This is a genomic window from Pseudomonas sp. CNPSo 3701 (assembly GCF_028674975.1).
Classification (GTDB): Bacteria; Pseudomonadota; Gammaproteobacteria; order Pseudomonadales; family Pseudomonadaceae; genus Aquipseudomonas; species Aquipseudomonas straminea.
Genome location: NZ_JAQZSI010000003.1, coordinates 507,247 through 562,743, shown reverse-complemented (window position 1 = coordinate 562,743; position 55,497 = coordinate 507,247). Strand labels below are relative to the sequence as shown.

Here is a 55,497-nt window from a genome sequence, read left to right as displayed (position 1 = left end):
ACACCTGCGCCAGTGACGCCTGCATGGCGGCGTCGCAGCGGGTCGCGCAAATACCGTAATACTGGCTGGCAGCGAAGCTCAGCCCGCGCTGCCGGGCGATGGCTTCGCCCTCGCCGAGCAGGTCGTCGAGCAGCTCGGCCAGGGCGTGATCCTCGGGGCCACGGACATCCAGGGTCAATTCGACCTCCCCCGGAATGACGTTCACCGCCCCTGGATGGCATTGCAGGCGGCCCACGGTGGCCACCAGTTGCGGGCCATGCTGCCGGGTCCGCGCCTCGATCGCCACCATCCACTGCGCGGCGGCGGCCAGGGCGTCCTGGCGATGACTCATCGGCACCGTACCGGCATGCCCGGCCTGGCCGATGAAACGGCAGTTGAGCCGGCGCGCGCCATTGATGGCCGTGACCGCGCCCAGCGCCAGCGCTTCACGCTCCAGGCACGGGCCCTGCTCGATATGCAGTTCCAGATAGGCCGCAAAGTCCCTGGCCGGACGAGCGGCGCTGGCGATAGCTGCCGGATCGAGCCCCCAGGCTGCCATCGCCTGGGCGACGCTGACGCCATCCGCATCGGCCTGGGTGAGCCACTGCTGCGGCCAGCTGCCAGTCAGCCCACGGCTGCCCAGCAGGGTGATGCCGAAGCGCGTGCCCTCCTCGTCGCCGAAGCCGACGATCTCGATGGCCAGCGGCAGGCGGATACCGAGGTCGTGAAAGCGCTGCACCACCTCGATGGCGGCGATCACCCCGAGCATGCCGTCGTAGCGCCCGGCATTGCGCACGGTGTCCAGGTGCGAGCCGAGCAGCAGCGCCTGGGCGCCGGCACTCTGGCCTTCATAGCGGCCGCAGATGTTGCCGACGGCGTCTTGCCAGGTGCGCATTCCGGCCGCTTGCATCCACTCGCCTACCAGGGCATTGGCGCGCTGGTGCTCGGGCGACAGGTACACCCGGGTCAGCCCGTCGGCGGACTCGCTGATCGCCGCCAGTTCGTCGCAGCGCGCCATGACCCGCGCCGCGGCCTGTCGATCGTCCAGAGCACCCATCAGCGGCGCTCGCCGTAGTGATCCCAGGCCGCCTGCATGGCCGCGCCCTGGGTGGTGCGCAGGCCGAGGCGGTTGAGCACCGCCTCCAGGGCGCTGAGGGTCTGCATCACGCAATCCTTGCGGGCGTTGTAGCCCATGGTGCCGATGCGCCAGATCTTGCCGGCCAACGGCCCGAACGAGGTGCCGATCTCGATGCCGAAGTCCTCGAGCAGCAGCTTGCGCACCTCATCGCCGTTGACCGTCTGGGGAATCACCACGCCCAGCACGTTGTTCATCTTGTGTTCGAGATTGCCGAAAGTCTCCAGGCCCATGCCCTGAATGCCCTTGAGCAGCGCATCGCCGTGCAGCTTGTGGCGCGCGATGGCAGCGTCCAGGCCTTCTTCGAGCAGCACACGGGCGCACTCGCGGGCACCGAACAGCGCCGAGGTGGCTTCGGTGTGGTGGTTGAGGCGCTCGGGGCCCCAGTAGTCGAGGATCATGCCGAGGTCGAAATAGTTGGAGTAAATCATCTCGTCCTCGCCGTCGCGATGGGCGTCGGTGCGGATGCCGGCCTCGACATGAGCGCGGCGGCGGATCACCTCCACCATCGCCGCACCCAGGGTGATCGGCGCGGTGCCGGATGGCCCGCCGAGGCACTTCTGCAAGCCGGCGGAGACCGCATCCAGCCCCCAGGCATCGGCTTCCAGGGCATTACCGCCCAGGGAGGCGGTAGCGTCGGTGTAGAACAGCACGCCGTGGCGGCGGCAGATCTCGCCCAGCTCGGCCAGCGGCTGCAGCATGGTGGTCGAGGTGTCGCCCTGCACGGTCAGCAGCAGGCGCGGCTTGACCTGCTTGATCGCATCCTCGATCTGCTGCGCGCTGAACACTTCGCCCCACGGCACTTCGATGCTGTGCACCTCGGCGCGGCAGCGTCGGGCGATTTCACAGAGCAGGTGGCCGAAACGGCCGAATACCGGCACCAGCACCTTGTCACCCGGGCGAATCGCCGACACCAGGATGGCCTCGATGCCGGCGCGCGAGGTGCCGTCGACCAGCAAGGTGGCGGCATTGGTGCTGCGGAACACGCCTCGATACAGGGCCATCACTTCGTTCATGTAGCCGGTCATGGCCGGGTCGTACTGGCCGATCAACTGGCTGGACATGGCGCGCAGCACGCGCGGGTCGGCATTGATCGGGCCGGGGCCCATGAGCACGCGTTGGGGCGGATTGACGGGCAGGAAAGTCGTGTTCATCTGGTTCTCTCGTTCTTGAGACGCTCAGTTCAGTCCGCGTACGGACGAGATGAATTGCTTGAGTTCGGCGCTCTGCGGGTTGGCGAACAGCTCGCGGCTGGGGCCTTGTTCCCATACGCGGCCCTGGTGCATGAACACCACGCGGTCACCCACCTCCTGGGCAAAATTCATTTCGTGGGTGACCAGGATCAGCGTCATGCCCTCCTTGGCCAGTTGCTCGAGCACCTTGAGCACCTCGCCGACCAGCTCCGGGTCCAGCGCCGAGGTGATTTCGTCGCACAGCAGCACCTTGGGCGACATAGCCAGCGCACGGGCGATGGCGACGCGCTGCTGCTGGCCACCGGAAAGGCTCGCGGGGTAATAGTCCAGGCGATCACCAAGGCCCACCTTCTCGAGCATGCGTGCCGCCAGCTCACGGCACTCGGCATCGCTCTTCTTCAGCACGCGACGCGGCGCCAGCATGACGTTCTCACGGGCGGTCATGTGCGGGAACAGGTTGAAGCTCTGGAACACCATGCCCACCGAGCGGCTGATTTCCCGCGCCTGGGAATCGCGGTCGGTGATGGTCATGCCGCCGAGCTTGATGCTGCCGTCCTGATAGCCCTCCAGGCCATTGATGCAGCGCAGCAAGGTGCTCTTGCCCGAGCCGCTGCGGCCGATGATCGACACCACCTCGCCCACCTCGATATCGAGATCGACACCCTTGAGCACGTGGTTGTCGCCGTAGTACTTCTGTACCTGATCAATGGTGATGAGCGGCATTGAATTTCTTCTCCAGATACTGGCTGTAACGCGACAGCGGATAACACATCAGGAAGTAGCCCAGCGCCACCAGGCCGAACACCTTGAACGGCTCGTAGGTGACGTTGTTGAGGATGGTGCCGGCCTTGGTCAGCTCGACGAAACCGATGATCGACGCCAGCGCGGTGCCCTTGATCACCTGGACGGCGAAGCCCACGGTGGGCGCGATGCCGATGCGCAGCGCCTGGGGCAGGATGACGCGAAACAGCATCTGCCCGACGTCCAACCCCAGGCAGCGACAGGCTTCCCACTGGCCCTTGGGCAGCGCGCGGATACTGCCGTGCCAGATGTCCACCAGAAACGCACTGGTGTAGAAGGTCAGCGCCAGCGAGGCAGCCGTCCAGGGCGACACGTCGATGCCCAGCAGGGCCACGCCGAAGAACGCCAGGAACAGCTGCATGAGCAGCGGCGTGCCTTGGAACATCTCGGTATAGCCGCGAATCAGCCAGTGCGGCCAGGCCCGCTTGGAAAGTCGCGCCATCACCAGCGGAATGGCCACCAAGGTGCCGCCGATGAATGCGGTAAGCGACAGCAGCACGGTCCAGCGCGCAGCCAGAAGCAGATTGCGCAGGATGTCCCAGTCGGTGAAGGTGGTCATCATGGCTGCTCTCCAAACCACTTGCGGCCGGCCGCCAACAGCAGCTGGCGCATGGCGATGGACAGCGCCAGGTACAGCAGCGTGGTCACCAGGTAAACCTCGAAGCTCAGGAAGGTACGCGACTGGATCAGGTTGGCCGCGAAGGTCAGCTCCTCATGGGAAACCTGGGAAACCACCGAGGAACCGAGCATGACGATGATGCACTGACTGACCAGCGCCGGATAAATGCGCTTGAGCGATGGTGGCAGCACCACACGCACGAATGTTTGCGTGCGGCTCAGACCCAGCACGCGACCGGCCTCCCACTGGCCGCGAGGCGTGACCTGGATGCCGGCACGGATGATCTCGGTGCTGTAGGCGCCCAGGTTAATCAGCATCGCCAGCAGCGCAGCCTCGCCTGCGGTCAGCTTCAGGCCCAGATTGGGCAGGCCGAAGACGATGAAGAACAGCTGCACCACGAATGGCGTGTTGCGAATCAGCTCGACGTAGACGCCCCACAGGCGGCTCAGCACGCTCGGCCGGCCGCTGCGCAGGGCTGCACCGAGAATGCCCAGGCCCACGCCGCCCATGGTCGCCATCACCGTGAGCTGAATGGTCACCCAGAGGCCGGACAACAGCTCCGGCCAGTACGGCCACAGAGCGGAGAAATTCAGCTGCGCCATCATCGGTCAGCCCTTAAGCGCCCAGGTTCGCGGGCAGCGGCGCCTTCAGCCACTCTTCGGACAGACCGTTGAGCGTACCGTCAGCCTTGGCCTGCTCGATCAGCGCGTCGACCTTGGCTTTCAGCGCCGCCTCACCCTTGCGCAGGCCGATGTAGCACGGCGAATCCTTGAGCATGAACTTGGCCACCGGAGCACGGGCCGCGTTTTGACGCTCGATGGCCGCGACCACCAGGTTGCCGGTGGCGACGAACTCCACCTGCCCGGACAGATAGGCAGACAGCGTGGTGTTGTTGTCCTCGTAGCGTTTGACCTCGGCCCCCTCTGGCGCCACCTCGGTGAGCACCATGTCTTCCACGGCGCCGCGGGTCACGCCAATCGACTTGCCGACCAGCTCGTCAGCCTTCGCCAGGGCGTTGTCCTTGGCACCGAACACGCCAAGGAAGAACGGTGCGTAGGCGGCGCTGAAATCGATCACCTGCTCACGCTCGGCGTTCTTGCCCAAGCTGGAGATCACCAGGTCGACCTTGTCGGTCTGCAGGTACGGCACTCGGTTGGCGCTGGTGACCGGTACCAGCTGCAATTTAAGTTTCATCTCCTTGGCCAGGTATTTGGCCATGTCGATGTCATACCCCTGAGGCTGCAGGTCGGTGCCCACGGAGCCAAATGGCGGGAAATCCTGCGGCACGGCAATGCGGATCACCCCGCGTTTTTCGATCTCTTGCAACTGGTCGGCCAGCGCGCTGGTTACTTGGGTCAGCAGCAGGCCAGCGGTCAGCAGTGCGATCAATCCCTTCTTCATCGTCTTCACCCCATCATCGTCAGTCATGAAACGAAAGATTCGTTATTTTCAAATTTGCAACCAACGTGCCAGCGTATTTTCTGGCCATGCTTTTTCAGGGCAACGCTTGTCATACCGGCCCTACAAGCCAACCACCACGTACTTTGCGAGGGAGTGCTACTGCTCACGAGCACGATAAAGAGGCGAAACACACGCATGGCACGCCACAAAAAAGGGCGCCATCTGGCGCCCTCATACTGCTTCGCACCACAAAGGCGCACTAACGCTGTTCCAATTCGTCCAGTTGGCCGTAGAGCCCGGCGATCTGGTGAATGCGTTGACGCCCCTCGGTCAATTGCTCGTGCAGCAGTGCGTTGACCAGCAGGTTGATCAGGCTGTTGGCGCTGGAATAACTGTCGAATGCCGACACGCTGTCCAGTGGCGCGCACAGGTGCCAGCTGGCGAGCGCGATGACGCCCTGGGCCTGCGGCTCGCAGATCACCAGGGTCGGTACCTGCTGGGCCTGCAGGGCTTGCAGGAGCGGGCGAATGATCCGCGGGCGGCGCCTGAACCCGAACACCACCACCAGATCTTCGGCCGTCAGGTCGACCAGCTCCTCGGCCAGCGTCTGCCCTGGCTGGGGCAGCACCTGCACCGCACTGCGCACCTGCAGCAGTTGCTGGCGCATGTGCAGCGCCACGGGAAAGGCGTTGCGCAGGCCCACCACGAAGACGCGCCTGCTGCTGCCCAGCGCGCGAACCACCTCGCCGAACGACTCGGCCTCGATGGCATTGACCCACTGGGTGAGGTTGGCCATTTCCTGTTTGTAATGGCGGGCCAGCAAGGTGTTGCCCTGCACCACGTCACGGTTGTCGGCCACCGGCATGCCGCTCTGGCGCAGGCTGCGCTGCTCATCGCGCATGTCCTTGTATTTCTCGTACCCCAGGCGCTTGAACAGCCGGCTCACGGTGGCCTTGGAGACCCCGGCGAGCCGCGCTAGCTCGGCGCTGTTGTAGCTGACCAGATCATCGTAATGATCGAGCACGAAGTCAGCGATGCGCTGCTCCTGTGGCGCGAGCTGTGCATAGTGGCTGCGCAGACGTTCATCGAGTTGAGTCATGGAAGGCGCCTTGTAACTTTCGTTTCATTCGACCGATGATATAGAAACTGCCCACCTGCTGAAATCGCCCGCGGCAATTCATTCCACCGCACCCGTGGCCTAGAACCCCCACTTCGCAAGGAGATCACCATGCCACCGATCACGCCCGACTGGGCCGCCTATGTCGCCCAGATGGAACAGGTTCTGGCCCTGGAGCTGGACGACGCGCGGCGCCAGGAGCTGCTCACCCAGTTCAGCCGCATCGCCGCCATGGCCGAACCGCTGATGGCCTTTGCGCTTGATGATCGACTGGAAGTTGCGGGGGTGTACCAGGCATGAATCCCGCCCTGCTCTCCATCGACGAAATCCGAACGGCCCTGGCAGCGGGCGAGCTCAGCGCCCAGGAAATCACCGAGCACAGCCTGGCGGCCATCGAACGTCATAACCCGGCAATCAATGCCTGGACGCAGATCACCCACCAGCGCATGCGCGAGGAAGCCGAGCGGCTAGACCGCTTGCGCCGCGAAGGCTCGCCCCTGCCCGCCCTGGCGGCGGTGCCCTATGGGGCGAAGAACCTGTTCGATGTCGCTGGCTTTCCGACCCTGGCCGGCGCCCGGCTGTTCCAGAACCGACCAGCCGCACAGGCCGACGCCTGGGCCGTGCGCCAGCTGTCCGCCAGCGGCGCCCTGCTCACGGGGATGCTGAACATGGATGCCTACGCCTACGGGTTCACCACGGAAAACACCCACTTCGGCGCGACCCGCAACCCCCACGACCTGTCACGCATCGCCGGTGGATCCTCCGGAGGCTCGGCAGCGGCGGTTGCAGCCGGCCTGGTGAACTTCTCCCTGGGCAGCGACACCAACGGCTCCATTCGCGTGCCCGCCTCGCTCTGCGGAATCTTCGGCCTCAAGCCCACCTTTGGCAGACTGTCGCGCAGCGGCTCGCACCCGTTCGTGGGCAGCCTAGACCATATCGGGCCGCTGGCGCGCAGCACCGCCGACCTCGCCGCCGTCTACGACGCACTGCAGGGCCATGATCCGGCGGACGGTTTCCAGGCCAGCCAGCCGCCGCAAGCCGTATCGGAGCTTCTCGAGCAGGATCTGGGCGGCCTGCGCGTCGGCGTGCTGGGTGGCTACTTCCAGCAGTGGTGCGATGACAGCGCCCGCGACGCCGTAGCCCGGGCCGCCAAGGCCCTGAACGCCAGCGAGGAGGTCACCCTGGCCGACGCCGAGCTGGCCCGCACTTCGGCGTTCATCATCAGCGCCAGCGAAGGCGGCAACGCCTACCTGCCGGCACTGCGCAACTCACCGGAGGCTTTCGAGCCGCTGTCGCGCGAACGCCTGCTGGCCGGCGCGATGATTCCCGCCGCCTGGTACGTCCAGGCGCAGCGCTTCCGGCGGCATTTCCAGAACCAGGTACTACCGCTGTTCAACGATATCGATGTGCTGATCGCCCCAGCGACACCCACCAGTGCGACGCCGATCGGCCAGGCGACCCTGCGCATCAACGGCGTCGATTTGCCGACCCGCGCCAGCATGGGCATGTTGGCCCAGCCGATTTCCTTTCTCGGCCTGCCCGTAGTCAGCGCACCACTGTGCACTGCCGCCGGCCTGTCGATCGGCGTGCAGCTGATCGCCGCGCCATTTCGTGAAGATGCCTGCCTGCGGGCTGCTGCAGCGCTGGAGCGCCTGGGCATCGCGCAAGCCCAAGCCGTGAACCTGGAGTGAATGCATGAGCCCTGAACAGATAGACCTGCCAGTCGTGCGCGCCGAAGTCATCGCTGCCTTTCAGCGCTATGAGCAGGCGTTGATCAGCAACGATATCGCCGTACTCGACGAGCTGTTCTGGCACGACCCGCGCACCGTGCGCCTCGGCGCCTCCGAAAACCTCTATGGCATCGACGAGATCCGTGCCTTTCGCGCTGCGCGACCAACCGCCGGCCTGCACCGCGAATTGCACAACACGGTCATCACCACCTATGGCGAGAACTTCGCCGTATGCAGCACCGAGTTCACCCGCGCGGGCAGCGAGCGTATCGGCCGCCAGCAGCAGAGCTGGGTGAAACTGGACGGCAGGTGGCGCATCGTCGCCGCCCAGGTAAGTCTGATGAGCTAACCGGCTGCACGCTGCGACAAAGTGACATACAGTGAGTCAATCTGTGTGCCCCCATCCGGCAACGGAAACTGGCAACATGCGTCTCACGCCCGTTGCCCACGCCAGGGGCACACGCCAACGCTATGACTCGAATCCCCAAGGAGGCCTGATGCGCTTGCGCGCGGTTCTTTTCGACATGGATGGCACGCTGCTCGACAGCGCGCCGGACTTCATCGCCATCTGCCAGGCCATGCGCGCCGAGCGCGGCCTGCCGCCGGTAGCGGAAAAGCTGATTCGCGACCACGTCTCCGGCGGCGCCCGGGCGATGATCCTCAACGCGTTCGATATCGACCCGATGAGCCCGGAGTTCGAAGCCTTGCGCCTGGAATTCCTGGAACGCTACCAGGATCACTGCGCGGTGCTGACCCGTCCCTACGAAGGCATCGAGCCGCTGCTCGAGGATATCGAACGGGCCAAGCTGATCTGGGGTGTGGTGACCAACAAGCCGCTGCGTTTCGCCGAGCCGATCATGCAGCGCCTGGGCCTGGCCGAGCGCTCCTCGATCCTGATCTGCCCGGACCACGTGACCCGCAGCAAGCCCGACCCGGAGCCGATGATCCTCGCGTGCTCGACCCTCAAGCTCGACCCGGCCAGCGTGCTGTTCGTCGGCGACGACCTGCGCGACATCGAATCCGGCCGCGACGCCGGCACCAAGACTGCGGCGGTCACCTACGGCTACATCCACCCCGACGACAACCCCCGTCACTGGGGCGCCGACGTGGTCATTGACCACCCGCTGGAGCTGCGCAAGGTGCTCGATCAGGCGCTGTGCAGCTGCTGAGGACGCCTGATGTTCAGCTACCTCAGCCTTGGCTGCAGCGATCTGCAACGCGCCGCGCGATTCTACGATGCAGCCCTGGCGCCGCTCGGGCTAGAGCGCTGCACGCCAGGCGGCAAAGGTTGGGACGACTGGATCGGCTGGGGCACCTACCTGGACGATGGTCGCGAGAAACTGGCCCTGTGGCTCTGCAAGCCGTTCAACGATGAGCCGCCGAGCGTCGGCAATGGCAGCATGATCGCTTTGCGCGCCCACAGCTGGCAGGCGGTACGCGACTTCCACCATGCCGCATTGACCCACGGCGGCCGCTGTGAAGGCCCGCCCGGCCTGCGCCTGCATTATGGCGCCGACTTCTTCAGTGCTTATGTCCGCGACCCGGATGGGCACAAGCTGGCGGCAGTCTGCCGAGGCTTCAAGACCGACCCCGCCCTTCACCCTACTCACGATTAAAGAGAAATTCCCATGTTCGATTACAGCGCCCGCCCCGACCTGCTCAAGGATCGCGTGATCCTGGTGACCGGCGCCGGCCGCGGGATTGGCGCCGCCGCAGCGCGCACCTATGCTGCCCATGGCGCTACCGTGCTGCTATTGGGCAAGAGCGAGGAGAACCTGGCGCGTACCTACGACGCCATCGAGCAGGCGGGCCACCCACAGCCGGTGGTGATTCCATTCGACCTGGAAACGGCGCTGCCGCACCAGTACGATGAGCTGGCGGCGATGGTCGAAAAAGAATTCGGCAAGCTCGACGGCCTGCTGCACAACGCCTCGATCATCGGCCCACGTACGCCGCTGGAGCAGCTGTCCGGCGATAATTTCATGCGTGTCATGCAGGTCAACGTCAACGCGATGTTCATGCTGACCAGCACACTGTTGCCGCTGCTCAAGGTGTCCGCCGATGCTTCGGTGGTATTCACCTCCAGCAGCGTGGGCCGCAAGGGCCGCGCTTACTGGGGCGCTTATGCGGTGTCCAAGTTCGCCACCGAAGGGCTGATGCAGGTGATGGCCGACGAGATCGAAGGCATAACTGCGATCCGCGCCAACAGCGTCAATCCGGGCGGCACCCGCACCGAAATGCGCGCCCAGGCTTATCCTGGCGAGGATCCGCAGACCCGACCGACGCCGGAGGCCATCATGCCGGTCTACCTGTACCTGATGGGGCCGGATAGCCAGGGCATCAATGGCCAGGCATTCGACGCCCAATAATCGCCGCCTTATCGCCCTCGCCCACCACGATCGGCGCCGCGACATTAAATTGTCGCGGCGTCTTTCCAGAGCGGCAAATTCTTGCCGTCATTCTGACGGCGCATTGCCATCAATGGCCCTCTGCCGCTATCGATCAGCTGCAACCTGTTGAACCTCAAGGCTTTTAATCGGCCCTAAAAGACTGGCATGAAATTAGCTCTGTAGCCTGCAGCTGCAATGAAGCGCCAGAGGTTCACAAAAATGGTCCCACCCAGCCAGAAAAACACCATCGATTTCGATGCCGCCAAAGTGCAGCGTCTCGGCGCTTCAGCGCGCAAGGAGCAGACCCGCCCGGTCAGCCTGGCGCAGTTGCGCCAGCGCCTCGGTCTGCAGCTGCAGACCAGCCTGGACGCCGAGCGTATCCTCGCCACCTTCTTCCGTGAGCTGCAGCACTTGGTGCCGGTGGATTCGCTGGGTTACCAACATTCGAGTAGTGACCTGCGCCTGGACTTCGGCCAACCGGCCAATCACTCGGCCACCTACCGCCTCAGTCACGAGAGCGAATATCTGGGCGAGCTGACCTTCCGGCGGCGCCAGCGCTTTTCCGATCACGAACTGGCGCAGCTCGAATCCCTGCTGGCCAGCCTCATGTACCCGCTGCGCAATGCCCTGCTCTACCGCGTGGCGATCCAGAGCGCGCTGCGCGATCCACTGACCAACACCGGCAACCGCATCGCCATGGATCAGGTGCTGGGCCGCGAAATCGAGCTGGCACGCCGCAATGGCCAGCCGATGTCGCTGCTGATGCTGGACATCGACCACTTCAAGAGCATCAACGATGAGCACGGCCACAGCGCCGGCGACGAAGTGCTCAAGGCGGTGGCTACCACCATCAAGGATCAGCTGCGCAACATCGACATGGTGTTCCGCTATGGTGGCGAGGAGTTTCTGGTGTTGCTTTCCGCCACATCGCGTGAGGGTGCGCAGCTGGTTGGCGAGCGCCTGCGCGAGGCGGTACTGGGTCTACAGTGCGTGGCGCAGGGCCGTCCGGTGCAGATTTCCATCAGCCTGGGTTGCGCCAGCCTGGAACTCGGCGAGTCGGTGGACGGACTGCTCAACCGCGCTGACAAGGCGCTGTACAGCGCCAAGCGCAGCGGCCGCAACTGTCTGGCCATGGCTGTCTGAATCGCCTGATCAACGCCCATGAAAAAGGGCCCCGTCCGTAAGGATCGGGGCCCTTTTCATCTGTAAGCTGCTCGCATCGATGCGTAGGAGCGGCTTCAGCCGCGGGCCCTTCGCAGGGAATCGCGGCTAAAGCCGCTCGTACAGGTTAGCCTGTGTGCTCTCCTGCCGAGGGCGTTGCCGCCCCTGCGCTACACCAAGCTTTCAGCCTTTACTGCGGCTTGCGGCTGCCGCGACCGAAGCCCGGCCGCTGGCCATCACCCGCCGGACGGCTGCGACGGTTATCGCTATCCGCCGGCTTGCGTGGCGCCCGCTCGCTCGACTCGGCGCGCTCGCCACGCGACTTGCCCGGCTTCTTGCCGACATCACGCGGGCGCTCGGCAACTGGCGTACCGCGAGAGGAGTCAGCCCGCGGCGTACGGGGGGGGCGGCTTGGGCGCTCCCCTTGCTCTTCACGAGTACCGCGAGCTGAACCCTGGGCAGGACCACCGTTGGCAGGACGCAGGGTGCGTCCCGGGCGCTCACCACGACCAACCGGCTTGGCGGCCTTGCGCTGCATGCGGTCGAGCTTCTCGCGGGTCTTTTCCTTCATCTCCGGCAAAGCAACCGGCTTAAGGCCAACTTCTTCGCTGAGGATGTCAACTTCGCGCTGGCCCATTTCCCGCCAGCGGCCCATGGGCAGGTCCGAGGTCATGAACACCGGGCCGAAGCGCACGCGCTTCAGGCGGCTGACCACCAGGCCCTGGGATTCCCACAGGCGACGTACTTCGCGGTTACGACCTTCCATGACCACGCAGTGGTACCAGTGGTTGAAACCCTCACCACCTGGCGCTTCCTGGATATCGGTGAACTTGGCCGGGCCGTCCTCGAGCATCACGCCCGCCTTGAGGCGCTCGATCATCTCCTCGTCCACCTCGCCACGTACGCGCACGGCGTACTCACGGTCCATCTGATAGGAGGGGTGCATCAAACGGTTGGCCAACTCGCCGTCGGTGGTGAACATCAGCAGACCGGTAGTGTTGATGTCCAGACGGCCGATGTTGATCCAGCGGCCGTCTTTCGGGCGCGGCAGGCGGTCGAATACCGTCGGGCGGCCTTCCGGGTCGTCGCGGGTGCAGATCTCGCCGTCGGGCTTGTTGTAGATCAGCACGCGGCGCACGGTTTCCGTCGCCTCTTCGCGGCGTAGCAGACGACCGTCGACAGAGATGGCGTCATGCAGGTCGACACGCTGGCCAAGGCTGGCGTCGCTGCCGTTGACCTTTACGCGGCCGGCAGTGATCCAGGATTCGATTTCGCGGCGCGAGGCCAGGCCCATGCGAGCCAGGACCTTCTGCAGTTTTTCGCCAGCGGGGCTGTATTCTTCGGTTTCACTCATCTGGGCACCTCCCGGTGTTTTCTGGTGATGGGACGATCAAGTCGTCGAAGGGGCGCGCATCATACGCGGATCGGACGCGGCACGCACCTGGCAGCAGAGCATAGCCGGCGAGCGGTCTAGCGCCTGACCGCTGGTCGGCGCCTAGCGTTTGCGACGTGCCTTGCTGCCCATGGCCAGCAGGCGCATGTCGGCCTCGGCGACGACCAAGCGCCGTTCGGCCTTGTCGAGCTTCTTCCAGGCCTTGATTTCCGCCTTGCTGCGCCCGCAGCCCAGGCAGATGCCGTCATCGAATTTGCAGACGCTGATACAGGGATCTTTCATGAAGTCTCTTCGCGCTCGCTGGTGGACGGATCGCCCGCAGCGTTAGAGACCGTTTCCGGCGCGTCGGGGTTCGACTCATCGTCCTGACGCGTCAGATCATCAAAGTCGGTTTTCAGGCCCTGCTCCATGGCGTCCAGCTCAGCCAGCAGCGAGCCGAAGCTGGTCTCGGCCTTGCCTTGGGCGTCGGGCTCGACGTCATCATCCGCCAGGGCCAGATCGGCGCGCGCCTGCAGGCTTTGTGGCACCGCCGGGTCATCGTCATCCTGAGCCAGCACCGGCTCGGGCTCCAGCTCGCGCAGCGCAGCCAGCGGCGGCAGCTCGTCGAGGTTCTTCAGGTTGAAGTGATCAAGAAAACCCTTGGTGGTGGCGAACATGGCCGGCCGACCAGGCACGTCGCGGTAGCCGACCACGCGAATCCACTCGCGCTCCTGCAACGTCTTGACGATCTGGCTGTTCACCGCCACGCCGCGGATCTCCTCGATCTCGCCGCGGGTGATGGGCTGGCGGTAGGCAATCAGCGCCAGGGTCTCGAGCATGGCTCGCGAATAGCGCTGCGGGCGCTCCTCCCAGAGGCGGCCGACCCAGGGTGAAAAGGTGTCGCGAATCTGCAGACGGTAACCGGAAGCCACTTCCTTGAGTTCGAACGCCCGCCCCTTGCAACTGCCGCCGAGAATCGCCAACGCCTTGCGAAACACATCGGCCTCGGGGCGCTCGGCTTCCTCGAACAATTCCATGATCCGCTCGAGCGACAGCGGCTTGCCAGAGGCCAGCAGCAGGCCCTCGAGCAAGGTGGAGAGTTGCTTGGGATCGGACAGGTTCATGGTCGGGATATACCGCGCGCAGCCGCAAAAGCGGCGAGTCTAGCAGTTCATTCGAACGCGCTCTCGCCCTCTTCCTCCACACCCGCCACGCGCAGACGCACGTGCACGGCGGCGAACGCCTCGTTCTGCACCAGCTCGACCAGCGACTCCTTGACCAGCTCGAGAATCGCCATGAAGGTCACCACTACGCCGAGGCGACCTTCCTCCGCGGTGAACAGCTCGACGAACGGCACGAACACGCCGCCATTGAGCCTTTCGAGCACCTCGCTCATGCGCTCGCGGGTGGACAGCGCCTCGCGGCTGACCTGATGGCTCTCGAACATGTCGGCGCGGCGCAGCACCTCGGCCATCGACACCAGCAGTTCCTGTAGTTCCACCGTGGGCAGCAGCTTGCGCGCCCTCGCCTCCGGCGCCTCGACGCGCGGCACGATGAGGTCGCGGCCCACCCGCGGTAGGGCATCGATGCCCTCGGCGGCGGCTTTGAAGCGCTCGTATTCGAGCAGGCGGCGAATCAGCTCGGCACGCGGGTCGTCTTCCTCTTCTTCAGCCTCGGCCGAACGCGGCAGCAGCATGCGCGACTTGATCTCGGCGAGCATGGCCGCCATCACCAGGTACTCGGCAGCCAGCTCCAGGCGCACGGTGTGCATCAGCTCGACGTAGCCCATGTACTGGCGGGTGATCTCCGCCACCGGGATGTCCAATACGTCGATGTTCTGCTTGCGGATCAGGTAGAGCAGCAGATCCAGCGGGCCTTCGAAGGCTTCGAGAAACACTTCAAGGGCGTCCGGCGGGATGTACAGGTCGACGGGCAGCTCGGTGAGCGCCTCGCCATAGACCATGGCGAACGGCAGCTCCTGCTGGGCACCGGCCTGGCTGTCTACGGTCTCGGTCGACATCTAATCAGCGCGACTCGAAAGGCGATGGATCGCCGCAACCGACGCGGATCACCTCGGGCTCGTCGTCCACCAGGCTGATCACGGTCGAGGCTTCCAGGCCGCCGAAGCCGCCATCGATGATCAGATCCACCTGATGTTCGAGCATCTGGCGCATCTCGTAGGGATCGCTCATCGGCAGGTCTTCGCCAGGCAGGATCAGGCTGACGCTCATCATCGTCTCGCCCAGTTCCTCCAGTAGCGCCGAGGCGATCGGGTGATTGGGCACGCGCAAACCGATGGTACGGCGCTTGGGGTGTAGCAACATGCGCGGCACTTCGCGGGTGGCGTTGAGAATGAATGTGTAGGGCCCCGGCGTGTGGTTCTTCAGCAGCCGAAAGGCGGCGGTGTCGACCTTGGCGAAGGTGCTGAGCTGCGACAGGTCGCGGCACACCAGAGTGAAGTTGTGCTTGTCATCGAGCTGACGCAGGCGCCGAATCCGCTCCATAGCGCTCTTGGCGCCCATCTGGCAGCCCACCGCGTAGGACGAATCGGTCGGGTAGACCACCACGCCACCGTTGCGGATGATATCGACCGCCTGCTTGATCAGACGGGCCTGGGGACTCTCCGGGTGTATCTGAAAAAACTGGCTCATGACTAGCAACTCTCAAACGGCGTGGTACGAGGGCGCGCAGCCGAAACGCGTCCATAACGGGGAAAGATCATCGGGCAGCGGCCGGTACAAGCCCAGCTCCGACCAGTCGCCCGGGGCATGGAAGTCGCTGCCGACACTGGCCAGCAGGCCGAACTCACGCGCCAGGATCGCCAGGCCACCGACCTGCTCGGCCGGCTGCATGCCGTTGACGACTTCCAGCGCATGGCCGCCTGCTGCAGCGAAGGCTGCCACCAGTTTGCGACGCTTGCTACGCGTGAAATCGTACTGCCAGGGGTGCGCGAGGCTGATCCATGCGTTGGACTGGCGCAGCGTCTCGAGCGTTTCATCTAACGTCGGCCAGTGCTGCTTGACGTCGCCGAGCTTGCCGGAGCCCAGCCATTTGCGAAAGGCGTCGGCGCGATCCTTGACGAAACCTGCGCGCACCATGAATTCCGCAAAATGCGGGCGCGCCGGCGCATTGTCACTTTCGCCCTGGGCCTGCTGAATAGCCCGCGCGCCGTCCAGCGCGCCCTCCATGCCCTTGAGCGCCAGGCGCCGGGAAATCTCCTCGGCGCGCAGCCAGCGCCCCTGATGCAGGTCGGCGATAGCCTGGCGCAAGGCAGGCGCGTCGCGGTCGAAGGCATAGCCCAGCACATGGATGGTTGCGCCGCCCCAGGTACAGGACAGCTCGATACCATTGACCAGTTGCACGCCCAGCTCGCCTGCCGTGGCGCACGCCTCATCGAGCCCTTCGAGGGTGTCGTGGTCGGTCAGCGCCAACAGGGTGACGCCGCGCCCGTGCGCCCGTGCGACCACCTCGGCAGGCGGCAGGGCGCCGTCCGAGGCGGTGCTGTGGCAATGAAGATCAACCTGCATAAGGGGCGCTTTCCCGAAGAATCATGTTTGTTATTATGCCGCGGTTGGCAGATTCCTGCCCCGCTATCGCGCTGTTCTCTTAGCTCTTTTCTCGCAGCTCACCCACAAGGATCGACATGCTCTACGCCATCATCGCCACCGACGTGGAAAATTCCCTCGAGCTTCGCCTCTCCGTTCGTCCCGCTCACCTGGCTCGCCTGGAACAGCTGAAAAGCGAAGGCCGCCTGGTATTGGCCGGCCCCAACCCGGCCATCGACAGCAACGACCCAGGCCCGGCAGGTTTCACCGGCAGCCTGATCGTCGCCGAGTTCGAGTCGCTGGAAGCTGCCAAGACCTGGGCCAACGCCGACCCGTTCCGCACCGCCGGCGTCTACGCCAGCGTCGTGGTCAAACCCTTCAAACACGTACTGCCGTAACCGGGAATCGTCACCGCTGCCATGAGCGACCTGCTGCTGATCGACGACGACGTCGAACTCTGTGACCTACTGGCCAGTTGGCTGACCCAGGAGGGTTTCCAGGTCACCGCCTGTCACGACGGCCAGGCTGCGCGCCAAGCGCTAGCGCAGCAAGCGCCTGACGCCGTGGTGCTGGACGTGATGCTGCCAGACGGCAGCGGTCTGGAGCTGCTCAAGCAGCTGCGCAGCGAGCACCCCGACTTGCCGGTGCTGATGCTTTCGGCACGCGGCGAACCCCTGGACCGCATCCTCGGCCTGGAACTGGGCGCCGACGACTACCTGGCCAAACCCTGCGACCCCCGCGAGCTGACCGCCCGCCTGCGTGCCGTGCTCCGACGCAGCCTGCCACCGGCCGCGTCCAGCCAGATCGAGCTGGGCGACCTGCGTTTCAGCCCGGCCCGTGGCGTGGCCGCGCTGGGTGCCGAAGGCCAGGAAATAGTCTTGACCCTGTCCGAAAGCCGGGTGCTCGAAGCGCTGCTCAAGCAGCCGGGCGAGCCGGTCGACAAGCAGGCGCTCGCCCAACTGGCTCTGGGCCGCAAGCTGACCCTGTACGACCGTAGCCTGGACATGCACGTAAGCAACCTGCGCAAGAAGATAGGCCCGCACCCCGATGGTCGACCGCGCGTGGTCGCGCTGCGTGGGCGCGGCTATTACTACGCGCCCTGATCCACCTTACATAGCGACAGCGCTCTTTACCCTGCCTTTACCTTGGCTGACTGCGCCTTACCTTGAAAGCCCTAATCTGGGCACATCCGGCAACTGGCCGGTTTCGAGACAAGGAGATACACCATGCGCAAGACCATGACCGCCCTGCTCCTCGCCATGACCCTGCCAACCCTGGCCATGGCTGCTCCCGGTGACGACCACCGCCCAGGCGGCCCGGGCCCAGGCCCACGTATGTTCCATGAGCTGGACCTGAACAAGGATCAACAACGCCAGGTCCACAAACTGATGATGGATCAGCGCAAGAACGACCGCGAGATGATCCAGCGTTATCTGGACAAGCTGCCCGAGGCCAACAAGCAGGCCTTGAAAAACGAACGCGAGACTTCCCATGACAAGCAGCAAAAAGCCATTCGCGCCCTGCTGACCCCCGAACAGCAGAAGACCTTCGACGAACATGCGGCCAAGATGAAAGAACGCAAGGCCGACCGCGAAGAATTCGAAGCCTGGAAAGCTGAGCACAAGAAAGCTGGCTGACCTCTACCGCTGGCCGTGATCACGACCAGCCCACTATCCGCCTGCACCACTTATGTGGTGCAGGCGTTTGCTGTTTGAAGGAGCCTCTGTGCGTTCATTGTTCTGGCGGATTTTTGGCAGTTTTTGGCTGGCGATTGCCTTGGTCGCTGGCCTGTCCATGCTGCTCGGCCGCGCCCTGAATCAGGACGCCTGGATTCTCAACCAGCATCCAGGCCTGGAAAATCTGCCGGCCGAATGGGTACAGGCCTTCGAGCACGACGGTCCCAAGGCGGCGCAGGATCTGCTCGAGCAGCGCAAAAGGCGCTTTCGTATCGACACCCAGGTACTGGCGGACACCGGCCAGCCAGCTATTCGCGGCACCTTCCCGCCTCGCGCGGCGGCCATGGAAGAGCGCAACAAAGGCGACAAGCGGCTGCCGTGGCGGCGCCTGACCACCGAGTACACAAGCCCGGTGAGCGGCGAAACCTACCTGTTCATCTACCGGATTCCCCACCCGGAGCTGGATGCCTGGCACCGGGGTAGCCTGCTGTGGCCACTCAGCGCACTGGCTATCGCCCTGGTGGTATTGACCGGGCTCAGCCTGTTACTGACCCTGTCCATCACTCGGCCGCTGAATCGCCTGCGTGGCGCGGTGCACGACCTGGGACAGACGGCCTACCAGCAGAACAGCCTGGCGCGGTTGTCCAGCCGGCGTGACGAGCTGGGCGTGCTGGCCAACGATTTCAATCGCATGGGCGCGCGCCTGCAGGATCTGATCGGCAGCCAGCGCCAGCTGTTGCGTGACGTCTCTCACGAGCTGCGCTCGCCGCTGGCCCGCCTGCGCATCGCCCTGGCGCTGGCCGAGCGCGCCGAACCGGCCGAGCGGGAAAAACTCTGGCCACGCCTGACCCGCGAATGTGATCGCCTGGAAGACCTGATCAGCGAGATCCTCACCCTCGCCCGCCTGGACGCAGAGCCTAGTGCTGCCCAGCCCATCGACCTGACACAACTGGCCGCCAAGCTACGCGAGGACATAAACCTCAGCCACCCGCACCAGCAGCTCGAAATCTACCTGCAGCCTGGGCTGGAACTGCACGGCTGGCCAGCGATGCTGGAGCGCGCACTGGATAACCTGTTGCGTAACGCCCTGCGTTTCAATCCCGATGGCCAGCCGATCGAAATGAACTTCACTCGCCAAGGCAGCGAAGCGCATTTGGAGGTTCGAGATCATGGCCACGGCGTGGCCGCCGAGCATCTCAGCCAACTGGGCGAGCCGTTCTTTCGCGCCCCGGGGCAATCGGCAGCCGGCCATGGCCTGGGGCTGGCCATCACACGGCGCGCCGCCGAACGCCATGGCGGCCGCTTGGAGTTGGCCAATCACCCGGACGGCGGCTTCAGCGCCAAGCTGATCCTGCCGCTAGAAACGGCTCTTTAGCCTTCTCTTCTAAAGCCTGGTGGCGAGGATGGCCCGTTCCCACAAAAAAGCAGGTTCGTGGCCCGCTTCTCTATAGAAAAGCCTGGCAACATCAGCAACCAGGCGCCTCGCAATAATCGGCTCAAGCGGCAAAAGCAGTCGCCCTAGGCCTTCCCCCCCCAGCCGCTGACGAACTCATCGACATTCACCGCCGGCGCCTCGCGCAACTCGCGCTGCGGTGTACCCAGATACAGGTAGCCGATCACCTGCTCATTGGCCGCCAACCCCAGGCCAGCATTCACCACCGCGTCGTAGGACAGCTCCCCCGTACGCCAGACCGCGCCGATGTCCTGGGCATAGGCGGCGAGCAGAATGCCGTGGGCAGCACATCCGGCAGCCAATACCTGCTCCTGGGCCGGCACCTTGGGGTGCTCCTGGATGCGCGCGATCACCACGATCATCAGCGGTGCACGCAGCGGCATGTTGCGTGCCTTGGTCAGCGCCTCTTCGTCGGCCTGCGGGTTCTTGCTGGCAATCGCCTCGGCGTACAGCTCGCCGAGTGCATGGCGCGCATCCCCCTCGACGGTGAGAAATCGCCAGGGGCGTAGTTGGCCATGATCCGGCGCCCGCAGCGCAGCCCTGAACAGCCGCTCGCGCTGCTCGGCAGTCGGCGCCGGTTCGATCAGGCGCGGCGCGGAAACACGGTTGATCAACGCATCGAGGGCATCCATCGGTTCACCTCCAGAGGAAAAGAGCCGGGATTCTACCAGCCGAGCATGAGCTTCGCAGACCACAGCGCGCCCGCAGCCTGGTGTTGAGCGAAGCGATACCCAAGGCTATATCCCGAGTGTCGCTGCGCTCGACCCGGGCTACACGTAACGGCGATCAAGCAGCCACCTACGCTACCCGATCCGGCGATAGCTCCGGCTGCACAGGCGGCGTTAAAGGCGGCAGGCCATAGGCCTTACGCGCATCATCGCAACGCGGGTTGTGCTCACCGTTGGCCCAGGAGGCTTGGAAATCGCGGCAAGGGCTGGAACGCTGCTCGTACATCGTGCAGCGGGTGCCCTGGCCGACATCGCCTAGCAACGCATTGCAACGCGCGGGCTTGTATTCGGTACCGCGCATGGCAACCAGGTGCGGAGAGACCTGGATGACCTGCTCATCCGGCACGCTACCACCGGCCGATTGGCACTCACCCCAGAAGAAGGACACACGAAAATACGCGCAGCAGGCGCCGCACGTGAGACAAGGATTGCTTTCGGACATGATGAGAGGGCTCAGAAACCGGCAAGGGCCGGCACCTGGCGGCGTATTCTATGCACCGCAAGCAACTTGTAAAGGGGCCCGTAAACGCCTGGCGACGGGCGCGTCAGCGGGTGTACAGCGATGCCGGCACAGGTAGAATGGCGCCACTTTTTTGCGGATAAAACCGATGGCCTGGCCGACCCTGCGACTGATCGCGTTCATCAATGGCATTTTCCTGATCACCCTGGCCATTGGCATGATCGGCCCGATGTTCACCCTGTTCGTCTTCGACCGCGCCACGGAAGTCAGCCCCTTCGCCTGGGCGGGCCTGATCACCTTTATCGCCGGGCTGTCGATGATCGCCCGTGGTCGCCCCCAGGACGTGCACCTGCGCCCACGGGATATGTACCTGCTGACCGTCTCCAGCTGGCTGACGGTATGCGTGTTCGCCGCCCTACCATTCATGTTCACCCAGCACATGAGCTACACCGACGCCTTTTTCGAGAGCATGTCGGGCATCACTGCCACCGGCGCCACGGTACTGACTGGCCTGGACAGCATGTCGCCAGGCATCCTGATCTGGCGCTCGATGCTGCACTGGCTCGGCGGTATCGGCTTCATCGCCATGGCAGTAGCGATTCTGCCCATGCTGCGAATCGGTGGTATGCGCCTGTTCCAGACCGAATCGTCGGACCGCTCCGACAAGGTCATGCCGCGCTCGCACATGGTCGCCAAGTACATGGCGGTGGCGTACTTCGGCATCAGCGTGCTCGGCTGCTTGGCCTTCTGGCTGGCCGGCATGAGCTTCTTCGACGCCATCAACCACGCCATGTCGGCGATCTCCACAGGCGGCTTCTCGACCTCCGACCAGTCCCTGGCCAAGTGGACCCAACCAGCGGTGCACTGGGTTGCCGTGGTGCTGATGATTCTCGGCAGCCTGCCCTTCGTGCTCTACGTTTCGACGCTGCGCGGCAATTTTTCGGCGGTGCTGAACGACCAGCAAGTACGCGGTTTTCTCGGCATTCTGCTCAGTGTGTGGCTGAGCATGGGCACCTGGTATTACTTCACCACGGACCTGCACTGGCTGGACGCCATACGCCACGTAGCGGTGAACGCCACCTCGGTGATGACCACCACAGGCTTCGCACTGGGCGACTACTCGCTGTGGGGCGGTTTCGCCGGCATGCTGTTCTTCTACCTGGGATTCATCGGCGGCTGCTCGGGCTCTACGGCCGGCGGCCTGAAGATCTTCCGCTTCCAGGTCGCCTACATCCTGCTCAAAGCCAACCTGATGCAACTGGTGCACCCGCGCGCGGTGATCAAGCAGCAATATAACCGCCACCGCCTGGACGAAGACATCGTCCGCTCGATCCTGACCTTCTCGTTCTTCTTCACCATCATCATCGCGGTGCTGGCCCTGGCCCTGACACTCTGCGGTCTGGATTGGATTACCGCCTTGAGCGGCGCGGCCAGCACCCTCTCCGGCGTCGGTCCGGGCATGGGCCCGATCATCGGCCCGGCGGGCACCTACGCCAGCCTGCCGGATATGGCCAAGTGGCTGCTGACCCTGGGCATGCTGATGGGCCGCCTGGAAATCCTCACCGTGCTGGTGCTGTTTATGCCCGCGTTCTGGCGGCATTGATCCTGTTGTTGCCGACAATCTCGGCCTAGACTTTGTGGACATAACAACAATAGGAAGTCGCAATGAGCAGCCAGCCCCGCGAGCGTTTTAGCTCCTTCGCCGAGTTCTATCCCTACTACCTGGAAGAGCACCGCCACCCGACCTGCCGGCGCCTGCACTATGCCGGCAGCCTGCTGGTGCTGGTCGTACTCGGCTATGTCCTGCTCAGCGGGCAGTGGCTGTGGCTAATGGCCCTGCCAGTGATCGGCTATGGCTTCGCCTGGGTCGGCCACTTCGCCTTCGAACGCAATCGCCCCGCCACCTTCCAGTACCCGCTGTATTCGCTGATGGGCGACTGGGTGATGCTCAAGGACATGCTCACCGGACGCATTCGTTTCTGAACGAACGGTCAAATGCAATTACCCACGCTGGGATTAGCGCCGTCATCGCATTGCGCCTTTGCCGACGGGCCCTGCAGCGTATATGATCCCCACTTTCCGCTGGCCCCGTCCGCACGCCGCTTGCAGCCTGGCGCTCGGTCATGCAGTCGGACTTTCAGCAGGGGTCGCCGTTAGCGCATGAGCACCAGTATTACCGCCGTACCAAACCTGCCCTCGTTGCTCACCCGCGAATATTATTCGCGGGTGCTGGCCTATCTTGCTGTGGCCGCGAGCGTAGCAGCCGGCACCTATGAGCAAGTGTTCAGCCACGGCCTGTTGTGGCTCGTGCCCTATGCGCTGCTCTACCCCCACCTGGCCCACTGGCTGAGCAAACGCTTTCGCGACGACCACCGACATCGCACACTGATGAGCCTGCTGTTCGTCGATGCCCTGCACTGTGGCGCATTTGCGGCACTGCTCGGGTTTTCGGTGGTACCCAGCCTGATGTTTCTGCTGACCCTGAGTTTCAGTACCCTGATAGTCGGTGGCTTGCGCGACATGAGTGTGGCGCTGCTGGTCGCCTTCAGCGGTACGCTGCTCACTGCCTCGCTCACCGACCTCCACGTGGCCCCCCAAACACCGGCGCTGGTGGCCCTGGTGAGCATCGCTTTCACCATCTTCTATATCTGCATCTCGGCCTATTTCGTGCACCAGCAGGGCATTCGCCTTGCTCAGGTACGACACCAGATCAAGGGCGAGCAGGAAAAGGCCGCACGCCTGGCTCGCAACCTCGCCAAATACCTGTCGCCCCAGGTGTGGGAGTCGATCTTCAGCGGCAAAAAGCACGTGCGCCTGGAAACCCAGCGCAAGAAACTCACCGTATTTTTTTCCGACATCCGCGGTTTCACCGAGCTGTCCGAGGAGCTAGAAGCCGAGGCCCTGACTGACCTGCTCAACACCTATCTCAACGAGATGTCGAAGATCTGCATGAAGTTCGGCGGCACCATCGACAAGTTCATCGGCGACAGCGTGATGGTGTTCTTTGGTGACCCGAGCAGCCAGGGTGCCAAGAAGGACGCCATGGCCGCGGTGTCGATGGCCATCGCCATGCGCAAGCATATGAAGGTGCTGCGCCAGCACTGGCGTGCTCAGGGCATTACCAAACCCCTGGAAATCCGCATGGGCCTCAACACCGGTTACTGCACGGTGGGCAACTTCGGTGCCGACACGCGCATGGACTACACCATCATCGGCCGCGACGTGAACCTCGCCAGCCGCCTGGAAAGCGCCGCCGAAGCCGGTGAGATCCTGATCTCCCACGAGACCTATTCGCTGATCAAGGACGTAATCATGTGCCGCGACAAGGGCCAGATAACCGTCAAGGGCTTCAGCCGCCCGGTGCAGATCTACCAGGTCGTGGATTTTCGCCGCGACCTGGGCGCCAGTTCCAGCTACATGGAGCACGAGTTGCCTGGCTTCTCCATGTACCTGGACACCAACGGCATCCAGAACTTCGACAAGGACCGGGTCATCGAGGCCCTGGAACAGGCCGCCGAAAAGCTTCGCGACAAGATCATGTAAGGCAGGCTGCTCAGCAGCTGCGCGCGATGACCTTATTCAGCTCACCACTAGCCGGTATGCCACTGAGCAGTGGCTGGCTGGCGAGAAACTCCACCGCCGACGCCCGCCACGATTGGCGCCCCGCCTCCTCGGCGCAGCGTGCACGATCCAGTTCCAACGCCGCCAGACAGGCGTCACGCAAGTTGGCGGCCAGCACGCCGGTCACGCCTGGCACCACCACATCCAGCGGCCCCGGCACGTTAAAGGCTGCCACCGGCGTGCCGCAGGCCTGGGCCTCGAGCATCACAAGGCCATAGGTGTCGGTTAGCGACGGAAACACCAGCACGCTGGCGCGCCGGTAGAAATCGGCTAGTGCCTCGCCGTGCTGATAGCCAAAGAATTTCACGCCCGGATACACCTGCTCCAGCATCCCGCGCTGCGGACCATCACCGACCACCCACTTCTCGCCCGGCAGTTGCAGATCGAGAAACGCCTGCAGATTCTTCTCTGCGGCGATGCGTCCGACATAGAGGAAGATCGCACTCACCGGTGCTGCCAGCTCGGGCCTGGGCGCGAAAAGCTGCGTATCCACGCCCTTGCGCCAGAGCATCAACCGCCGCAGCCCGCGCTCTGCCAAGCCAGCACGCAAGCGCTCGGTGCTGACCAGCACTGCCTGGCTGTGGCGATGAAAGCGCTGCAGGCAGGCATAGCCGACGCCCAGCCCGATCCAGCGGCAGCGCGCTGTCAGGTATTCGGGAAAGCGCGTATGCACCGCACTGGAAAAGGCCAGGCCGCGGCGCAGCAACCAACGCCTGGCGGCCCAGCCCAGCGGGCCTTCGGTGGCCAGGTGCACACAGTCGGGTGCGAACGCCTCGATGGCCGGGCCGACGCGCCACAGGTTCCAGGCCAGGGGAATTTCCGGATAGCTCGGGCATGGCACGCAGCTAAAGCGTTGCGGCGACAACACTTCCACCTGATGACCCATGTCGCGCAATTCCCCAACCAGCGCCAGCAGGCTGGTGACCACACCGTTGACCTGGGGTGCCCAGGCATCACTGACGATCAGCAGCCTCATGCCGCCGGCTCGATGACAGCCACCTTGGCGGCCTGCAGCTGCGCCAGACGCTGCTGCTCCTCGGCCAGACGGTAGAGCTCGATACGGCCGTCCGGATGTTCGATCAGCGCCGTGCAGGACTCCACCCAGTCACCACAGTTGAGGTACTCGACGTCGCCCAGCTTGCGGATTTCGGCATGGTGGATATGCCCGCACACCACGCCGTCGAAACCTCGACGCGCGCACTCATGAGTGATCGCCTCCTCGAAGTCGCTGATGAAGTTCACAGCCGTCTTCACCTTGTGCTTGAGGTAGGCCGACAGCGACCAATAGCCATAGCCGTAACGGCGCCGCCAGTGATTGAGCCAGCGGTTGAGCACCAGGGTTACGGTGTAGGCCGAGTCACCGAGAAAGGCCAGCCAGCGGTGGTAACGGGTGATCACGTCGAACTGGTCACCATGGATCACCAGCAGCTTGCGGCCATCGGCCGTCACATGCTCAGCCTCGTCGACCAGCTGGATATTGCCCAGCAGCAACTTTGAGTAACGGCGCAGGAATTCGTCGTGGTTGCCGGTGACGTAGATGACCTCGGTGCCGCGCTTGCTCATGGTCAGCAGGCGGCGGATCACGTTGGTGTGCGCCTGGGGCCAGTAGATGCCGCTGCGCAGCTTCCAGCCATCGATGATGTCTCCCACCAGATAGATCCGCTCGGCCTGGTAGCGCTTGAGAAACGCCGCCAGGTGTTCGGCCTGACTGTCGCGGGTCCCCAGATGCACGTCGGAGATCCATAGCGTGCGTACAGGTTGCTTGCGGCTCGGCCTTACCAGGGGTTCGATGCTCATCGGGCAGTCTCCGGCAGATTTTTGCCGAGCTTGCGCGAACGCAGTGAAACGATTGTGAACGCGCCGTGGCAATTCGATGACGACGGCGCGCTTCGCCTATGAGTGCGCCGGTGCACCCAACCTGCGATCCAGGGCGTAAACTGACGCGACCGTTCGAGGAATCCGCCATGTCAGCGCTCTTGTCAGTTCGCCATTACCATCAGGACATCGTCTGCCACGAGCACGATCACGCCCAGCTGGTGTTCGGTCTGAGCGGCCATCTGCAGTTCGAAGTGGCGGGCCACGGCAGTCACGTCAGCCGGCAAAGGCTGGCGGTGGTCCCCGCCGGTGCACGCCACGCCTGCGAGAGCCGCACAGGTAGCGAGTGCCTAGTGCTCGATATCCCGGCCGGCGACTGGCTGCAGCGCAATCTGGGTGATCATGCCGATGCCAGCCGCCGCCTGCTGGAAGCGCCAAACAAAGTCGAGCTGTCGGTAAACCAGAGTGGCCTGGTCAACTGGCTGGCCGCAAGCGCGGTCAAAGATCCGCTGATCGCCCGCCAGGGCGCCATTCTGCTACTGGCCAGTCTCAATGCACCAGTGGCACTCCTTCCCAGCCCGGCCCTGCCGCTGAGCGCACTGAACGCCTATATCGAGCGACATGCTGCCCACCCCATTCAGGTGGCGGACCTGGCGAGCCTCGCCGGGCTTTCCGCGGCACGCTTCCACCATCGTTTTATCGACGAGACCGGGCTCACGCCCATGGCCTACGTGCGCGACAAACGCCTGCGCCTGGGCCGCCAACTGCTGCACAACAGCCGTCTCAGCGTTGGCGAAATCGCTGCGCGGGTCGGCTACACCTCGCAAAGCGCCTTTACGGCCGCCCTCTCCAGACATTTCGGCGAGACACCCCGAGCGCTGCGCACGCGTGAGCCTGGCGACAAATAACAGCAGTTTTGCAACAGCTCTGTCTGTTCGCCGCCGTTACAGTGCGGCCAAAACAGGAGAGCATCATGCAGATCATCGAATGGCAAGACTTCGAGCGCGTCGAGCTGCGCGTCGGCACCCTCATCAGCGCAGCGCCCAACGAGAAGGCGACCAAGCCTGCCTATGTGCTGCAGGTCGATCTCGGCGAGCTGGGCATCCGCACCTCCAGTGCCCAGGTCACTGCCCATTACCGTGCCGACGAACTGGTCGGACGCCAAGTACTGTGCGTATGCAATTTCGCTCCCAAGCGCATTGCCGGTGTACGCTCAGAGGTGCTGGTCACCGGCGTCTACGACAGCGACGGCAAAGTGGTGCTGGCAGGCTTCGACAAGCCGCTGCCCAATGGCGCACGCCTGGCCTGAGCTGCAGACCAGACCGGGGAGCACGCCGTTCTGGAGCGCCAGCGAACAGCCCGCCATGACGAAGCACGGACGAAACGCTGCCCGGCAAGCCCTACGCTTCCAGGTTTCGAGGCTCTGCGGATTTAGCTCGCTACGGGGCGATCGTTATGGCCCAGGTCGCGGGCCGGATCAATCTGGTCGCGTACCCGCTGCTTGAGCACCTTGGCCTCTGGAAAGCCGCCGTCGGCCTTGCGTTCCCAGATCTCCACACCATTGCACTGAATACGAAAGGTACCGCCAGTGGCGGGTTCGAGGCTGACCCTGGCCAGGTCGTCAGCGAAGGTGGACAGCAACTCCTGCGCCAACCACGCCGCGCGCAGCAGCCACTGGCACTGAGTGCAATAGGTAATCGTTACTTCGGCTTTGCTGGTGCTCATGGGCTCACTCCAGTACAGCGGACGTTTACCAACGCCCATGAAAAAGCGCGGCCATGCCGCGCTCGGGTGAAGACAACAAGAATTCAGGCGATGCGCGCGAGCAGCTCGCGGGCTTCCTGTTTCTCTTCCTCGTCACCCTCGTTGATCACCTCGTTGAGGATGTCGCACGCGGCTTCCAGGTCATCCTGCTCGATGTAGGCCATGGCCAGGTTTAGCTTGGTGAGGTTCTCGTGATTGGTGACAAAGCGCTCGGCCTCTTCGGAGGCGTCTGCCGGCAGCTCGTCCAGCTCCAGCCACTCCTCCTGGGGGTCCTCTTCCTCGACCAGCATGGTGCCGGCAAACGGACTGTTCGCATCATGGCCGAAGATATCGCTCGAGGCGTTCTCGGGCGCAGCAGGCGGTATATCGGCCTCAGGGCCAGGGCGCTTCCTGCGCGAGGCGTTCTCGAAGGGGTTCACCAGATCCCAGTCGGCATCCAGCGACAGGTCATCGAGGTTGAGCTGAAAGTCGTCGTCCTGGGGCTTTTGCTCTGCTGGCATGTCGTCCAAATCGAGGGTCAGATCTTCCAGCGGGCCCAGAGACTCCAGCTCATCGACTGGCTGCGCAAACAGCGCGGGATAGCTGGCTTTAAGGGCATCAATACGCTCAGGATCGAAGCCGGATTCGCGTAGGCGCATTTCCTCTTCGGCGAAGGCCAGCGTGTTGCCCTGCTGCGCCAGCACTTCGAGCAGCCGGAAGCCGATATCCAAACGCTGTGGGTTGGCCTGAGAGGCCTGGCGCAGCACGGACACCGCCTCACCCAGACGACCGTAAGCCAGGTAGATATTGGCAGCGTCCAGCGGATCAGTAGCACTGGTCTCCGTGCGCGGAGTGACTGGGGCACGAACCGGCGGCGGTACGTCGGCCTCGGCAGCGCGCGGCGCGATGATGACTGGCTCGACCGGTGCAGCTACAGGCGCCTGCATCGTAGGTGGCACGACCACCACCGGCTCAGCGACGGCTTCAGGATCGGGTTTGCGCTTGCGTTTGAACAACACCAGCAGCAACGCCAGCGCACCGAGCAACCCCGCCAGCAGGATGTTCCACAGATTCCAGAAACCTTCGGTCTGCGCCGGCTGTGCCGGGGCAGCAGCCGGCGATTGAGCCGGCTGTGCAGCGGCGCCTGGAGCGGCAGCCTGAGGTGCGGCCTCGGCAGGTGCAGCGGGCGCGGCTACTGGACGCTGTGCCAGTTGCTCGAGCAGCTGGGCGATCTGCTGATCGCGCGTTTCCATGCGCACCATCATGTCCTTCAACTGGTTCTGGACGGTCAGCAGATCCTGTTGCAGCTGAAGGTTCTCGGCAGTGCGGTTGGCAACCTCTTCCTCGACACGGCGAATCTGCGCCAGCACTTCCACCTGTGGTTCGGCAGGCTGCTGGGGCGCGGTGTCGGGGATTATCTCTGCCGGTGCGGCGGGCTGCGTCGGTGTCGCGGCGTCGGCAGGCTTGACCGGCGCGGCCTCGGCTATCCGCGCATGATCAGGCAGCAACAACGAAGCACCGGCACGCAGGCGATGGATATCGCCATTGGTGAAGGCTTCGGGGTTCAGCGCATGAATGTCGAGCATCAGATCTTGCAGCGACGACTTGTCGCCATCGACCCGCAGCTTGGACGCTATCGTCCACAGGCTCTCGCCACTGGCCACCCGATAGCGCTCACCCCGGCTTGCAATCGGCGTGCGGCGTGGCGGCGCGTAAGAAGTGAATTGCTCGTCGCCCACCTGTGCAGCCTGGCTGGTGTAGGCCGAAGAAGACGGCGGATCGAGCAACACCGTGTATTCGCGCAGCAACTGCCCACCGGGACGCTTCAGCTCGACGATGAAATTCAGGTAAGGCTCGCGCACTGGCTGATTGGACACCACGCGCACAACGCTCTTGCCGCCGCGCAACAACGGGCTGAAACGCAGGTCATTGAGGAAATAGACGCGATCCACACCCGCTTGGTTGAAGGCATCGGCCGGCGCCAGCGCGACCTTGATGTCCGACGCGGTCATGTCATCACCTACCGCCAGCAACTCGATTTCGGCGTTCAAAGGCTGGTTGAGCGCCGAATGCAGGGTGATCTCACCCAGCCCCAGCGCAGGCGCCAGCCCCGAATAAAACGCCGAGCTCGATGCCAGGCCGATCAATAGATGACGAACACGAGTCATAAAAGCTCCCGGTAACTCCGCTCGAAAAACAGTTGCAGTGGCTCCAACCGGGCCTAAGGTTCTGCAAGGTACGGCGTAGCATAGCTGCCTCGGCAAACGTTCCCTGCTTTACCGAGTAATGAGTATGGCCAAAATTCAACGACTTGCGACTTTCAGACGTGCCGCCCCCAATAGGGTTCAGCAATTCGCCATCATACGCATAAAGCCAGAAAAGCGGCTAGTTATGTAAATAACGTCAACGTTGTGACGGACGCAGGTTCCAGGCCGCCAATATCGTCACCGCAAACAGTGCACCCATAAGCCAGAAACTCTGTTGAAACGCCGCTACCTCGCCAGCGAAATCGCCACCTTCCTGGCGATGGCGCCACTCCAAAAAGAAGGTCAGCAGGTTCACACCGAAAGCCCCGCCCAACTGCCGTACAAAGGTGATAGCACCTGCGCCGTGGGGCACTTGCTCGCGGTCAAGCGCATCCAGCGCGCCGGTGGTCAGCGCCGGCAGCAGGATGCCCAGACCGATCCGTCCGATGCAGGCCCAGAAACACAGCACCACAAACGATGCCCCCGGATCCAGCCAGCCAAGGCCGATGGACGACACCACCAACGCCAGCAAGCCGGCGACCAGCAGCACGGCGCTAGACAGATGGTCGCTCAGGCGCCCCCCCATGAACGACGCAATCCCCATGACCAGTCCGGTGGGCAAGAGCAACAATCCTGCCCAGCCCGCGCTGTAGCCTTCGACGGCCTGCACATGCAGCGGGATGATGTAGGTAGTGCCATATAGCCCCATACCGAGGGCCAGCGCCACCCAGCTTGCCTTGCGAAAACCCGCGTGTCGCCAAAGCGCCAGCGGCAACAAAGGTTGGTGGCTGAAGCGGCTACGCCACAGAAAACCGGCGACAGCCAACAGACCAACCAGCCCTGCCCCCCAAACCCGCGGCTCGCCCCAAGGGAAACGCTGAGCTTCGGCGAGGGCACCCAGGGTCGCGAATAAACCCACGTTCAAAAGCAAGAAGGCCCAAAGATCAAGAAACGGCGTGCGGCGCTCGCGCTCGTTGGGCATTAGAAAAAGCCCGGCCAGCATAGCGAGCACGCACATAGGCAGCGGCAGCCAGAACACCGCATACCAGCCAAACCCATCGACCAGATAACCCCCGATGGTCGGCCCAAGCGTCGGCGCGATCATCACCCCAAGCCCGTAGGCACCCAGCGCAGCACCGCGACCGCCGCCGGCGAACACCCGGAAGATGAGCACCATGGCCAGCGGCTGAACGATACCGGCGCACAGGCCCTGAATGATACGCAGGGTGATCAACTGCCAGGCAGCGCTAGCGACCAGAGCAAGCAGCGAAGTAAGGATGAAAATGGCAAGACCGGCTTGCGCCGTCGCCCTGGCGCCGAAGCGCGCCTGAGCCCATGCGGAGAGCAACAGTCCGGAGGTCATCGAAGCGAGAAAGCCGGTGGACAGCCACTGGGCCAGCGGGCGGCCGATGCGAAAGTCGGCCATGATCGCCGGCAGCGCGACGTTGACACTGGTCGAGGCCAGGATCATCGCCATGCTGCCGAGCATCAACACGATCAACAGGTAATTGGGATAGCGCGGCCCGTAACGTCTCTGCAGCAGAGACAGGTCCTGCATCAACGCCGCTCCAGATTGCCCAGAATGCGCGCGTGCACCTGTTGGCAGCGGCGCAGATCTTCCTGGTCGATGCCGGCGAACAGCTCCTCACGCAGCTGCGTGGAAATCGCTTCGATCTTCTCGATCAAAGGCTTGGCAGCCGGACACAGGGCGATCTTCTTGGCGCGGCGGTCTTCGGGTACCGCATGGCGTACCACCAGCCCCTGAGCTTCGAGGCTATCGAGCAGCCGGGCCAATGTCGGCCCTTCTACCCCGACGCTCTGCGCCAGCTCACGCTGGGTCGGCAGCTCGGCGAAGCGGCCGATATGCAGCAACACCAGCCAGCGTGCCTGGGAAAGGCCCAGGCCGGCGAGTCGACGGTCGAGTTCTGCGCGCCAGGCGCGGGACATTTGCGCCACCTGCATGGCGAAGCGATGGGGTTCGGCTGGAGACATGAAGGTCACTCTTGGAATTATCAAAAACTAATTATTAGCGAGCTAACCATAGCTTTTGACGGAGAGCAAGATTTCAGTCGCAACGAGGCAAGCTTGCGTCGCCGCTTTATCAGGCTTCGAACTCGGCTTGCAACGCGGCGCGTACGCAATGCAGAACGCCCTCTTCTATCCGACCGGCAAACAGCGGACTGACCTCGGCGACTGACGGCAGCTCACCCTCGCCATCGAGAAAGGCGTCCTGAATCTCGCCCAGAAACTCCTCGGGCAGATCGAGGGCCTGCTGCAGGGAGATCTGCTGCTCGGCGATGGCTTCGGCGAGCATCGCGTAGGCGCTTTTCGGGCTGCAATTCAGCTGGCTGGCGATCTGAGTCGGTGTCATGCCGGCACGAGCCAGGCTGACCAGTTCGTGACGCAGGTCGGCTACCGGCGCTGGACTATCGCCGCCGGCCAGCACTTCCAGGAAGGCTTCGCCGTAACGCTCCAACTTGCGTGCACCAACACCACTGACCCTCGCCATCTCAGCCAGGGTGGTCGGCTTGCTACGCAGCATCTCCAGCAGTGTGGCGTCGGGGAAGATCACATAAGGCGGCACCGCGTGTTCTTCTGCCAGACGCTTGCGCAGCGCGCGCAGCGCTTCCCACTGCTCGCGCTCGTCGCCACGTACCAGTTGCCGTGCGGCGCTGCCGGAGGCCTTGGCGCTCTGCTGGGGCTTGAGGTCACGGCGCAGCTGCAGACTTACTTCACCGCGCAGCAGCGGGCGGCAGCTGTCGGACAAACGCAGACCACCGAAACCTTCCAGGTCGACATCGGCCAAGCCGCGGGCAACCAACTGACGGAACAAAGAACGCCATTCGCCGTCGCTGAGCGCGCTGCCCACGCCGAAGACCGACAGGTGCTGATGACCGAGGCCGCGCATCTTCTCGTTGTCGCGGCCCAGCAGAATATCCACCAGATGGCCAACGCCATAGCGCTGGCCGCTGCGATAGATCGCTGACAGCGCCTGACGGGCCGGCTCGGTGGCGTCCCAGGTCTGTACGCCGTCGGTACAGTTGTCGCAATGCCCGCAGGGTTGCGGCAGTTCTTCGTCGAAATAGGCCAGCAGTACCTGGCGGCGGCAGCGGGTTTCCTCGCACAGCGCCAGCATGGCGTCGAGTTTGTGTTGCTCCACGCGCTTGTGGCGCTCGTCGCCTTCGGAATTGGCGAGCATCTGCTTGAGGAAAATCATGTCCTGCAGGCCGTAGGCCATCCAGGCATCGGCCGGCAGCCCATCGCGCCCAGCGCGACCGGTTTCCTGGTAGTAGGCTTCCAGCGACTTGGGCAGATCCAGATGCGCGACGAAGCGCACGTTGGGCTTGTCGATGCCCATGCCGAAGGCGATGGTCGCCACCATGATCAGGCCTTCCTCGTTGAGAAAGCGCTTCTGGTTGAAGGCCCGCAACTCGGCCGGCAGGCCGGCGTGATACGGCAACGCTGGGAAGCCCTGTTCGGTGAGGAAGCTCGCCACTTCCTCGACCTTCTTGCGTGACAAGCAATAGACGATGCCGGCATCTCCCTTGCGCGCCGCCAGGAACGCCAGCAGCTGTTTGCGTGGCTGCTCCTTGGGCACGATGCGGTAGAAGATGTTGGGGCGGTCGAAGCTCGACAGAAAGCGCTCGGCGTTCTGCAGGTGCAGGCGATTGACAATTTCCTCGCGGGTGCGCATGTCCGCGGTCGCCGTCAGGGCGATGCGCGGTACCTCGGGGAATAGTTCGGCCAGCTGACCCAGCTGCAGGTATTCAGGGCGGAAGTCGTGGCCCCACTGCGACACGCAATGGGCTTCGTCGATGGCGAACAGGGCGATCTGCAGCTGGCGCAGAAAGTCCAGCATGCGCGGCTGCACCAGCCGTTCCGGTGCGAGATAGAGCATCTTGATCTCGCCGCGGCGGATGCGCGCGGCGATATCGCGCTGCTGCTCGGCTTCCAGGGTCGAGTTCAGCGCCACAGCGGCCACGCCCAGTTCTTCCAGGGTGGCCACCTGATCGTCCATCAGCGCGATCAGCGGCGAGACCACCACCGCCAAGCCGTCACGCAGCAGCGCTGGAACCTGGAAACACAGCGACTTGCCACCACCGGTGGGCATCAGCACCAGCGCATCGCCGCCGCTGGCCACGCGCTCGATGATCGCGCCCTGGCGACCCCGGAAGCTGTCATAGCCAAATACGTCTTTGAGGATGCGTTGCGCCTGCTCGAGCATGTAGGGTCTCCGAATCAAGCGGCGCATTATACGCACCTGGGCCGCGAGGTGCGGCCTTGCAGACAGTGTTTACCTGCAACTCTGCCTGCCGGCGCCGGTCTGCACTTGCAGGCTCGCTGAAAAACTCGCACCAGGCGGTCGCCGACTGTTTTGAGCGGCGGCAACGCAACGCAGATAGTTTTTCGGCAGCCTGCTAGAATCCAGCCTCGTTTACTTCTTCCTCAAGGTAGCCACTGATGTCCTTCGCCGAGCAACTGTCCCGCCTGCAAGCCTTTCTCGATGCCGATGATCTGCATGAAGAGGCTCTGGACTATGTCGCCGCCCATGGCTACCTGACGGCGCTGTCCATCTGCCCGGAAAAGATCGAGCCACGCGAGTGGATCGACGCCCTGTTCTCCGAGCCGCCGCACTACCGCAGTGACGAGGAGCGCGACGAGATCGAAGCCACCCTGATCCAGCTGCAGGCCCATATCGCCCGCCAACTGGCCAGCGATGACGAGCCGGAAGTGCCGTGCGATCTCGATCTGGGCGACGAACCCGACGACTCGGACCTGCGCGGCTGGTGCATCGGCTTCATGGAGGGCGTGTTCCTGCGCGAAAGCGTGTGGTTCGACGACGCCGAAGACGAAGTAAGCGAACTGCTGCTGCCGATCATGGTCGGTTCGGGCCTGTTCGACGAACAGCCGGAATTCGCCGAAATCGCCCGTGACCGCGACCTGGTCGACAGCATGGTCGATCAGATCCCCGAGTTGCTGACTGCCCTGTTCCTGCTGTGCAACGCCCCCGACGAGAAGCCGGCGCTGCTCAAGCCTCGCCACCACTAACAGCGCCGCCATCGTCATGGCGCGCGAACCCTTCGAGACACGCAACCCGCTGCTGCGCTATTGCCTGCTGACCATCGGCTGGCTGAGCGTGGCGTTGGGCGTGCTCGGCATCTTCCTGCCACTGCTGCCCACCACGCCGTTCCTGCTGCTCGCTGCGGCTTGCTTCATGCGCAGCTCCAAGCGCTTCTACCTGTGGCTGGTCGAGCACCCGCGGTTGGGGCCGTGGATTCGCGACTACCTGGCCGGCGAAGGCATCCCGCGCAAGGCCAAGATCTACGCCATCAGCCTGATGTGGCTGAGCATCGGCATTTCCTGCGCGCTGGTGCCGCTGATCTGGGCACGTCTGTTCATGCTGACCAGTGCCGTACTGGTCAGCCTGTACATCCTCAAGCAGAAAACCTTGCCGGATCGCCGTTAAACCTCAGTTCTGAGGTCATCCGGCAAGCTTGCCAAGCGCAGCTACACTGCATGAAGCTCGGCACACCTGAGGCGCCTTCCATGGCAAGCATCCAGCGCGCACAAGACACTCGCCAGACCACTTATTTTCGCAGCGAGCGGATCAGCACCATCAATGGCCACTTCTTTTTCAGCACCCGCGAAGGCACGCTGGAAGGCCCCTACTTTTCTCGCGACGAGGCCGAGCGCCAGGTGCCGCGCTATATCGCGCGCATGCTGCAATCCCAGGCCATTCTCGACAGCCGCAACCGCGAGAACGACCTGAGCGGGTAAGCGCTGCGGCTGCGAACATCGCCTCTAGAGATCAATGCCTGGCCTTCTCGAACGCCGCCTCCAGCGCATCGTTGATCGTACGCAACACCTTGACCCGGGCGAACTGCTTGTCGTTGGCCTCGACCAGTGTCCAGGGCGCCAGCCGGGTGCTGGTACGATCGACCATATCGCCAACCGCTTCGCGGTACAGCGGCCACTTCTCGCGGTTGCGCCAATCTTCCTCGGTGATCTTGAAGCGTTTGACCGGATTGTTCTCGCGCTCGCGAAAACGCTGCAGCTGGGTTTTCTCGTCGATGGCCAGCCAGAACTTCACCAGCACCACGCCAGCGTTGCTCAGCTGTTCCTCGAAGTCATTGATCTCCCCATAGGCGCGCAGCCAGTCCTCGGCCGCGCAGAAGCCCTCCACCCGCTCCACCAGCACCCGGCCGTACCAGGAGCGATCGAACACCGTGAACTTGCCGCGCGCGGGGATATGCCGCCAGAAACGCCACAGATAAGGTTGCGCGCGCTCTTCCTCGGTTGGCGCGGCGACCGGCACGATGCGGTACTGGCGCGGATCCAGCGCCGCTGCCACCCGGCGAATGGCTCCGCCCTTGCCGGCCGCGTCGTTACCCTCGAACACCGCGACCAGCGCGTGGCGGCGCATGCGCTTGTCGCGCATCAGTTGGGCCAGGCGCGCCTGCTCCTGCACCAGTTGCTCACGGTAGTCGGCCTTGCCGAGATGCACGCCCATATTCAGGCTGTCGAGCAAACTGCGCTCATCGGTGCGCGTCATGAGCGGCGTGGTGTGCGGCAGCGGCTCCCGCTCGGCGCTGTTGCGCAGTGCAGCCTGCAAACCTTCGAGCAGGATGCGCCCGACCGTCAGGCTGCGGTAATTGGCATCGGCACCGGCGACGATGTACCAGGGCGCGTAATCACGGCTGGTGCGCCGCAACACGTCTTCGCCGGCGCGAACGAACTTGTCGTAGGTCTTCGATTGCTGCCAGTCCAGCGGGCTCAGGCGCCAGCTGTGCAGCGGATCGTCCTTCAGTGTTTCCAGCCGCTTGAGCATCTGTTTCTTGGACAGATGGAACCAGAACTTGAAGATCAGCGTACCTTCGTTGCAGAGCATCTGCTCCAGGCCCAGCGCGCCCTCGATGGCGCCGTTGAGCTGATCCTTCTTCAGGTCGCCGTGCACCCGGCCCTGCAGCATCTGGCTGTACCAGTTGCCGAAGAAAATGCCTATGCGTCCTTTGGGCGGCAGTTGTCGCCAGTAGCGCCAGGCCGCCGGCCGGGCCAGCTCTTCGTCGGTCTGCTGGTCGAAGGTGCTGACCTGAATCAGGCGCGGGTCCATCCACTCGTTGAGCAGCTTCACCGTCTCGCCCTTGCCCGCACCCTCGATGCCATTGATCAGGATGATCACCGCATGCCGGCCCTGCTCGCGCAGCGCGTACTGGACTTCGAGCAACGCCTCGCGCAGCACCTGCTCTTCGGCGGCGAACGTGGCCTTGTCGATGACGTGGTCGATCTCGGCGGACTCGAACATAAGCACCTCTTCCTGAACGGTGCATGCAGACTAGGGGCCGTTCGCCGTCCAGCGCAAGTGACGGCGCTCGACGCTAGCGCTGCAGCAAGCCGACGCATCACGGCTCTGCCCTCGCCCTGCTAGAATCGCCGCCCTGCCCGCTACAGACACCCGACCATGGCCGACCAATACGCACAACTCGACTGGGACGAACAGGGCTTGCCCTCCTCGCGCCAGTACGCGGACGTCTACTTTTCCCGGGAAAACGGCCTGGAAGAGACGCGCTACGTGTTTCTGGACAACAACGACCTGCCGCGACGCTTCGCCGCCCTGCAGCCGGGCGAGAAGCTGGTGGTCGGCGAAACCGGCTTTGGCACCGGGATGAATTTCCTTTGCGCCTGGCAGTTGTTCGATGAGCAGGCAGCCGCCGACGCACGTCTGCATTTCGTCAGCGTCGAGAAACACCCGCTCAGCGAAACGGATCTGCAGCGTGCCCTGGCGCTATGGCCGGCCCTGGAGCGCTACAGCCAGCAGTTGCTCCAGGCGTATCGCTGCCTGAACCCGGGCTTCCAGCGCCTGGTTTTCGATGATGGCCGCGTGGTGCTGACGCTGATTGTCGGCGATGCACTGGCCATGCTGCCGCAGCTCGATGCACGCATCGATGCCTGGTTTCTCGACGGCTTCGCACCCTCGAAAAACCCCGAGATGTGGACGCCCGAGCTGTTTGCGCAACTAGCCAGGCTGAGCGCGCCGGGCACCACCCTGGGCACCTTTACCGCCACCGGTTACGTGCGCCGCGGCCTGATCGAGTCGGGCTTCGCCATGAAACGCGTGCCCGGGCTCGGCAAGAAATGGGAAGTGATGTGCGGCGCCTTCACCGGCCAGGCCTCCAATCAGGCCAAGCCCTGGTTTGCGCGCCCCAATCAACATCGCCAGGAACGACGCGCCCTGGTGATAGGCGCCGGCCTGGCCGGCTGCGCCACGGCTGCCAGCCTGGCCAAACGCGGCTGGCAGGTCACCGTGCTGGAGCGTCATGGCGCCGCGGCCCAGGAAGCCTCGGGCAACCCTCAGGGCGTCCTGTACCTCAAGCTGTCTGCCCATGGCACGGCGTTGTCGCGGCTGATCGTCGATGGCTTCGGCTACACCCGTCGGCTGCTCGAACGCCTGCACAAGGGTCAGGATTGGGACGATTGTGGCGTGCTGCAACTGGCCTTCGACGAGCGCGAGGCCCAGCGCCAGGCCAAGCTTGCGGCCGCCTTCCCGAGTACGCTGCTCCGCTGCCTAGACCGCCAGCAGGCCGAGTTGCAGGCCGGCATCGGCCTGGCCACTGGCGGCTTGTTCTACCCCGACGCAGGCTGGGTGCACCCACCAGCGCTGTGCACGCAGTTGCTCGACCACCCGGCAATCCGCCTGAAGTGCCATCAGGAGGCCCTGGCGCTCGAACATCTCGACGGCCAATGGCGGGCGCTGAGTGATCAGGAGATATTGGCTGAAGCGCCAGTCGTGGTGATCTGCAGCGCGGCGGATACCCTGCGCTTCGCGCAGAGTGCGCATCTGCCGCTCAAGCGCATCCGCGGGCAGATCAGTCGGCTGCCGGCCTCACTACGCAGCGCCGAGTTGAGCACCGTGGTGTGCGCCGAAGGCTATGTCGCGCCGGAGCGCCAAGGCGAACACACCCTGGGCGCCAGCTTCAACTTCGACAGTGACGACCTCACGCCGAGCAGCGCCGAACATGCCAGCAATCTGGATCTGCTGCGGGAAATCTCCAGCGACCTGGCCGCACGCCTCGACGCCGACACCCTCGATCCGACCACCTTGCAGGGTCGCGCCGCCTTTCGCTGCACCAGCCCGGATTACCTGCCGATCATCGGCCCGCTGGCCGACGCCGAACAGTTCGCCACCGCCTACGCCGTGCTGGCCCGTGACGCCCGCCAGGTTCCGCCAATCCCCTGCCCCTGGCAGCAAGGCCTGTACATCAACAGCGGCCACGGCTCCCGCGGCCTGATCACCGCCCCGCTATCCGGCGAACTGATCGCCGCCTGGCTGGAAAACGAGCCGCTACCAGTGCCCCGCGACGTCGCCGATGGCTGCCACCCCAATCGGTTTATGCTGCGCCAGTTGATTCGTAAAAGCTGAGCTGGCTAAACGCTCTATCCCATCCGCCGCGGGGCGCGGCTCCTGCACGATCGTATGCAACCCGCCACCCGCGTAGGAGCGCCGCCCCGGCGCGAAAAATTGCGGCCTTACTGCGATACAGCGTCGTGCCCACGATTCGCCGCGGAGCGCGGCTCCTACACGATCGAATGCAACCCACCGCCCGCGTAGGAGCGCCGCCCCGGCGCGAAAGCGATTGTGGCCTTGCTGCGATACAGAATCGTGCCCACGATTCGCCGCGAGGCGCGGCTCCTACACGATCGTATGCAACCCACCACCCGTGTAGGAGCGCCGTCCCGGCGCGAAAAATTGTGGCCTTGGTGCGATACCACGGCCTTTAGCCATGATTCGCTGCAGCATCTAGACTTCCAAATACACAGGTTCCAAGGATGGACTCACAAATGAATATCAAACATAGCGCCAGCCATCGGCTCCGCGCGGGACGATGGTCAGCGACTGGCCAGTACTACCTCGTGACCACAGTCACAGCCGGCAGAAAACCTATTTTTAGTGATTTCTACCTGGCAAGAATGCTGATTCAGACAATTCGGCAGGACGCACTCAAAGGGTTCCACAAAACCCTCTGCTATGTGGTGATGCCAGATCACCTGCACTGGCTTGTAGAGCTACGGCAAGGGACGCTTTCACAACTGGTCGGCAGGATAAAATCGCTGTCCGCGAAGCGCCATGGTGGGCGAACCTGGCAAAAGGGCTTTCATGACCATGCTTTACGCAAGGAAGAAGATGTGCTCGGCGTAGCACGGTATATCGTCGCGAACCCCATACGTGCCGGGTTGGTCACGCGTGCAGGCGATTATCCACATTGGGACGCAATCTGGCTTTGCAGCGAATGATTGCAGCCTTGCTGCGATACAGAATCGTGCCCACGATTCGCCGCCGGGCGCGGCTCCTACACATTCGCATGCAGTCCACCTCCCGCGTAGGAGCGCCGCCCCGGCGCGAAGCGATTGCGGAGCGATTGCGGAGCGATTGCGGAGCGATTGCGGCCTTGCTGCGATGCAGCGGCGGCCTCGGTCACCTGCCGCTTTCAGACCATTTTATTGAACATTCACAGCATACAGGGACTCGAAAAAACTCGAGCCTGCTGCGCTGCCTACCCGCGCGCGGCAGCTTTTTCAATGCTCGATCGTCTCCGGCGCGCCCTGGAGCGCACTGGAACTCAGAACCGGTACACCACTGGTACGGACTGACGTTAAGGAGGAACAGAGCCCAGGAAGCATGCGGGCTTTATAGACTATGTGCGGAATAGCAGGCGAACTTCGATTCGATAACCAACCGGCCGATCTGGCTGCCGTTGAACGCATCACTCACCACCTCGCCCCTCGCGGCCCGGATGCCCATGGCTTCCATAGCCGCGGCCCCGTCGCCTTTGGCCACCGCCGGCTGAAGATCATGGATCTCGCCGAAGCTTCGGGCCAGCCGATGATCGATAATGATCTCGGCCTGTCGATGGTCTTCAATGGCGCCATCTACAACTACCCGGAACTGCGCAGCGAGCTGGAAAAAATCGGCTACCGCTTCTTCTCCGGTGGCGATACCGAGGTGCTGCTCAAGGGTTATCACGCCTGGGGCGCCGACCTGCTGCCCAAGCTCAATGGCATGTTCGCCTTCGCCGTTTGGGAGCGCGATAGCCAGCAGCTGTTCATCGCTCGCGATCGTCTGGGCGTGAAGCCTCTGTACCTTTCTAAGACCAAGGATCGCCTGCGCTTCGCCTCCAGCCTGCCTGCGCTGCTCAAAGGCGGCGACATCGGCAAGACCCTCGATCCTATTGCGCTCAACCACTACCTGAACTTCCACGCAGTGGTTCCAGCCCCACGCACCATCCTCGCTGGCGTGGAAAAACTGCCGCCGGCCACCTGGATGCGTATCGACACCGACGGCAAGGTCGAGCAAAAGGTCTGGTGGACGCTGAACTTCGGCCCGAATGCCGACGAAGCCAACTTCACCTTCGAAGACTGGCGCGACGCCACCCTCGACAGCATGCGCGAAGCGGTCGAAATCCGTCAGCGCGCTGCCGTGGACGTTGGCGTGCTGCTTTCCGGTGGCGTCGACTCCAGCATGCTGGTCGGCCTACTGCGCGAGGCGGGTGTCGAAAACCTGCTGACCTTCTCCATCGGTTTCCAAGATGCCGGTGGCGAGCGTGGCGACGAATTCCAGTATTCGGACCTCATCGCCAAGCGCTTCGAAACCCAGCATCACCAACTGCGCATCGGCGAGAACGAGATTCTCGACCAGCTGCCGGCAGCCTTCCGCGCCATGAGCGAACCGATGGTCAGCCACGACTGCATCGCTTTCTACCTGCTCTCCCGCGAAGTGGCCAAGCACTGCAAGGTGGTGCAGAGCGGCCAGGGCGCCGACGAGCTGTTCGCCGGTTACCACTGGTACCCGCTGGTCGACGGTGCGGACGACGCCTACAGCGCCTATCGCAAGGCCTTCTTCGACCGCGAGCACGACGAGTACGCCGCCTGCGTACAGCCCGCCTGGCTGACCGACGACGTCTCCGGCGAGTTCGTTCGCCAGCACTTCGCACAGCCGGGCGCCAGCGCTGCCGTGGACAAGGCCTTGCGCCTGGACAGCACGGTGATGCTGGTCGACGATCCGGTCAAACGCGTAGACAACATGACTATGGCTTGGGGACTCGAGGCGCGCACGCCGTTCCTTGATTACCGCGTGGCGGAGCTGTCGGCGCGTATTCCCGCCCAGTTCAAACTGCCGGAAGGCGGCAAGTACGTGCTCAAGGAAGCGGCCCGCAAGGTGATCCCTTCCGAGGTGATCGACCGCAAGAAGGGTTACTTCCCGGTACCGGGCCTCAAGCATCTGGAAGGCGCCACCCTGGGCTGGGTACGCGACCTGCTGGTCGACCCGGCTCATGACCGCGGCATCTTCAACCCGCAGATGCTCGACCGCCTGCTCACTGACCCGCAAGGCCAGCTGACGCCGCTGCGCGGCTCCAAGCTCTGGCAGATGGCGGCCTTGAACCTGTGGTTGAGTGAACAGGGCCTGTAACGACGAATCGGGGGAGCTGCGACTCCCCCGTTCCCCGACTGGAATGGCCGCGTCCGCCTCGCTACGGACAAAAACACAGGCCAATCGATAGCCGGTAAAGCCGGCCATGCGCAAGCAAAGGAACACTCTTCAATGCGAGCCACTGCCCACAACCAACGCCTTCTTCGGGGCCAGTCCCCCTCCTACGAGCGCCTGCAGGCGCGATTTGCCGAAGAGCATGGTGACGGCATCAGCCAACCGCAAATCGTCCACTGTGGCTGGGGCCGACTGCTGATCGGCCATACCTTTCCGGACGCCGCAGTACTAGCCGAAGAGCTGCTCAGCGAGCAACCCGGCGAACGTGATATCGCACTCTACGTCGCGGCGCCACAGCAGGTCCTCGCCCACGCCCCGCAGCAACTGTTTCTCGACCCCTCGGATACGCTGCGCCTGTGGTTCAGCGACTACCGGCAAGCACGCCGCGGTTTTCGCGGTTTTCGTGTACGTCGCGCGCACACCGAGGCCGACTGGCAGGCAATCAACTGCCTCTACCAGACCCGCGGCATGCTGCCGCTGGATCCAGAAAAACTCACCCCGCGTCACCAGGGCGGCCCCGTCTACTGGCTGGCGGAAGATGAAGACAGCGGCGCGGTGATCGGCAGCGTAATGGGCCTCAATCACCAGAAGGCCTACCAGGACCCTGAGCTGGGTAGCAGCCTCTGGTGCCTGGCCGTCGACCCGGCCTGCAGCCGCCCTGGCGTGGGTGAAGTGTTGGTGCGTCACCTGATCGAGCACTTCATGAGCCGCGGCCTCAGCCACCTCGACCTGTCGGTGCTGCACGATAACGATCAGGCCAAGAAGCTGTACGCCAAACTGGGTTTTCGTGAGCTGCAGACCTTCAGCGTCAAGCGCAAGAACGGCATCAACCAGACGCTGTTTCTCGGCCCAGGCCCAGACGATGAACTTAACCCCTACGCACGCATCATCGTCGACGAAGCCCGGCGACGCGGCATCGATGCGCAGATCGACGATGCCGAGGCTGGCCTGTTCACCCTGAGCCAGGGCGGCCGCCGCATTCGTTGCCGCGAGTCGCTGACCGACCTGACCAGCGCTGTGACCATGACCCTCTGTCAGGACAAGCGCCTGACCCATCGCACCCTCAGCCGTGCTGGCCTGAGCCTCCCCGCACAGCGCCTGGCCGGTAGCGCCGAGGAAAACGCTGCGTTTCTGGCCGAGCACGGCAGCCTGGTGGTCAAGCCGGTGGATGGTGAGCAAGGCCAGGGCGTTGCCGTTGACCTGCGTACGCCTGCCGATGTGCAGGCCGCCATCGAACGCGCCCGCCCGTTCGACGAGCGCGTCTTACTGGAGAGCTACCACGAAGGCTTCGACCTGCGCATCGTGGTCATCGGTTTCGAAGTGGTTGCCGCCGCGATCCGTCGCCCAGCGGAAATCCTCGGTGATGGCCGCCATACCATTGGCGAGCTGATTGACGCGCAAAGCCGCCGTCGTCAGGCAGCCACCGGCGGCGAGAGCCGTATTCCCAAGGATGCCGAAACCCTGCGCACCCTACATGCCGCTGGCTGTGACTACGACACGGTATTGCCCCAGGGCAAACGCATGGCCGTGCGCAAAACCGCCAACCTACATACTGGCGGGATTCTTGAGGACGTCACCGGCATCCTCCACCCAACCCTTGCCGATGCCGCCGTCAAAGCTGCCCGTGCGCTGGATATCCCGGTGGTCGGCCTCGACCTGCTGGTGCCGGCAGCGGATCAGCCCGAGTACGTGTTCATCGAAGCTAATGAGCGCGCGGGCTTGGCCAACCACGAGCCGCAACCGACCGCAGAGCGATTTATCGATCTGCTGTTCCCGCTGAGCCATGGCGTAGGGGATTGATCGAAGCTTGTCAGCACCGCTGGTGACTATCCCATTCGCCGCGGGGCGCGGCTCCTACACGATCGTATTCAGCCCACCGCCCGCGTAGGAGCGCCGCCCCGGCGCGAAAAATTGCGGCCTGGCTGCGTTTACAGCGTTGTAGCAACCATTCGCCGCGGGGCGCAGCTCCTACGCGATTGCAAGCAACACACCATGCGGCGCGAAACAAACCCATCCCTGAAACCCTAAAGAGAAATACAGGTCAGGATGTAACAGAGCACGAATTTTAGTCCGTCGCCAGGCGTCACCCAGTCACCGCAGACAGACGTCGCCCGGCGGCCCGCCCCGTCCCAGATGGAGAGCCCATGTCGCAAATTCCAGAACCCGATCTCGAATACATGCAGAAAGTCCTGCTGGAAATGCTCGCCATTCCCAGCCCTACCGGTTTCACCGACACCATCGTGCGCTACGTTGCAGAGCGGCTGACCGAAATCGGCATCCCCTTCGAAATGACCCGGCGCGGCACTATTCGCGGCACCCTAAAAGGCCGTCGCGACAGCCCCGACCGCGCGGTTTCCGTGCACCTGGACACCATCGGCGCCATGGTGCGCGAGATCAAGGACAATGGCCGGCTGTGCCTGACCGCTGTTGGCTGCTGGTCCAGCCGCTTTGCCGAAGGCAGCCGGGTTAGCGTATTCAGCGACCACGGCGTGTATCGCGGCAGCGTGCTGCCCCTCCTGGCTTCCGGACACGCCTTCAATACCGAAGTGGATCAGATGCCGATTTCCTGGGATCACGTCGAATTGCGCCTCGACGCCCTGGTAGCCAGCCGCGCCGACTGTGAAAGCCTGGGGATTTCCGTCGGCGACTTCGTGGCCTTCGACCCGCTGCCCGAGTTCACCGAAAGCGGCCATATCAGCGCCCGCCATCTGGACGACAAGGCCGGCGTTGCCGCCCTGCTCGCCGCACTCAAGGCGGTGGTGGAAAGCGGCCAGGAGCCTCCCATCGACTGCCACCCACTGTTCACCATTACCGAAGAAGTCGGCTCCGGAGCAGCAGCAGCACTGCCTTGGGACGTGAGTGAATTCGTTGGCATCGACATCGCCCCGGTCGCCGCCGGTCAGCGCTCCACCGAGCACACCGTCAGCGTAGCCATGCACGACTCCGGCGGCCCTTACGACTATCACCTGTCCCGCCAACTGCTGCGCTTGGCCAGCGAAAACGAAATCCCGGTGCGCCGCGACCTTTTCCGCTACTACCACAGCGACGCCCAGTCCGCCGTCACCGCCGGCCACGACATCCGCACCGCGCTGATCGCCTTCGGCTGCGACGCCACCCACGGCTACGAACGCACTCACATCGACAGCCTTGCCGCCCTCTCCCGCCTGCTCGGCGCCTACCTGCTCAGCCCGCCAGTATTCGCGAGCGATGCGCAACCGGAAAACGGCTCGCTGGAGCGCTTCAGTCATCAGCTGGAACATGACGCGCAGATGGAGCCCGAAACACGGGTACCGACAGTGGATAGTTTGGTGGGCAATCGGGAAAAAGAGGATAAATAAGAGAAATAAGGCGCCTACAAAATCCTTGCGGGCGCCTTATTATTTGGACTTCAATTAACCAAGTTTCACTAGCGGCAAATTTTGAATACCGCTAACTAAGTGTAAGTAGAGTCAGTCCAAAGGTTTCCGAACCGAACGACGCAGATGCATCCAGTCGACAATTTCGCCTTCTGGCGCATAACCGCAAACCGTTTGCCGCAGCAACTGACGTACACGATCATAATCATCCTGTTCTACGGCGCTGAGCAGCCGAGATATAACCTCCTTGAAGGTCTCCCAAGGCAAATGCTCTTCATTGGCTCGCATGATCATCGGATGCTCGGTCGGGATTACGTTGTCACCTATAAGTAGTTCTTCGTATAACTTCTCGCCCGGACGCAAACCCGTGTACTCGATGCAGATATCACCCTTGGGATTGGCATCGGAGCAGACACTCAAGCCGGTCAGGTGAATCATTTTCTCCGCCAGTTCGGCGATCTTCACTGGCTGGCCCATATCCAGCACGAAAACATCACCGCCCTGCCCCATGGAACCGGCTTGAATCACCAGTTGCGCAGCTTCAGGGATGGTCATGAAGTATCGCGTGATATTCGGATGGGTAACCGTTACTGGGCCACCAACCTTGATCTGCTCGCGGAACAATGGGATGACAGATCCTGAGGAGCCCAGCACATTACCGAATCGCACCATGGTAAAGCGGGTTTTATTGACCTGACGCACACCTGATTCATCGCCGAACAACAGAGGAGCAGGCTGGCGACTGAGTGCCTGCAGGACCATTTCGGCCAAGCGCTTGGTGCTGCCCATGACATTGGTGGGGCGCACCGCCTTATCCGTCGAAATCAGAACAAAATTGGCGACTCCAGCCTGAACGGCAGCCTGCGCCGTATTCAGAGTTCCGACGACATTATTCAGCACACCCTCCGCCACGTTGTGCTCGACGATCGGTACATGTTTGTAAGCAGCCGCGTGATAGACCGTATTCACCCGCCAGGCCTGCAGAATAGTGAGCAGACGCTCGGCATTACGAATCGAACCCAGCACAGGCACAAGGCGAATAGGCAGTGACTCACGCTGAACACGCTGGTGCAGCTCACTGTGAATACTGTAAAGATTGAATTCGCTGTGCTCGAGCAGTAACAACGTACGGGCACCACTGGTCAGAATCTGACGGCACAACTCTGAGCCAATAGAACCGCCAGCACCCGTCACCAAGACCACCTGACCCCTGATGCAACGCTCAAACAGATCCTGGCGCGGTGGTACGGCATCACGCCCCAGAAGATCAGCGATATCGACTTCCTGAATATCCTCGACCTTCACTCGCCCACTGGCTAGATCGGTGAAACCGGGAACGCTACGAACATGCAATGCATAAGGCTCGAGCGCATCAAGAATCTCGCGTCGGCGGGCGCGAGAAATCGACGGCATGGCTAAAAGAATCTCGCCTGCGCCAGTCTCATCGATCATCTGCTGAATACTTGTGGGCGAATAAACCCTCAATCCTGCAATGATCCGATTGGCAAGGCCTGCATCATCATCCACGAAGGCAACCGCCCTCATGCTACGCCCCAAGCGTAAAGCAGCTACCAATTGGTTACCCGCTGTGCCTGCACCATAGATAGCAACCCGAGGTATACCGGCCCCCATGTCATGTTGCCGCGTCACCGGCTCGAGCCAGGACCCAATAAAAAACTGACGCATTACAAGGCGCAGGCCACCTAGCAACAGCAGGCTCAGCCACCAGTAATTGAAAACCATGGACCGCGGTACCAGTGCTGTTGGGCCACGGTACCAATAGACAGCAAGTGCCAGCACCAATGCAGAAAGAGACACGGCTTTTGCGATGGTGATGAGCGCATCACTACCTACATAACGCATCACCGCACGGTACATGCCCAAACGAATGAAAATCGGCAACGCGATCAGCGGCGCGAGGATAAACAACCAGCCATGTCCGGAAACGGGTTTGGCGGCATCAATTTCGCCCAGGCGGATAGCAAATGACAGCCAGAGTGCAATCCATATGAGGATAGTATCGGCCAGCAGCTGCAAGAGGCGCTTCTGCCCCCGGGACATGCTGACCATAAACTGACGCACAACCTTCATCCTCATCCCTCAGATTACTTTGATGTAACTTCCAAAATAGAGTACTGCCACTGCTAGGCGCAGCGCTGCAGCGATACTCAAACGTCAGCCTCAATGCACAACACGGTCACCAGCACCTCGACCCAATGCAGTCTGCAGAATCAACGTAAAGTAGAGAGAAATCGACAGTGACCGAATCATCTTCTGATCAGTCTCGGCAAGCAAAGCGGGCGTAGACATATCTATACCCCGAACTTGAGCCAACCCAGTGATTCCAGGGCGAACGCTATACACACCACGAGCAGTCCGCTCGGCAATCAATTCGTCCTGATTTAACAGGTTAGGCCGAGGCCCGACCAAACTCATTTCACCCTTGAGCACATTCCATAGCTGTGGCAACTCATCGAGCTTGCTCTTGCGCAAGAAAGCGCCCAAGCGAGTAATAGAAGCGCGGGATGCCAAATGGGTCGCAACGGAGGCAGTATCTACACCCATAGTTCGAAACTTGACCAAGGTGAAGGGGCGCTTATAACGCCCCACGCGTGTCTGCCGGAACAAAGGATCCCCTGTATCCAGCAAGCCGAGGATGTAAATCACAATCAATACAGGGAGGCCAACGAGCAACCCCAGCAGGGCGAAGGCGATATCTAAAACACGAATCACAAAACCAGACCTCTAAAAGCCAATCAACCCAAGGGCGAGAAACAACGCCTCAGCCCCTCTTCAACCGTGAAAGGCGGTTGCCAATCCAGTGTCTCGCACGTGTGCGAAATGTCTACCTGCAGCGAGCCGAGCAGACGCTGAGCCATTGCCTTACGCCCCAACAAGGTCGCGCCAAGCTGCAGAGCTGCGCCAGGCACGGGAATCAACCGCGCCGGTTTTTCCATGGCCTCACCTACTAAACGCAGGAGCTCGCTGGTAGAAAGAGCACGACCGTCACCCGCCAGAAAAACATTGTTGGCAGCAGAGGGATGGTCAACGCAGCGAACGATCAGATCGACGAGGTTATCGATACCTATCAGCGAACGACGATTGTGGACTGCCCCGAGCGGTAGCGGAATCCCTTGACCAATCCAGCGAACCAGACTGCTAAAGTTGCCCGGAGCATTAGAGCCATAGACCAAAGGTGGCCGGATGATCACCACCTCCATGCCGGTTTCCTGCTGCACACGCCAAAGCCCTTGCTCAGCCTCCCACTTGGATTGGGCATAGGGCTCTACCGGTTGCGCTGGGTCCTGCGCAGTATATGGCCGAACATTGGCATTGCCGTTAACGCCGATTGAACTGATGAAAACGAACCGCTTCACGCCGGCCGCAGCCGCTTGGCGGGCAAGCGCCAAAGTCCCATCAACATTGACCCTACGCAGCCATGCCAGCTGCTCGGCTGTGTGAACCTTGCGTATATGAGCTACTGCTGCAGTATGCACAACGGCCTGGGCTCCTTGCAGAGGCACAGACCAGTTGGTAGCGCCCCCCATCGAACCAACAGTCACGACATCGACATCCGGAGCGAATTGCTTCCCTCGGGTACGGACGGACGCGACCACCGTCCAACGGGGCTCCGTAACCAGACGGGCAATAAGCGCCGAGCCAATAAAACCCGCAGCGCCGGTGACCAGAAGCCTAGCGCATTCCGCCATTATCGGGCCCTCTCAGCATGAGCAGCCAACAAATCAGCAAAAAGAACATCTTGTCACGCACTCGGCGTCTGCAGTGCCAGGCACGGAGGGACAAACCGAACAGTCCAGGACGGAATGAAGTGTCCAGACGAAATATCAATGGCAGTTCCCTTGCTTGAAGAATGCTAGCCTGCAAGCGAACCTGGGACAGCCACCAGCCACTGTAGATCTGCTTGAGCCTTGATCGTAGCGCTTTAGTCCCGGTATTGGCGCCAAATTGATTGTGCGCGTGCTGCCGATATAGCATCGACGGCTCTGAATCGATATACCAGCTATAGCCTTTGCTACGGGCGAACGCATAGCAAAACCAATCATGCAACGCGACTTCCTCTATACGCTCTCGATGAGCAAGCACGCATTGTTTTATCGCCTTTGCCAATCGAGCCGTCATCACGTAAGTACAGCCTGGCCCAGCAGCCTCAAAATAGTAATCCCATTTCATCTGTGGCTGAGACTTATTCACTAGAGTGCGGCGCCCATCGGGCCATAACGCGGTAACATTCGTTGAGTATCCGTCACAACTGCGCGACTGGAGATGGTAATGAGCACGTTGGAGCTTGTTTGGCAGCCAGATGTCATCCTGGTCGGCAAATGCGATGTAGTCGAACGATTCAAAATTGACGTCACACAATAACCGGAAAAAGTTTTTTGCCGCCCCTCCAAATACCTCGCCGTACCTCAGCGGCACGATCCTTGAGTCACTATCTGCAACACTACATACCCACTCATATGTACCATCGTTCGACCTGTCGACGCTTACATATAACGTGACATCCACACCGTCCTGACTAAGGATCGACTCGAGCTGCTCCGACAGCCATTGCATGCCATTGTATGCAGCAAGTAAAACCGCTACCCGCTGCAATGGCTGATCAATAGAACTCACGAGGAAACCTTTCTGAGGAAAACAAAAAACGACCTGATCGGAAACTTGATCATTTCACATGAGAAGGCAAGAAGATAATCGAAAAGCGGCATTTTCCGTTCTTTGCGCAACCCCCTCAACACGTCGAGATACCCCTCATGCATTAGACGAACCGATGCAGTTAATCCTGATTCTCCGATAGCGGGTTTGAAACCTCCTGCCAACTCGCGATTTAGTAATATATGATTTCCATTGCGCAGGTTCTCATACCAGCATAAGTAGTCTTCCATCCGCCGATAACGGATATCGAATGGAATGAACCCCTCCTTTCTCACCATGACTGTCGGTGTAAAAATCGGGTTTCCATAAATGAAACGATATTTACTAATAAGACTGCCGGATAGGGGCGCCTCACTCGAAAAAGGTCGCACCTGCAGGTCTGCAATATAGCCGTGAGATGTAAGACAGACCGGGTTTTGCTGCATGAATCCATATTGGATCCGCACCTTGTCGGGATGCCAAACATCATCCGAATCGAGAAAGGCTATATAAGATGAAGAAGCGCTGGCAACCCCCAAATTGCGCGCATTGGCAGGCCCACAATTGGCATCCAGCAAAATTAAAACAATCTCTAATGAAGATCTATAACTATCTACCAAATGCACCAACGCTTCAGAATCACTACTGGCATCATCGACAATTATCAACTCGCGAACCGGCATACTCTGCGCAATGATACTTTCAATACTGCGACCGACTGTGGTCAGCGCGTTAAAAAAAGGAATAACAACTGAAACGTCAGCGCGCACACATACTCCCTAACTCACCGCAATCAAACTGTCACGATCAACAAACGATGAAAGACTCGCACTCCGCATAAATCACTGCCTACGAATGAGTCGAGGGGTATTCTTCAGTAACCGCAGCATAAATAATAAAATTTGTGCCGGTCGCCACTCAAATTGCATTTGAATGCGAAAAAACTCGGTCATCGCACCTAACAGGTCATTAGAGCTGACTCCGTCATCACCAAATTTGCCTGCGTAAAACTCGGCTACATACACGCTCGCGCCATGCTTTACTGCTCGCAATATGAAAAGCTGATCTGCGGCAATAGGATAAGCCCGAGAGTAAAAACCTACGCCGGGCCGCTCATGAAGCAACTTTTTATATATCGACCCGACTGCATGAGCCGTGACGAAAGCCATCTGCCCTCTCAACCAGGACTGGCCAGCTGGGCGTCCCCTTGAGGCAGCACCAATCGATACAGCAGCAGTAATAATATCGGCATTGCTTTCGGCAGCCCAAAACTTATAACTCGCAATCGCATCGGGAGCTAGAATGTCATCTGCACCAATTACCAAATAGTAATCACCCGAGCAAAGCTTCACTGCTTTATTTAACGCATCATAAATACCAAAATCAGGTTCTGACCGATAAACCAAGCGTACATCCGTGACCTGCTCAAGCAGTTCGACTGTACCATCTGTCGACATCGCATCCATTACTACCCACTCAAAATCCGAATCAGTTTGAGCACGCAGCGAGGCCAACAGCTGCGGCAATACTTCGGCGGCATTATAAGTAGCAGTAACGACACTAAGTGTGGGCTTTAAGTCAGGCATGGCGAGCCTCCGAGAAAGCCTCGTAGGCATATCTTAAGCCTGAATCCAAGGTAACCTCCGGCTTCCAGCCTAATGCTGTCAGCTTTGCACTGCTCATGAGCTTGCGAGGTACCCCGTCAGGTTTGTTCACGTCGAAGAACAAATCTCCACAATATCCAACAGTCTGAGCGACTAGCTTAGCAACCTCGAAAATACTGTAATCCCTATCGCTCCCTACGTTTATATGCGAGCACATTGGAGTTACGACCGCTTTCCAATGATCCGGAGAGAGATTCATGACATGCACGCTGGCTGCAGCCATATCATCAACATAAAGAAACTCCCGGCGGGGTGCTCTACTGCCCCATACCATGACCTCGGCGTCGCCCTTCAACTTAGCGTCATGGAAACGGCGAATAAGTGCAGGAAGCACATGGCTGTTTTCCGGGTGATAGTTATCACCCGGACCGTACAGATTGGTCGACATTACGCTTCGATAGTCGCAACCATACTGACGATTATAACTTTCACACAACTTGACACCTGCAATTTTGGCAATTGCGTAAGATTCATTTGTCGACTCCAGCGGACCAGTCAATAAGGCCTGCTCCGCCATCGGTTGTTCGGCATACTTGGGGTATATGCAGGATGATCCCAAGAACAGCAGCTTCTGCACACCATTGATATGCGCAGACTGAATGACATTCGCCTCAATCATCAGATTTTCATAGATGAAATCAGCTGGATAGGTGTTATTGGCGTGTATACCGCCGACACGAGCAGCTGCCAGGTAGACTTGATCGATGCGGTTAGCACAAAAGAAACGCTGTACCGCTGCCTGATCGAGCAAATTCAGCTCTTCGCGTGGAGCAGTCAAAACACGCTGGTAGCCTAACGCCTTCAGGCGACGCACAATCGCAGAGCCGACCATGCCGCGATGGCCAGCAACGAAGATTACTTGGTTGAGATCCCGCACCACACTCAGTTCTCCACAGACACGGGCACATCATGGCCGTATTGCTTGAGCAAGGCGTGACGTTGAGCAACCTTCAAATCCTCGTGCACCATCTCGGCACACATCTCCTGCGCGGTTATTTCGGGTACCCAGCCTAGCTTCTGCTTGGCTTTGGCAGGATCACCCAATAAGGTTTCTACCTCCGCTGGACGGAAATACCGGGGATCAATACGCACTACCACGTCACCCACGCTGAGGGCGGGTGCCTTATTACCCTCGACAGCCTCGATCAAGGCAATCTCATCAACCCCTTGCCCCTCGAAACGCAGCGTGATGCCGAGCTCTGCAGCAGACCACATGATGAACTGCCGCACGGAATACTGAACACCGGTTGCAATCACAAAATCTTCCGGTTGTTCCTGCTGCAGCATCATCCACTGCATACGGACGTAATCCTTCGCATGCCCCCAATCACGTAACGCATCCATGTTTCCCATGTAAAGGCACTTTTCCAGCCCCTGGGCAATATTCGCCAGGCCTCGGGTGATCTTACGCGTCACGAAGGTCTCACCGCGACGTGGAGACTCATGATTGAAAAGGATGCCGTTACAAGCATACATACCGTATGCCTCGCGATAATTCACGGTAATCCAGTAAGCATATAGCTTGGCTACGGCATAAGGAGAGCGGGGATAAAACGGTGTCGTCTCCTTTTGAGGCGTTTCTTGAACCAGCCCATACAACTCAGAGGTAGAGGCTTGGTAAAAGCGAGTTTTTTTCTCCAGTCCTAAGAGACGGATTGCCTCCAAAATGCGCAAGGTACCCATGGCATCAACGTCGGCGGTGTACTCCGGAGACTCGAAGCTGACGGCTACGTGAGATTGCGCGCCCAGATTGTAGACCTCGTCCGGCTGAACCTCTTGCAGAATACGGGTGATGTTGGACGAATCGGTCAAGTCACCATAATGTAAAACGAAGTTTTGATGTTCGACATGGGGATCTTGATAGATATGGTCAACCCGCTGGGTATTGAAAAAGGAAGCACGACGTTTGATACCGTGAACCTGGTAACCTTTTTGCAACAGAAGTTCAGCGAGGTAGGAACCATCCTGACCAGTAACACCGGTGATGAGTGCTTTTTTCACTATAAACCTGTCACATTGTATAATTTTAGTTGGGTGTAAAAAATCGCACATAAAAGCCGTTAAAATCACTGCCTACCAAACCCAAGACTTCGGAATATTTTTCTTATTATCCGCCATGGGAGACGAACTCCTCTCTTTAACACAGGAATCAGAACAGTACGAAGGTTTAAACTGATGTTAGAACTAAAAAAGTCCTGGACACTACTAAACCCATATTTTCTGTGGTCAGGGTATTTCCTCAGCAAAGACCAAACACTAAAAACAACTTCCCCCATCAAATCTTTGCAATAACGCTCCACATAATAAGCCCTAACAAGTGCATAGTGAAGCGGTATCTTTCCATCGGTTGAGGAAACGGTAATTGAACCAAGGTGCGAACGAAAGAAAGCAAGTGGTTTATTTACAAAACCAAAAAGAGGGTATTTGTTTGCTGTCAGCAGAAACAAAAGCAAGTCATTCCCAATTGCATGCATCGAAAAGTCGCTTCCAACTTTATTTTCGATATTTAGCAATAAGTTATTTCTAATATCAGACATTCTGAATATTGCACATCCAGGAGAAACTGGCACATCACGGTCTAATAGAGCCAACCTTAAGTATTTCAAACTCGGGTAGTGCCCTGTCTGACCTATCGAATAAACCGCTCGACCGTCACTTGGACTATCAGTGAAGATTTTTACACCAGAGTATACGAACCCTGTATTTTCATCCATTAACGCCATACACTCCTCCAAAAACTCCGGGGAGATTAGATCGTCAGACCAAAGAATTTTTCCATACTCCCCAGTTGCTTCCTCGATACAACGCAGCCAATTCCTGACAGGCCCAAGATTAGATTTATTCCGAAAAGCTTTTATACGAACATCATTTCTTGCGAACTCTTGAATAATCTCCCAGGTATTATCCGTGCTCGCATTATCAACAACAACGACCTCTACAAAAGCATAAGTCTGACAAAGCGCAGCTCTAAGAGTTTCGGCTATTATTGTCTCACGATTGAATACCGGAACTAGAATTGACACCAACAAAGACATTACTCAAACCTTTTTATTTTTAAGGAGATTAGAAAGCTTAAAAAGCCAACCTCTCGGAACAAAAAA

57 protein-coding genes (2 of these 57 cut by a window edge) are annotated in these 55,497 nt (G+C 61.5%); 24 read left to right on the top strand and 33 right to left on the bottom strand.

The genetic code is table 11. The annotated features are described in order from the left end of the window. From hpxK to PVA39_RS11860, 7 genes are all read right to left on the bottom strand, one after another. Positions 1-1,036 carry the 5' portion of an allantoate amidohydrolase gene (gene hpxK / locus PVA39_RS11890; RefSeq protein ID WP_274124212.1) on the bottom strand. 227 nt of this gene lie to the left of the window's left edge, so only the first 1,036 of its 1,263 coding nucleotides appear in the window; it begins with the start codon at positions 1,034-1,036; its stop codon lies off the left edge, out of view. Then, positions 1,036-2,268, bottom strand: coding sequence for a pyridoxal-phosphate-dependent aminotransferase family protein (locus PVA39_RS11885; RefSeq protein ID WP_274124211.1), 1,233 nt, complete (start codon positions 2,266-2,268; stop codon positions 1,036-1,038). Before PVA39_RS11885 ends, hpxK begins: the two co-directional genes overlap by 1 nt. 24 nt (positions 2,269-2,292) lie before the next feature. Further along, on the bottom strand, positions 2,293-3,030 hold the full coding sequence (locus PVA39_RS11880) for an amino acid ABC transporter ATP-binding protein (RefSeq protein WP_274124210.1): 738 nt from the start codon (positions 3,028-3,030) through the stop codon (positions 2,293-2,295). Then, entirely contained in the window at positions 3,011-3,667 is a 657-nt protein-coding gene (locus PVA39_RS11875; protein ID WP_274124292.1) for an amino acid ABC transporter permease, read from the bottom strand. The genes PVA39_RS11880 and PVA39_RS11875 overlap by 20 nt, the downstream gene beginning before the upstream one ends. Continuing rightward, on the bottom strand, positions 3,667-4,332 hold the full coding sequence (locus PVA39_RS11870) for an amino acid ABC transporter permease (protein WP_274124209.1): 666 nt from the start codon (positions 4,330-4,332) through the stop codon (positions 3,667-3,669). The genes PVA39_RS11875 and PVA39_RS11870 overlap by 1 nt, the downstream gene beginning before the upstream one ends. Before the next feature lie 10 nt (positions 4,333-4,342). Continuing rightward, positions 4,343-5,155: a transporter substrate-binding domain-containing protein gene (locus PVA39_RS11865; protein ID WP_443200957.1), complete on the bottom strand. Its 813-nt coding sequence runs from the start codon at positions 5,153-5,155 to the stop codon at positions 4,343-4,345. Positions 5,156-5,387: 232 nt separating this feature from the next. Further along, positions 5,388-6,227, bottom strand: coding sequence for a MurR/RpiR family transcriptional regulator (locus tag PVA39_RS11860; RefSeq protein ID WP_274124208.1), 840 nt, complete (start codon positions 6,225-6,227; stop codon positions 5,388-5,390). Between the two features lie 129 nt (positions 6,228-6,356). Here PVA39_RS11860 and hpxX point away from each other — a divergent pair, with 129 nt between their 5' ends. The 7 genes from hpxX to PVA39_RS11825 all read left to right on the top strand — a co-directional run bounded on the left by hpxX (position 6,357) and on the right by PVA39_RS11825 (position 11,508). Continuing rightward, a complete protein-coding gene (gene hpxX, locus PVA39_RS11855; protein WP_093506847.1) occupies positions 6,357-6,545 on the top strand; it encodes an oxalurate catabolism protein HpxX in 189 nt (62 codons plus the stop codon). After that, complete coding sequence (locus tag PVA39_RS11850; RefSeq protein WP_274124207.1) at positions 6,542-7,936, top strand: AtzE family amidohydrolase; 1,395 nt, start codon at positions 6,542-6,544, stop codon at positions 7,934-7,936. Before hpxX ends, PVA39_RS11850 begins: the two co-directional genes overlap by 4 nt. A gap of 4 nt (positions 7,937-7,940) precedes the next feature. After that, positions 7,941-8,324: an oxalurate catabolism protein HpxZ gene (gene hpxZ / locus PVA39_RS11845; protein ID WP_274124206.1), complete on the top strand. Its 384-nt coding sequence runs from the start codon at positions 7,941-7,943 to the stop codon at positions 8,322-8,324. 148 nt (positions 8,325-8,472) lie between these two features. After that, positions 8,473-9,144, top strand: a complete 672-nt coding sequence (gene mupP / locus PVA39_RS11840) for an N-acetylmuramic acid 6-phosphate phosphatase MupP (protein WP_013791113.1) — start codon at positions 8,473-8,475, stop codon at positions 9,142-9,144. A 9-nt stretch (positions 9,145-9,153) separates the two neighbouring features. Further along, positions 9,154-9,591, top strand: a complete 438-nt coding sequence (locus tag PVA39_RS11835) for a VOC family protein (protein WP_274124205.1) — start codon at positions 9,154-9,156, stop codon at positions 9,589-9,591. A 12-nt stretch (positions 9,592-9,603) separates the two neighbouring features. Beyond that, positions 9,604-10,344: a YciK family oxidoreductase gene (locus PVA39_RS11830; RefSeq protein ID WP_274124204.1), complete on the top strand. Its 741-nt coding sequence runs from the start codon at positions 9,604-9,606 to the stop codon at positions 10,342-10,344. 240 nt (positions 10,345-10,584) lie between these two features. Beyond that, positions 10,585-11,508 carry a GGDEF domain-containing protein gene (locus tag PVA39_RS11825; RefSeq protein WP_274124203.1) on the top strand — a complete coding sequence of 308 codons (924 nt, stop codon included), beginning with the start codon at positions 10,585-10,587 and terminating at the stop codon, positions 11,506-11,508. 208 nt (positions 11,509-11,716) lie between these two features. On the opposite strand, the gene rluB is transcribed toward PVA39_RS11825, so the two are convergent. The 6 genes from rluB to PVA39_RS11795 form a co-directional block, all read right to left on the bottom strand. After that, a complete protein-coding gene (gene rluB / locus PVA39_RS11820; RefSeq protein ID WP_274124202.1) occupies positions 11,717-12,880 on the bottom strand; it encodes a 23S rRNA pseudouridine(2605) synthase RluB in 1,164 nt (387 codons plus the stop codon). Between the two features lie 141 nt (positions 12,881-13,021). Then, positions 13,022-13,201, bottom strand: coding sequence for a DUF1289 domain-containing protein (locus PVA39_RS11815; RefSeq protein WP_027905137.1), 180 nt, complete (start codon positions 13,199-13,201; stop codon positions 13,022-13,024). Then, entirely contained in the window at positions 13,198-14,022 is an 825-nt protein-coding gene (scpB, locus tag PVA39_RS11810) for an SMC-Scp complex subunit ScpB (RefSeq protein WP_274124201.1), read from the bottom strand. Before scpB ends, PVA39_RS11815 begins: the two co-directional genes overlap by 4 nt. Positions 14,023-14,069: 47 nt before the next feature. Beyond that, positions 14,070-14,861 (bottom strand): segregation and condensation protein A, encoded by a 792-nt coding sequence (locus PVA39_RS11805; protein WP_274124290.1) that lies wholly within the window; start codon positions 14,859-14,861, stop codon positions 14,070-14,072. A 61-nt stretch (positions 14,862-14,922) separates the two neighbouring features. After that, positions 14,923-15,549: an L-threonylcarbamoyladenylate synthase gene (locus PVA39_RS11800; protein ID WP_274124200.1), complete on the bottom strand. Its 627-nt coding sequence runs from the start codon at positions 15,547-15,549 to the stop codon at positions 14,923-14,925. Positions 15,550-15,561: 12 nt separating this feature from the next. Next, positions 15,562-16,425 (bottom strand): PHP domain-containing protein, encoded by an 864-nt coding sequence (locus tag PVA39_RS11795; protein WP_274124199.1) that lies wholly within the window; start codon positions 16,423-16,425, stop codon positions 15,562-15,564. A 116-nt stretch (positions 16,426-16,541) separates the two neighbouring features. Between PVA39_RS11795 and PVA39_RS11790 the strand changes: the two genes are divergently transcribed. From PVA39_RS11790 to PVA39_RS11775, 4 genes are all read left to right on the top strand, one after another. After that, positions 16,542-16,841 (top strand): YciI family protein, encoded by a 300-nt coding sequence (locus PVA39_RS11790; protein ID WP_027905133.1) that lies wholly within the window; start codon positions 16,542-16,544, stop codon positions 16,839-16,841. Between the two features lie 21 nt (positions 16,842-16,862). Next, positions 16,863-17,546, top strand: a complete 684-nt coding sequence (locus PVA39_RS11785) for a response regulator transcription factor (RefSeq protein WP_274124198.1) — start codon at positions 16,863-16,865, stop codon at positions 17,544-17,546. 123 nt (positions 17,547-17,669) lie between these two features. Then, positions 17,670-18,080, top strand: a complete 411-nt coding sequence (locus PVA39_RS11780) for a Spy/CpxP family protein refolding chaperone (protein ID WP_274124197.1) — start codon at positions 17,670-17,672, stop codon at positions 18,078-18,080. An 88-nt stretch (positions 18,081-18,168) separates the two neighbouring features. Further along, positions 18,169-19,494, top strand: coding sequence for a sensor histidine kinase (locus tag PVA39_RS11775; protein ID WP_274124196.1), 1,326 nt, complete (start codon positions 18,169-18,171; stop codon positions 19,492-19,494). A 143-nt stretch (positions 19,495-19,637) separates the two neighbouring features. Here the strand turns inward: PVA39_RS11775 and PVA39_RS11770 are convergent, their stop codons facing one another. Beyond that, entirely contained in the window at positions 19,638-20,204 is a 567-nt protein-coding gene (locus PVA39_RS11770) for an NAD(P)H nitroreductase (protein ID WP_274124195.1), read from the bottom strand. A 166-nt stretch (positions 20,205-20,370) separates the two neighbouring features. Then, on the bottom strand, positions 20,371-20,742 hold the full coding sequence (locus tag PVA39_RS11765; RefSeq protein ID WP_274124194.1) for a YkgJ family cysteine cluster protein: 372 nt from the start codon (positions 20,740-20,742) through the stop codon (positions 20,371-20,373). Between the two features lie 166 nt (positions 20,743-20,908). On the opposite strand from PVA39_RS11765, the gene PVA39_RS11760 reads away from it, so the two are divergent. From PVA39_RS11760 to PVA39_RS11750, 3 genes are all read left to right on the top strand, one after another. Then, positions 20,909-22,363, top strand: a complete 1,455-nt coding sequence (locus PVA39_RS11760) for a TrkH family potassium uptake protein (RefSeq protein ID WP_274124193.1) — start codon at positions 20,909-20,911, stop codon at positions 22,361-22,363. A gap of 62 nt (positions 22,364-22,425) precedes the next feature. Continuing rightward, positions 22,426-22,743 (top strand): Mpo1-like protein, encoded by a 318-nt coding sequence (locus PVA39_RS11755; RefSeq protein WP_274124192.1) that lies wholly within the window; start codon positions 22,426-22,428, stop codon positions 22,741-22,743. Between the two features lie 177 nt (positions 22,744-22,920). Then, positions 22,921-24,303, top strand: coding sequence for an adenylate/guanylate cyclase domain-containing protein (locus tag PVA39_RS11750; RefSeq protein ID WP_274124191.1), 1,383 nt, complete (start codon positions 22,921-22,923; stop codon positions 24,301-24,303). Positions 24,304-24,313: 10 nt separating this feature from the next. On the opposite strand, the gene PVA39_RS11745 is transcribed toward PVA39_RS11750, so the two are convergent. Continuing rightward, on the bottom strand, positions 24,314-25,357 hold the full coding sequence (locus tag PVA39_RS11745) for a glycosyltransferase family 4 protein (RefSeq protein ID WP_274124190.1): 1,044 nt from the start codon (positions 25,355-25,357) through the stop codon (positions 24,314-24,316). Beyond that, positions 25,354-26,178: a UDP-2,3-diacylglucosamine diphosphatase gene (locus PVA39_RS11740; RefSeq protein WP_274124189.1), complete on the bottom strand. Its 825-nt coding sequence runs from the start codon at positions 26,176-26,178 to the stop codon at positions 25,354-25,356. The genes PVA39_RS11745 and PVA39_RS11740 overlap by 4 nt, the downstream gene beginning before the upstream one ends. Before the next feature lie 167 nt (positions 26,179-26,345). Between PVA39_RS11740 and PVA39_RS11735 the strand changes: the two genes are divergently transcribed. Next, positions 26,346-27,104, top strand: a complete 759-nt coding sequence (locus PVA39_RS11735; protein WP_274124188.1) for a helix-turn-helix transcriptional regulator — start codon at positions 26,346-26,348, stop codon at positions 27,102-27,104. A gap of 65 nt (positions 27,105-27,169) precedes the next feature. Continuing rightward, positions 27,170-27,505, top strand: a complete 336-nt coding sequence (locus PVA39_RS11730) for a tRNA-binding protein (RefSeq protein WP_013791091.1) — start codon at positions 27,170-27,172, stop codon at positions 27,503-27,505. A 122-nt stretch (positions 27,506-27,627) separates the two neighbouring features. Here PVA39_RS11730 and PVA39_RS11725 read toward each other — a convergent pair whose 3' ends face one another. From PVA39_RS11725 to recQ, 5 genes are all read right to left on the bottom strand, one after another. Continuing rightward, a complete protein-coding gene (locus PVA39_RS11725; protein ID WP_274124187.1) occupies positions 27,628-27,921 on the bottom strand; it encodes a SelT/SelW/SelH family protein in 294 nt (97 codons plus the stop codon). Positions 27,922-28,004: 83 nt separating this feature from the next. After that, complete coding sequence (locus tag PVA39_RS11720; RefSeq protein ID WP_274124186.1) at positions 28,005-30,107, bottom strand: FimV/HubP family polar landmark protein; 2,103 nt, start codon at positions 30,105-30,107, stop codon at positions 28,005-28,007. Between the two features lie 235 nt (positions 30,108-30,342). Continuing rightward, entirely contained in the window at positions 30,343-31,743 is a 1,401-nt protein-coding gene (locus PVA39_RS11715) for a DHA2 family efflux MFS transporter permease subunit (protein WP_274124185.1), read from the bottom strand. Beyond that, entirely contained in the window at positions 31,743-32,177 is a 435-nt protein-coding gene (locus tag PVA39_RS11710; RefSeq protein ID WP_027910608.1) for a MarR family transcriptional regulator, read from the bottom strand. The genes PVA39_RS11715 and PVA39_RS11710 overlap by 1 nt, the downstream gene beginning before the upstream one ends. A gap of 109 nt (positions 32,178-32,286) precedes the next feature. Further along, positions 32,287-34,410: a DNA helicase RecQ gene (gene recQ, locus PVA39_RS11705; RefSeq protein WP_274124289.1), complete on the bottom strand. Its 2,124-nt coding sequence runs from the start codon at positions 34,408-34,410 to the stop codon at positions 32,287-32,289. Positions 34,411-34,646: 236 nt separating this feature from the next. On the opposite strand from recQ, the gene PVA39_RS11700 reads away from it, so the two are divergent. The 3 genes from PVA39_RS11700 (at position 34,647) to PVA39_RS11690 (ending at position 35,963) form a co-directional block, all read left to right on the top strand. Beyond that, positions 34,647-35,234 carry a UPF0149 family protein gene (locus PVA39_RS11700; RefSeq protein ID WP_013791085.1) on the top strand — a complete coding sequence of 196 codons (588 nt, stop codon included), beginning with the start codon at positions 34,647-34,649 and terminating at the stop codon, positions 35,232-35,234. A gap of 16 nt (positions 35,235-35,250) precedes the next feature. After that, positions 35,251-35,652: a YbaN family protein gene (locus PVA39_RS11695; protein ID WP_013791084.1), complete on the top strand. Its 402-nt coding sequence runs from the start codon at positions 35,251-35,253 to the stop codon at positions 35,650-35,652. Positions 35,653-35,732: 80 nt separating this feature from the next. Beyond that, positions 35,733-35,963, top strand: coding sequence for a DUF6316 family protein (locus PVA39_RS11690; RefSeq protein WP_147176088.1), 231 nt, complete (start codon positions 35,733-35,735; stop codon positions 35,961-35,963). A 31-nt stretch (positions 35,964-35,994) separates the two neighbouring features. Here the strand turns inward: PVA39_RS11690 and pap are convergent, their stop codons facing one another. Next, complete coding sequence (gene pap, locus PVA39_RS11685) at positions 35,995-37,488, bottom strand: polyphosphate:AMP phosphotransferase (protein ID WP_274124184.1); 1,494 nt, start codon at positions 37,486-37,488, stop codon at positions 35,995-35,997. 156 nt (positions 37,489-37,644) lie between these two features. Between pap and mnmC the strand changes: the two genes are divergently transcribed. The 5 genes from mnmC (at position 37,645) to PVA39_RS11660 (ending at position 46,061) form a co-directional block, all read left to right on the top strand. Further along, a complete protein-coding gene (gene mnmC / locus PVA39_RS11680) occupies positions 37,645-39,603 on the top strand; it encodes a bifunctional tRNA (5-methylaminomethyl-2-thiouridine)(34)-methyltransferase MnmD/FAD-dependent 5-carboxymethylaminomethyl-2-thiouridine(34) oxidoreductase MnmC (protein ID WP_274124183.1) in 1,959 nt (652 codons plus the stop codon). Positions 39,604-40,022: 419 nt separating this feature from the next. Further along, positions 40,023-40,475, top strand: coding sequence for an REP-associated tyrosine transposase (locus PVA39_RS11675; protein WP_274124182.1), 453 nt, complete (start codon positions 40,023-40,025; stop codon positions 40,473-40,475). A 403-nt stretch (positions 40,476-40,878) separates the two neighbouring features. After that, entirely contained in the window at positions 40,879-42,648 is a 1,770-nt protein-coding gene (locus PVA39_RS11670; RefSeq protein ID WP_274124181.1) for an N-acetylglutaminylglutamine amidotransferase, read from the top strand. 132 nt (positions 42,649-42,780) lie between these two features. Next, positions 42,781-44,523 (top strand): N-acetylglutaminylglutamine synthetase, encoded by a 1,743-nt coding sequence (gene ngg, locus PVA39_RS11665; protein WP_274124180.1) that lies wholly within the window; start codon positions 42,781-42,783, stop codon positions 44,521-44,523. Positions 44,524-44,867: 344 nt separating this feature from the next. Further along, complete coding sequence (locus tag PVA39_RS11660; RefSeq protein WP_027905115.1) at positions 44,868-46,061, top strand: osmoprotectant NAGGN system M42 family peptidase; 1,194 nt, start codon at positions 44,868-44,870, stop codon at positions 46,059-46,061. Between the two features lie 111 nt (positions 46,062-46,172). Here PVA39_RS11660 and PVA39_RS11655 read toward each other — a convergent pair whose 3' ends face one another. From PVA39_RS11655 to PVA39_RS11610, 10 genes are all read right to left on the bottom strand, one after another. Then, positions 46,173-48,170 (bottom strand): polysaccharide biosynthesis protein, encoded by a 1,998-nt coding sequence (locus PVA39_RS11655; protein WP_274124179.1) that lies wholly within the window; start codon positions 48,168-48,170, stop codon positions 46,173-46,175. Positions 48,171-48,260: 90 nt separating this feature from the next. Further along, on the bottom strand, positions 48,261-48,812 hold the full coding sequence (locus PVA39_RS11650) for a sugar transferase (RefSeq protein ID WP_274124178.1): 552 nt from the start codon (positions 48,810-48,812) through the stop codon (positions 48,261-48,263). A gap of 23 nt (positions 48,813-48,835) precedes the next feature. Continuing rightward, positions 48,836-49,789, bottom strand: a complete 954-nt coding sequence (locus PVA39_RS11645; RefSeq protein WP_274124177.1) for an NAD-dependent epimerase/dehydratase family protein — start codon at positions 49,787-49,789, stop codon at positions 48,836-48,838. Further along, positions 49,773-50,714, bottom strand: a complete 942-nt coding sequence (locus PVA39_RS11640; RefSeq protein WP_337993284.1) for a glycosyltransferase — start codon at positions 50,712-50,714, stop codon at positions 49,773-49,775. Before PVA39_RS11640 ends, PVA39_RS11645 begins: the two co-directional genes overlap by 17 nt. Continuing rightward, a complete protein-coding gene (locus tag PVA39_RS11635) occupies positions 50,711-51,502 on the bottom strand; it encodes a glycosyltransferase family 2 protein (RefSeq protein ID WP_274124176.1) in 792 nt (263 codons plus the stop codon). The genes PVA39_RS11640 and PVA39_RS11635 overlap by 4 nt, the downstream gene beginning before the upstream one ends. 72 nt (positions 51,503-51,574) lie before the next feature. Further along, a complete protein-coding gene (locus PVA39_RS11630; RefSeq protein WP_274124175.1) occupies positions 51,575-52,318 on the bottom strand; it encodes a glycosyltransferase in 744 nt (247 codons plus the stop codon). Then, the gene (locus PVA39_RS11625) at positions 52,311-53,276 is read right to left on the bottom strand and encodes a GDP-L-fucose synthase family protein (protein WP_274124174.1); all 966 of its coding nucleotides are present in this window, start codon (positions 53,274-53,276) and stop codon (positions 52,311-52,313) included. Before PVA39_RS11625 ends, PVA39_RS11630 begins: the two co-directional genes overlap by 8 nt. A 2-nt stretch (positions 53,277-53,278) precedes the next feature. Then, complete coding sequence (gene gmd, locus PVA39_RS11620) at positions 53,279-54,448, bottom strand: GDP-mannose 4,6-dehydratase (protein ID WP_274124287.1); 1,170 nt, start codon at positions 54,446-54,448, stop codon at positions 53,279-53,281. A gap of 14 nt (positions 54,449-54,462) precedes the next feature. Next, a complete protein-coding gene (locus tag PVA39_RS11615) occupies positions 54,463-55,431 on the bottom strand; it encodes a glycosyltransferase family 2 protein (RefSeq protein ID WP_274124173.1) in 969 nt (322 codons plus the stop codon). Between the two features lie 3 nt (positions 55,432-55,434). Then, positions 55,435-55,497 carry the end of a glycosyltransferase gene (locus PVA39_RS11610; RefSeq protein WP_274124172.1) on the bottom strand. Its footprint extends 906 nt past the window's final position, so only the last 63 of its 969 coding nucleotides appear in the window; the start codon falls outside the window, past its right edge; the stop codon is at positions 55,435-55,437.

What these genes read in the sequence shown, in the direction of transcription:
- PVA39_RS11695 (WP_013791084.1), top strand. Translation starts at nt 35,251, where the DNA reads ATGGCGCGCGAACCCTTCGAGACACGCAACCCGCTGCTGCGCTATTGC.
- PVA39_RS11735 (WP_274124188.1), top strand. Translation starts at nt 26,346, where the DNA reads ATGTCAGCGCTCTTGTCAGTTCGCCATTACCATCAGGACATCGTCTGC.
- recQ (WP_274124289.1), bottom strand. Translation starts at nt 34,410, where the DNA reads ATGCTCGAGCAGGCGCAACGCATCCTCAAAGACGTATTTGGCTATGAC.
- PVA39_RS11755 (WP_274124192.1), top strand. Translation starts at nt 22,426, where the DNA reads ATGAGCAGCCAGCCCCGCGAGCGTTTTAGCTCCTTCGCCGAGTTCTAT.
- PVA39_RS11830 (WP_274124204.1), top strand. Translation starts at nt 9,604, where the DNA reads ATGTTCGATTACAGCGCCCGCCCCGACCTGCTCAAGGATCGCGTGATC.
- scpB (WP_274124201.1), bottom strand. Translation starts at nt 14,022, where the DNA reads ATGAACCTGTCCGATCCCAAGCAACTCTCCACCTTGCTCGAGGGCCTG.
- hpxX (WP_093506847.1), top strand. Translation starts at nt 6,357, where the DNA reads ATGCCACCGATCACGCCCGACTGGGCCGCCTATGTCGCCCAGATGGAA.
- PVA39_RS11770 (WP_274124195.1), bottom strand. Translation starts at nt 20,204, where the DNA reads ATGGATGCCCTCGATGCGTTGATCAACCGTGTTTCCGCGCCGCGCCTG.
- PVA39_RS11785 (WP_274124198.1), top strand. Translation starts at nt 16,863, where the DNA reads ATGAGCGACCTGCTGCTGATCGACGACGACGTCGAACTCTGTGACCTA.
- PVA39_RS11670 (WP_274124181.1), top strand. Translation starts at nt 40,879, where the DNA reads ATGTGCGGAATAGCAGGCGAACTTCGATTCGATAACCAACCGGCCGAT.
- PVA39_RS11880 (WP_274124210.1), bottom strand. Translation starts at nt 3,030, where the DNA reads ATGCCGCTCATCACCATTGATCAGGTACAGAAGTACTACGGCGACAAC.
- mnmC (WP_274124183.1), top strand. Translation starts at nt 37,645, where the DNA reads ATGGCCGACCAATACGCACAACTCGACTGGGACGAACAGGGCTTGCCC.
- PVA39_RS11780 (WP_274124197.1), top strand. Translation starts at nt 17,670, where the DNA reads ATGCGCAAGACCATGACCGCCCTGCTCCTCGCCATGACCCTGCCAACC.
- hpxZ (WP_274124206.1), top strand. Translation starts at nt 7,941, where the DNA reads ATGAGCCCTGAACAGATAGACCTGCCAGTCGTGCGCGCCGAAGTCATC.
- PVA39_RS11760 (WP_274124193.1), top strand. Translation starts at nt 20,909, where the DNA reads ATGGCCTGGCCGACCCTGCGACTGATCGCGTTCATCAATGGCATTTTC.
- rluB (WP_274124202.1), bottom strand. Translation starts at nt 12,880, where the DNA reads ATGAGTGAAACCGAAGAATACAGCCCCGCTGGCGAAAAACTGCAGAAG.
- PVA39_RS11645 (WP_274124177.1), bottom strand. Translation starts at nt 49,789, where the DNA reads ATGGCGGAATGCGCTAGGCTTCTGGTCACCGGCGCTGCGGGTTTTATT.
- PVA39_RS11850 (WP_274124207.1), top strand. Translation starts at nt 6,542, where the DNA reads ATGAATCCCGCCCTGCTCTCCATCGACGAAATCCGAACGGCCCTGGCA.
- PVA39_RS11720 (WP_274124186.1), bottom strand. Translation starts at nt 30,107, where the DNA reads ATGACTCGTGTTCGTCATCTATTGATCGGCCTGGCATCGAGCTCGGCG.
- PVA39_RS11825 (WP_274124203.1), top strand. Translation starts at nt 10,585, where the DNA reads ATGGTCCCACCCAGCCAGAAAAACACCATCGATTTCGATGCCGCCAAA.
- PVA39_RS11660 (WP_027905115.1), top strand. Translation starts at nt 44,868, where the DNA reads ATGTCGCAAATTCCAGAACCCGATCTCGAATACATGCAGAAAGTCCTG.
- PVA39_RS11815 (WP_027905137.1), bottom strand. Translation starts at nt 13,201, where the DNA reads ATGAAAGATCCCTGTATCAGCGTCTGCAAATTCGATGACGGCATCTGC.
- PVA39_RS11745 (WP_274124190.1), bottom strand. Translation starts at nt 25,357, where the DNA reads ATGAGGCTGCTGATCGTCAGTGATGCCTGGGCACCCCAGGTCAACGGT.
- PVA39_RS11630 (WP_274124175.1), bottom strand. Translation starts at nt 52,318, where the DNA reads ATGCCTGACTTAAAGCCCACACTTAGTGTCGTTACTGCTACTTATAAT.
- PVA39_RS11860 (WP_274124208.1), bottom strand. Translation starts at nt 6,227, where the DNA reads ATGACTCAACTCGATGAACGTCTGCGCAGCCACTATGCACAGCTCGCG.
- ngg (WP_274124180.1), top strand. Translation starts at nt 42,781, where the DNA reads ATGCGAGCCACTGCCCACAACCAACGCCTTCTTCGGGGCCAGTCCCCC.
- PVA39_RS11805 (WP_274124290.1), bottom strand. Translation starts at nt 14,861, where the DNA reads ATGGTCTATGGCGAGGCGCTCACCGAGCTGCCCGTCGACCTGTACATC.
- PVA39_RS11835 (WP_274124205.1), top strand. Translation starts at nt 9,154, where the DNA reads ATGTTCAGCTACCTCAGCCTTGGCTGCAGCGATCTGCAACGCGCCGCG.
- gmd (WP_274124287.1), bottom strand. Translation starts at nt 54,448, where the DNA reads ATGTGCGATTTTTTACACCCAACTAAAATTATACAATGTGACAGGTTT.
- PVA39_RS11715 (WP_274124185.1), bottom strand. Translation starts at nt 31,743, where the DNA reads ATGCAGGACCTGTCTCTGCTGCAGAGACGTTACGGGCCGCGCTATCCC.
- PVA39_RS11765 (WP_274124194.1), bottom strand. Translation starts at nt 20,742, where the DNA reads ATGTCCGAAAGCAATCCTTGTCTCACGTGCGGCGCCTGCTGCGCGTAT.
- PVA39_RS11615 (WP_274124173.1), bottom strand. Translation starts at nt 55,431, where the DNA reads ATGTCTTTGTTGGTGTCAATTCTAGTTCCGGTATTCAATCGTGAGACA.
- PVA39_RS11790 (WP_027905133.1), top strand. Translation starts at nt 16,542, where the DNA reads ATGCTCTACGCCATCATCGCCACCGACGTGGAAAATTCCCTCGAGCTT.
- PVA39_RS11710 (WP_027910608.1), bottom strand. Translation starts at nt 32,177, where the DNA reads ATGTCTCCAGCCGAACCCCATCGCTTCGCCATGCAGGTGGCGCAAATG.
- pap (WP_274124184.1), bottom strand. Translation starts at nt 37,488, where the DNA reads ATGTTCGAGTCCGCCGAGATCGACCACGTCATCGACAAGGCCACGTTC.
- PVA39_RS11740 (WP_274124189.1), bottom strand. Translation starts at nt 26,178, where the DNA reads ATGAGCATCGAACCCCTGGTAAGGCCGAGCCGCAAGCAACCTGTACGC.
- PVA39_RS11700 (WP_013791085.1), top strand. Translation starts at nt 34,647, where the DNA reads ATGTCCTTCGCCGAGCAACTGTCCCGCCTGCAAGCCTTTCTCGATGCC.
- mupP (WP_013791113.1), top strand. Translation starts at nt 8,473, where the DNA reads ATGCGCTTGCGCGCGGTTCTTTTCGACATGGATGGCACGCTGCTCGAC.
- PVA39_RS11870 (WP_274124209.1), bottom strand. Translation starts at nt 4,332, where the DNA reads ATGATGGCGCAGCTGAATTTCTCCGCTCTGTGGCCGTACTGGCCGGAG.
- PVA39_RS11875 (WP_274124292.1), bottom strand. Translation starts at nt 3,667, where the DNA reads ATGACCACCTTCACCGACTGGGACATCCTGCGCAATCTGCTTCTGGCT.
- PVA39_RS11730 (WP_013791091.1), top strand. Translation starts at nt 27,170, where the DNA reads ATGCAGATCATCGAATGGCAAGACTTCGAGCGCGTCGAGCTGCGCGTC.
- PVA39_RS11675 (WP_274124182.1), top strand. Translation starts at nt 40,023, where the DNA reads ATGAATATCAAACATAGCGCCAGCCATCGGCTCCGCGCGGGACGATGG.
- PVA39_RS11725 (WP_274124187.1), bottom strand. Translation starts at nt 27,921, where the DNA reads ATGAGCACCAGCAAAGCCGAAGTAACGATTACCTATTGCACTCAGTGC.
- PVA39_RS11655 (WP_274124179.1), bottom strand. Translation starts at nt 48,170, where the DNA reads ATGAAGGTTGTGCGTCAGTTTATGGTCAGCATGTCCCGGGGGCAGAAG.
- PVA39_RS11750 (WP_274124191.1), top strand. Translation starts at nt 22,921, where the DNA reads ATGAGCACCAGTATTACCGCCGTACCAAACCTGCCCTCGTTGCTCACC.
- PVA39_RS11800 (WP_274124200.1), bottom strand. Translation starts at nt 15,549, where the DNA reads ATGAGCCAGTTTTTTCAGATACACCCGGAGAGTCCCCAGGCCCGTCTG.
- PVA39_RS11885 (WP_274124211.1), bottom strand. Translation starts at nt 2,268, where the DNA reads ATGAACACGACTTTCCTGCCCGTCAATCCGCCCCAACGCGTGCTCATG.
- PVA39_RS11795 (WP_274124199.1), bottom strand. Translation starts at nt 16,425, where the DNA reads ATGCAGGTTGATCTTCATTGCCACAGCACCGCCTCGGACGGCGCCCTG.
- PVA39_RS11865 (WP_443200957.1), bottom strand. Translation starts at nt 5,155, where the DNA reads ATGACTGACGATGATGGGGTGAAGACGATGAAGAAGGGATTGATCGCA.
- PVA39_RS11690 (WP_147176088.1), top strand. Translation starts at nt 35,733, where the DNA reads ATGGCAAGCATCCAGCGCGCACAAGACACTCGCCAGACCACTTATTTT.